Annotated in this window: 53 protein-coding genes and 1 riboswitch (1 of these 54 only partly in view); of the genes, 4 read left to right on the top strand and 49 right to left on the bottom strand. The window is 26.8% G+C overall.

Annotation, left to right across the window (positions count from 1 at the left end; all coding sequences use genetic code 11):
• On the bottom strand, window positions 1-369 hold the start of the coding sequence (locus tag ABCP60_RS03085; RefSeq protein ID WP_195237074.1) for a dynamin family protein. The gene continues 1,269 nt to the left of window position 1, outside the view; the window shows 369 of its 1,638 coding nt (coding positions 1-369); it begins with the start codon at window positions 367-369; the stop codon falls past the left edge of the window.
• A gap of 211 nt (window positions 370-580) precedes the next feature.
• On the opposite strand from ABCP60_RS03085, the gene ABCP60_RS03080 reads away from it, so the two are divergent.
• Window positions 581-919 carry a phage holin family protein gene (locus tag ABCP60_RS03080; RefSeq protein WP_092926290.1) on the top strand — a complete coding sequence of 113 codons (339 nt, stop codon included), beginning with the start codon at window positions 581-583 and terminating at the stop codon, window positions 917-919.
• 88 nt (window positions 920-1,007) lie between these two features.
• On the opposite strand, the gene ABCP60_RS03075 is transcribed toward ABCP60_RS03080, so the two are convergent.
• Entirely contained in the window at window positions 1,008-2,147 is a 1,140-nt protein-coding gene (locus ABCP60_RS03075; protein WP_166505246.1) for an AI-2E family transporter, read from the bottom strand.
• A 230-nt stretch (window positions 2,148-2,377) separates the two neighbouring features.
• Here ABCP60_RS03075 and ABCP60_RS03070 point away from each other — a divergent pair, with 230 nt between their 5' ends.
• A complete protein-coding gene (locus ABCP60_RS03070) occupies window positions 2,378-2,806 on the top strand; it encodes an EamA family transporter (protein WP_166505245.1) in 429 nt (142 codons plus the stop codon).
• Window positions 2,807-2,890: 84 nt separating this feature from the next.
• Here the strand turns inward: ABCP60_RS03070 and ABCP60_RS03065 are convergent, their stop codons facing one another.
• From ABCP60_RS03065 to ABCP60_RS02890, 36 genes are all read right to left on the bottom strand, one after another.
• Window positions 2,891-3,403, bottom strand: a complete 513-nt coding sequence (locus ABCP60_RS03065; protein ID WP_343101214.1) for a DNA topology modulation protein — start codon at window positions 3,401-3,403, stop codon at window positions 2,891-2,893.
• Between the two features lie 122 nt (window positions 3,404-3,525).
• Window positions 3,526-4,278 (bottom strand): creatininase, encoded by a 753-nt coding sequence (locus ABCP60_RS03060; RefSeq protein ID WP_202819468.1) that lies wholly within the window; start codon window positions 4,276-4,278, stop codon window positions 3,526-3,528.
• A 144-nt stretch (window positions 4,279-4,422) separates the two neighbouring features.
• The gene (locus ABCP60_RS03055) at window positions 4,423-4,875 is read right to left on the bottom strand and encodes a YhcH/YjgK/YiaL family protein (RefSeq protein WP_092926298.1); all 453 of its coding nucleotides are present in this window, start codon (window positions 4,873-4,875) and stop codon (window positions 4,423-4,425) included.
• Between the two features lie 50 nt (window positions 4,876-4,925).
• Window positions 4,926-6,077 carry a cyclically-permuted mutarotase family protein gene (locus ABCP60_RS03050; protein ID WP_176579606.1) on the bottom strand — a complete coding sequence of 384 codons (1,152 nt, stop codon included), beginning with the start codon at window positions 6,075-6,077 and terminating at the stop codon, window positions 4,926-4,928.
• 376 nt (window positions 6,078-6,453) lie between these two features.
• Window positions 6,454-6,978, bottom strand: coding sequence for a dihydrofolate reductase family protein (locus tag ABCP60_RS03045; protein ID WP_166505242.1), 525 nt, complete (start codon window positions 6,976-6,978; stop codon window positions 6,454-6,456).
• Window positions 6,979-7,198: 220 nt separating this feature from the next.
• A complete protein-coding gene (locus ABCP60_RS03040; RefSeq protein WP_092926302.1) occupies window positions 7,199-7,885 on the bottom strand; it encodes a hypothetical protein in 687 nt (228 codons plus the stop codon).
• Window positions 7,886-8,253: 368 nt separating this feature from the next.
• Window positions 8,254-8,610, bottom strand: a complete 357-nt coding sequence (locus ABCP60_RS03035; protein WP_195581026.1) for a DUF1667 domain-containing protein — start codon at window positions 8,608-8,610, stop codon at window positions 8,254-8,256.
• Between the two features lie 2 nt (window positions 8,611-8,612).
• On the bottom strand, window positions 8,613-9,857 hold the full coding sequence (locus ABCP60_RS03030; RefSeq protein ID WP_092926306.1) for an FAD-dependent oxidoreductase: 1,245 nt from the start codon (window positions 9,855-9,857) through the stop codon (window positions 8,613-8,615).
• Complete coding sequence (locus tag ABCP60_RS03025; protein ID WP_343101213.1) at window positions 9,847-11,307, bottom strand: NAD(P)/FAD-dependent oxidoreductase; 1,461 nt, start codon at window positions 11,305-11,307, stop codon at window positions 9,847-9,849. Before ABCP60_RS03025 ends, ABCP60_RS03030 begins: the two co-directional genes overlap by 11 nt.
• 223 nt (window positions 11,308-11,530) lie before the next feature.
• Entirely contained in the window at window positions 11,531-13,069 is a 1,539-nt protein-coding gene (glpK, locus tag ABCP60_RS03020; RefSeq protein ID WP_166505239.1) for a glycerol kinase GlpK, read from the bottom strand.
• Window positions 13,070-13,129: 60 nt separating this feature from the next.
• A complete protein-coding gene (locus tag ABCP60_RS03015) occupies window positions 13,130-13,927 on the bottom strand; it encodes an MIP/aquaporin family protein (RefSeq protein ID WP_343101212.1) in 798 nt (265 codons plus the stop codon).
• Between the two features lie 202 nt (window positions 13,928-14,129).
• Window positions 14,130-14,681, bottom strand: coding sequence for a glycerol-3-phosphate responsive antiterminator (locus tag ABCP60_RS03010; RefSeq protein WP_092926313.1), 552 nt, complete (start codon window positions 14,679-14,681; stop codon window positions 14,130-14,132).
• A gap of 326 nt (window positions 14,682-15,007) precedes the next feature.
• Window positions 15,008-15,793: a 5'-methylthioadenosine/adenosylhomocysteine nucleosidase gene (locus ABCP60_RS03005; protein ID WP_242871329.1), complete on the bottom strand. Its 786-nt coding sequence runs from the start codon at window positions 15,791-15,793 to the stop codon at window positions 15,008-15,010.
• Window positions 15,794-16,060: 267 nt separating this feature from the next.
• The gene (locus tag ABCP60_RS03000; protein WP_092926315.1) at window positions 16,061-16,663 is read right to left on the bottom strand and encodes a manganese efflux pump MntP family protein; all 603 of its coding nucleotides are present in this window, start codon (window positions 16,661-16,663) and stop codon (window positions 16,061-16,063) included.
• 278 nt (window positions 16,664-16,941) lie between these two features.
• Window positions 16,942-18,834 carry a fructose-specific PTS transporter subunit EIIC gene (locus tag ABCP60_RS02995; RefSeq protein ID WP_343101211.1) on the bottom strand — a complete coding sequence of 631 codons (1,893 nt, stop codon included), beginning with the start codon at window positions 18,832-18,834 and terminating at the stop codon, window positions 16,942-16,944.
• 3 nt (window positions 18,835-18,837) lie between these two features.
• Window positions 18,838-19,755 carry a 1-phosphofructokinase gene (gene pfkB / locus ABCP60_RS02990; protein WP_343101210.1) on the bottom strand — a complete coding sequence of 306 codons (918 nt, stop codon included), beginning with the start codon at window positions 19,753-19,755 and terminating at the stop codon, window positions 18,838-18,840.
• 166 nt (window positions 19,756-19,921) lie between these two features.
• Window positions 19,922-21,697 carry a BglG family transcription antiterminator gene (locus ABCP60_RS02985; RefSeq protein ID WP_166506241.1) on the bottom strand — a complete coding sequence of 592 codons (1,776 nt, stop codon included), beginning with the start codon at window positions 21,695-21,697 and terminating at the stop codon, window positions 19,922-19,924.
• Between the two features lie 165 nt (window positions 21,698-21,862).
• Window positions 21,863-23,833: a HAMP domain-containing sensor histidine kinase gene (locus ABCP60_RS02980; protein WP_271934255.1), complete on the bottom strand. Its 1,971-nt coding sequence runs from the start codon at window positions 23,831-23,833 to the stop codon at window positions 21,863-21,865.
• A gap of 135 nt (window positions 23,834-23,968) precedes the next feature.
• Complete coding sequence (locus ABCP60_RS02975; RefSeq protein WP_343101209.1) at window positions 23,969-24,625, bottom strand: iron-containing alcohol dehydrogenase; 657 nt, start codon at window positions 24,623-24,625, stop codon at window positions 23,969-23,971.
• A 316-nt stretch (window positions 24,626-24,941) separates the two neighbouring features.
• Window positions 24,942-25,385, bottom strand: coding sequence for a hypothetical protein (locus ABCP60_RS02970; RefSeq protein ID WP_343101208.1), 444 nt, complete (start codon window positions 25,383-25,385; stop codon window positions 24,942-24,944).
• Window positions 25,386-25,888: 503 nt separating this feature from the next.
• On the bottom strand, window positions 25,889-27,148 hold the full coding sequence (locus tag ABCP60_RS02965; RefSeq protein ID WP_343101207.1) for a cytochrome P450: 1,260 nt from the start codon (window positions 27,146-27,148) through the stop codon (window positions 25,889-25,891).
• Window positions 27,149-27,376: 228 nt separating this feature from the next.
• A complete protein-coding gene (locus ABCP60_RS02960; RefSeq protein ID WP_343101206.1) occupies window positions 27,377-28,819 on the bottom strand; it encodes a PLP-dependent aminotransferase family protein in 1,443 nt (480 codons plus the stop codon).
• A 35-nt stretch (window positions 28,820-28,854) separates the two neighbouring features.
• Window positions 28,855-29,679 (bottom strand): hypothetical protein, encoded by an 825-nt coding sequence (locus ABCP60_RS02955; protein WP_343101205.1) that lies wholly within the window; start codon window positions 29,677-29,679, stop codon window positions 28,855-28,857.
• 102 nt (window positions 29,680-29,781) lie between these two features.
• The gene (locus ABCP60_RS02950; RefSeq protein ID WP_343101434.1) at window positions 29,782-30,681 is read right to left on the bottom strand and encodes a D-alanine--D-alanine ligase; all 900 of its coding nucleotides are present in this window, start codon (window positions 30,679-30,681) and stop codon (window positions 29,782-29,784) included.
• 284 nt (window positions 30,682-30,965) lie between these two features.
• Window positions 30,966-31,673 (bottom strand): MIP/aquaporin family protein, encoded by a 708-nt coding sequence (locus ABCP60_RS02945; protein ID WP_166505228.1) that lies wholly within the window; start codon window positions 31,671-31,673, stop codon window positions 30,966-30,968.
• A 126-nt stretch (window positions 31,674-31,799) separates the two neighbouring features.
• Complete coding sequence (locus ABCP60_RS02940) at window positions 31,800-32,234, bottom strand: heme-binding protein (protein ID WP_271891827.1); 435 nt, start codon at window positions 32,232-32,234, stop codon at window positions 31,800-31,802.
• 15 nt (window positions 32,235-32,249) lie between these two features.
• A complete protein-coding gene (locus ABCP60_RS02935; protein ID WP_343101204.1) occupies window positions 32,250-32,606 on the bottom strand; it encodes a glycerol dehydratase reactivase beta/small subunit family protein in 357 nt (118 codons plus the stop codon).
• 10 nt (window positions 32,607-32,616) lie between these two features.
• On the bottom strand, window positions 32,617-34,434 hold the full coding sequence (locus ABCP60_RS02930) for a diol dehydratase reactivase subunit alpha (protein ID WP_092926340.1): 1,818 nt from the start codon (window positions 34,432-34,434) through the stop codon (window positions 32,617-32,619).
• 22 nt (window positions 34,435-34,456) lie between these two features.
• Window positions 34,457-34,879, bottom strand: a complete 423-nt coding sequence (locus ABCP60_RS02925; RefSeq protein WP_195237064.1) for a diol dehydratase small subunit — start codon at window positions 34,877-34,879, stop codon at window positions 34,457-34,459.
• A 20-nt stretch (window positions 34,880-34,899) separates the two neighbouring features.
• The gene (locus tag ABCP60_RS02920) at window positions 34,900-35,463 is read right to left on the bottom strand and encodes a propanediol/glycerol family dehydratase medium subunit (RefSeq protein ID WP_092926344.1); all 564 of its coding nucleotides are present in this window, start codon (window positions 35,461-35,463) and stop codon (window positions 34,900-34,902) included.
• Window positions 35,464-35,476: 13 nt separating this feature from the next.
• Window positions 35,477-37,141, bottom strand: coding sequence for a propanediol/glycerol family dehydratase large subunit (locus tag ABCP60_RS02915; protein WP_166505226.1), 1,665 nt, complete (start codon window positions 37,139-37,141; stop codon window positions 35,477-35,479).
• Window positions 37,142-37,322: 181 nt separating this feature from the next.
• Window positions 37,323-38,327, bottom strand: coding sequence for a PocR ligand-binding domain-containing protein (locus tag ABCP60_RS02910; protein ID WP_166505225.1), 1,005 nt, complete (start codon window positions 38,325-38,327; stop codon window positions 37,323-37,325).
• 135 nt (window positions 38,328-38,462) lie between these two features.
• Window positions 38,463-41,687 (bottom strand): DEAD/DEAH box helicase, encoded by a 3,225-nt coding sequence (locus ABCP60_RS02905; protein ID WP_343101203.1) that lies wholly within the window; start codon window positions 41,685-41,687, stop codon window positions 38,463-38,465.
• Window positions 41,688-41,830: 143 nt separating this feature from the next.
• Entirely contained in the window at window positions 41,831-42,538 is a 708-nt protein-coding gene (locus tag ABCP60_RS02900) for a metal-dependent hydrolase (RefSeq protein WP_195237061.1), read from the bottom strand.
• Between the two features lie 183 nt (window positions 42,539-42,721).
• On the bottom strand, window positions 42,722-44,050 hold the full coding sequence (locus tag ABCP60_RS02895; protein ID WP_343101202.1) for an NCS2 family permease: 1,329 nt from the start codon (window positions 44,048-44,050) through the stop codon (window positions 42,722-42,724).
• 79 nt (window positions 44,051-44,129) lie between these two features.
• Window positions 44,130-44,230, bottom strand: a riboswitch (purine riboswitch).
• Between the two features lie 137 nt (window positions 44,231-44,367).
• Complete coding sequence (locus ABCP60_RS02890; protein WP_343101201.1) at window positions 44,368-45,330, bottom strand: GIY-YIG nuclease family protein; 963 nt, start codon at window positions 45,328-45,330, stop codon at window positions 44,368-44,370.
• Between the two features lie 126 nt (window positions 45,331-45,456).
• Here ABCP60_RS02890 and ABCP60_RS02885 point away from each other — a divergent pair, with 126 nt between their 5' ends.
• Window positions 45,457-45,915 carry a hypothetical protein gene (locus ABCP60_RS02885; RefSeq protein WP_092926353.1) on the top strand — a complete coding sequence of 153 codons (459 nt, stop codon included), beginning with the start codon at window positions 45,457-45,459 and terminating at the stop codon, window positions 45,913-45,915.
• 329 nt (window positions 45,916-46,244) lie between these two features.
• On the opposite strand, the gene ABCP60_RS02880 is transcribed toward ABCP60_RS02885, so the two are convergent.
• From ABCP60_RS02880 to ABCP60_RS02840, 9 genes are all read right to left on the bottom strand, one after another.
• Window positions 46,245-46,850 carry a superoxide dismutase gene (locus ABCP60_RS02880; RefSeq protein ID WP_092926355.1) on the bottom strand — a complete coding sequence of 202 codons (606 nt, stop codon included), beginning with the start codon at window positions 46,848-46,850 and terminating at the stop codon, window positions 46,245-46,247.
• Window positions 46,851-47,018: 168 nt separating this feature from the next.
• On the bottom strand, window positions 47,019-48,089 hold the full coding sequence (locus tag ABCP60_RS02875; protein WP_343101200.1) for a hypothetical protein: 1,071 nt from the start codon (window positions 48,087-48,089) through the stop codon (window positions 47,019-47,021).
• Window positions 48,090-48,662 carry a helix-turn-helix transcriptional regulator gene (locus ABCP60_RS02870; protein WP_343101199.1) on the bottom strand — a complete coding sequence of 191 codons (573 nt, stop codon included), beginning with the start codon at window positions 48,660-48,662 and terminating at the stop codon, window positions 48,090-48,092.
• A gap of 338 nt (window positions 48,663-49,000) precedes the next feature.
• Complete coding sequence (locus ABCP60_RS02865; protein ID WP_166505202.1) at window positions 49,001-49,297, bottom strand: YciI family protein; 297 nt, start codon at window positions 49,295-49,297, stop codon at window positions 49,001-49,003.
• Window positions 49,298-49,564: 267 nt separating this feature from the next.
• The gene (locus tag ABCP60_RS02860; RefSeq protein ID WP_343101198.1) at window positions 49,565-50,641 is read right to left on the bottom strand and encodes a S41 family peptidase; all 1,077 of its coding nucleotides are present in this window, start codon (window positions 50,639-50,641) and stop codon (window positions 49,565-49,567) included.
• A 642-nt stretch (window positions 50,642-51,283) separates the two neighbouring features.
• Entirely contained in the window at window positions 51,284-52,267 is a 984-nt protein-coding gene (locus ABCP60_RS02855) for a linear amide C-N hydrolase (protein WP_343101197.1), read from the bottom strand.
• A gap of 839 nt (window positions 52,268-53,106) precedes the next feature.
• The gene (locus ABCP60_RS02850; protein ID WP_330615155.1) at window positions 53,107-53,271 is read right to left on the bottom strand and encodes a hypothetical protein; all 165 of its coding nucleotides are present in this window, start codon (window positions 53,269-53,271) and stop codon (window positions 53,107-53,109) included.
• Between the two features lie 260 nt (window positions 53,272-53,531).
• The gene (locus ABCP60_RS02845) at window positions 53,532-53,744 is read right to left on the bottom strand and encodes a hypothetical protein (protein WP_240275965.1); all 213 of its coding nucleotides are present in this window, start codon (window positions 53,742-53,744) and stop codon (window positions 53,532-53,534) included.
• Window positions 53,745-54,366: 622 nt separating this feature from the next.
• Window positions 54,367-54,759, bottom strand: a complete 393-nt coding sequence (locus ABCP60_RS02840; RefSeq protein WP_343101196.1) for a hypothetical protein — start codon at window positions 54,757-54,759, stop codon at window positions 54,367-54,369.
• Window positions 54,760-54,979: 220 nt separating this feature from the next.
• Between ABCP60_RS02840 and ABCP60_RS02835 the strand changes: the two genes are divergently transcribed.
• Window positions 54,980-55,690, top strand: coding sequence for a manganese catalase family protein (locus tag ABCP60_RS02835; protein ID WP_166505194.1), 711 nt, complete (start codon window positions 54,980-54,982; stop codon window positions 55,688-55,690).
• A 211-nt stretch (window positions 55,691-55,901) separates the two neighbouring features.
• Here ABCP60_RS02835 and ABCP60_RS02830 read toward each other — a convergent pair whose 3' ends face one another.
• Window positions 55,902-56,942 (bottom strand): anti-sigma factor domain-containing protein, encoded by a 1,041-nt coding sequence (locus tag ABCP60_RS02830; RefSeq protein WP_343101195.1) that lies wholly within the window; start codon window positions 56,940-56,942, stop codon window positions 55,902-55,904.
• 14 nt (window positions 56,943-56,956) lie between these two features.
• On the bottom strand, window positions 56,957-57,607 hold the full coding sequence (locus ABCP60_RS02825) for a sigma factor (RefSeq protein ID WP_343101194.1): 651 nt from the start codon (window positions 57,605-57,607) through the stop codon (window positions 56,957-56,959).
• Window positions 57,608-57,671: the final 64 nt, after the last annotated feature.

The following is a 57,671-nucleotide window of genomic DNA, read 5'->3' as shown; positions in this document are numbered from 1 at the left end:
ACTTTTTAAAATTTTTTCTTCGTTGTCATATATTATCTCTATTTTTTCTAAATTACTCTTTAAAAAAACATCAACCTTCCAAGTACTTGGTATATCTTTTGTAGCTACTACCTCCCTTTTTATTAATGAGTTTATAAGAGTTGATTTTCCGTAGTTCCCACAACCCACTATACAAAGTACAAATGGATTTTCTAGCTCTTTTACATTGTTTTTTAATTTATTTATCTCTTTTTGTATATAATCTATAATATATATTGATTTTGTTTTATCTTTGGTATATATATACTTTGTAATATTATTTATTTCATTTTCTATAGGTGTAATAATTTTCATAATATTGTTTAATTCTTCATATCTTGAATTATACATAATATCATCCTTTTTTGGTAAATTAATTTAATTATATTTTTACTTTAATAAGTGTAGTGTATATAAATTTAATATATAGACAAAATTAAAAACAAAACCATATTTAAAGTATATGATCTAATTATCTTAAATATTATACTAACTTGAAATATTATTGTATATATGATTTAATATTTGTATAAATTTGTAATATTTTGAAAGGAGATTTACTATGAGAAAAGCATCATTATTTATAGTCGTTAATGCTATATCCTTATATATAGTATCTTTACTTTTAAATAGCGTATATATAAGTTCTTTTAAGTCATTAATAATACTTACATTAATATTTGGATTACTTAATTTAACTATAAAGCCTATACTTAAGTTCTTTTCATTCCCTATAACAGTTTTAACTTTAGGGTTATTTTCACTAATTATAAATGGATTAGTTTTAAAGCTAGCATTCTCATTTGTTAATGGAGTTTATATAAATAGTACTTTAAGTGCAATAGGTGCATCTATATTGCTATCTATTGTAAATAGTGTTTTATATAGTATATTAGACTAATTAATAATATAAAAAGGGACTAAAAGCCAACTTTAGTCCCTTTTTATATTATTTTAATTGTTTATATAAAATAAATACAAGTATCAAATTATTTTTGTATATTTATATTTTTTGATTTTATCCTGTTATTTATATACCCACCACATAAAGTATATATCATACTAAAAAGAGGTACTCCTATTAGGATCCCTAATACTCCAAACATTGATGAACCTATTATTATAGGAACTAATATCCAAAATGATGATAATCCTATGGAATTTCCTACTATAAATGGATATATAAAATTCCCTTCTACTTGCTGAATTATAACTATCATTATTATAAAGTAAAGTGCTGTTACAGGTTTTATCATAAATAATATCAAAGCAGAAAGAGCTGCTCCTAAAAATGTACCAAATATCGGTATTAAATCTGTAATTCCTATTAATGTACTTATTAATATAGCATAAGGCATATTAAATATGGTCATACCTATAAAACATAAACTTCCCATAACTATACCATCTGTACATTGTCCTACTATAAATTTTGAAAATTTAACATCGCCTAATTTAATAATGCTCATTATTTTATCTGCCATATTTTCACTTAAAAGACCATATATCACCTTTTTAAATTGAACTATAAGCTTGTCTTTGCTAAGTAACATATATATGGCTATAACAAAACCTAATAATAAGTTAGTTATTATAGATGTTATTGAAAAAGTAATTCCAACTATATTAGATATAAAATAATTTAAAGTTTTTATCATAAAGTCTGACATCTTATCAACTCCTGATAATAAACTGTGATGTAAATTATCTGATATATTTATATGAGACATATAAGTTGTTATATAAGACTGTAATGAGTCTATATCCTGCGGAATACTACTTATTAAACTTGAAGTACTTTTTACTAATTGTGGTATTACTAAGTTTATAAATGCACTTAATAATAGCCCTATTGTTATAAGTGTTAATATTAATGATATTATCCTTATAATAATTTTTGAATTCTTTATATTATATTTTTTAACAATTTTTCCTATTAATCTATTTTCAAAAGATTTCATAGGTACATTTAGTAAAAATGCTATAGCTAATCCTATTATAAAAGGTTTTAATATAGATAGTGTAGTGTTTAAAACATTTCCTACAGTTTTTATATTTAATAATAAAAAGGATAATATAATTATATAAGTTGCTAGTATAAATTGATTTTTCAGTTTAAAATCCCTCATAAATTTTGACTCTCCTTTTGTTGATTGTTTATTATTAAATTATACAACAAACAAGTTTAAATTAGTATGTTTTCAAACAAGATATAATATTTTATTATTTTTTATATAATTTTTTATTGCATTTAAATATTTATTGACTATATAAGATTTATAAAGTATTATTTTAGTTATTGATATTTATTTTCATTTATTTTTAATTAACATTTAATATTAATTCGCAAGGAGGTTTTATGAGTAATTGGTTATTTTATGCACTTTTAGCGGCTATCAGTGCAAGTTTTGTAACAGTTTTTTCTAAGGTGGGAGTAACTAACTTGTCTCCTTCACTAGCTACTAGTGTTAGAGCAGTTATAATGGGAGTATTTTTAGTATTAGTATCTTTTATAAAAGGAGATTTTTCTAATCTATCTTCTCTTTTAAGTCATAAAAAAGACTTACTATTCTTAGTATTTGCTGGCGTATCTGGTGCTTTGTCTTGGTTATTTTTAAATATAGCACTAAAGGCAGGTAAAACTTGGCAAGTAGCTCCTATTGATAAGTTATCTGTAGTTTTAACTGTAATTTTTTCTATTTTAATATTTAAAGAACAAATAAGTGTAAAAGGTATAATAGGCGTTTTATTTATAGCTATTGGTACTATATTTGTTGCCTTAGGATAAATTTTATATTACATATCAAGACAATAAAAATATTAACTATATATTTCATAGTACATAGTAATTAATTTTTTTATTTACTATATACTATGAATTTGTTATTTTCTGTAGAAACAAATTAACTTCTTTTGCTTTTTTCAAAACTACTATTTTATTCTTAAAATTTTTTTCTATTTGTTTATAATGATTGCGTATTTCTTTAGTGCGGCCTTCATAAAGAATCCACCAAATAAATTCTAAGTCAATTTTCTCTATACATCCTTTAGCCATATCTTCACGAGTTGTGTTTTTGTATCTAAAATACCTCTTTAATGCTCTATAAATACAAATTCTACGTGGAAAATTCAAAAAAATTATTTTATCAGCTTGTTCTAATCTTTCTTTTTGAAAAAAATCACTATAATTTCCATCTATCACCCAAGAATCATTTTTCATAAAATCACATACTATCAAACGCCCTTCATCTCTATCACGTTCAATCCAATTGGGCAAAAAATTAACTCTGTCGAGAAATAAAACAGGTGCCTTATAATATTTTGAAAGCTTCCTAGCAAGTGTGGATTTTCCACTTCCACTATAACCAATTATTGCAATTTTCATTTTAATTTCCTCCAAAACTTTAATATTAATAAATTAAAATAATAGTAAATACATTAAAAACCTATTGCTAGTTATTTATAGCCATAGGTTTTTAATGTATTTTTATAGCAAAATATTCTTGTTTATTTTATAAATTCTTTGTTTACTATACTGACCATTTTGTCTAAAGCTTCATTTACTATTAGTTCTCCTTTTTCTTTAGAACTAGTTCTTCCTATGGCTAATAATCCTGATTTTGGAACTAAATCCTTTGGTATTGGATATACATGATAAGTTGGTACTTCTTCTATTTTTTCATCTATTAATCTATCCATATGAACTAGTTGTGGAGCAAATTTAAGTATTAATGAAGTCTCTGTTATAGCTGCATGTTCTAATGCCCATCCTGGAAACTCTATTTCATCAAATACTTTATCAATAGTATCTTGGCTTATTAAGTCCCACCAGCTCATCATTATTATTTTAGTATCATTTGGCATAAATTTGCTTACTAAATCTATGGCTTCTAGTAAAAATGCTTGATTTTCAAAATGAGAGTTTACTATAGCTATTTTTCTTACACCATCTCTTATTAACTCTTCTAAAATATCTTTTACTAACTCTATTAAAGTAGTTCCATTTAAATCTATAGTACCTGGAAATAATGGACCTCCACCTGATGCCGGTTGAGATTTATATCCATAATTTATAGAAGGCATTACTATAGAATTTGTTTTTTCTCCTAATAATTTAGAGAATCCCTCAGATATTATAGTATCTGTAGATAATGGTAAGTGTGGTCCATGTTGTTCAACAGACCCTATAGGTAATATTACTACATCTTTGTCTTTTCTTTCATTAAACTCATACCATGTCATTTCTGCCATTAGTGTCATAAAAATCACTCCTTTATTAATACTACTGTATAAATTATATCATATAAAAAAATGTATTTAACAAGTTTAAATAATTAAATTTACCAATAATAAAAATTTAATTTTTATACTTTAATAAGAGAGGGCATATACCCTCTCTTATATTTATCTTATTATAATTTTAAATATAGCTTTCTTTACATATTCTTTTTCATTTACTTTTATAGCTGTCATGTGAGCATCTTCTGGATAGCAAATCAAGAAATTTCCTTTTCTTAATTCTACATATCCATTATTTTCACCTTCTAGAGGTAAAAAGTCCGATTCTTCTTCATAATCTTTTTGAGTTAATTGTTCTATGAAATTTAAGTCAATTCTTTCGCATCCATCTATCATTAAATGAATATCTATGTACTTTTTATGAGCTTCCCAAAATCTTTCTTCTTTCTCATAAGTTTCATATTCTACTATATTTACAAATATATCTTTTCCATCTATAGTGTATGTCCCTTTTTCATAGCTTTTTAAATCATTTTCATTAGCATATTCAAAACACCTAAGTAGGTCTTTACTTAAATTAGGATAATTTTTTATATGCTCTATATTGCCAAATATCATAAATTTTCCCCCTATCTTAAAAGTCTTTACTTAAATTTATACCTTGATAGCTACTCATTAATTATTGTTCCTACAAAAGTTCTTTCTGTTCTAACACCTGGTTTTACTTCCCCATTTATTGAATATATCTTATTTCCATTAAGTATTAGACCTGCTCCACAAGGTGCATTAAATGGAATTTCTCCTACAGTTTTCCAGCTATCTTCTTCTGCATTATATATTAATATATTTTCATTCCAATTAAATTCCTGAGGATCTGCACCAAAATATTTTTGTCTAAAGGCTTGTAATTCTTCTCCTTTTAAGTTATCTAGATTATAAACTGCATCATCATATATTTCTTTATTAAATCCACCTATAACTAACATTTCTTCTTCATTAAGTTTCACTGAGCTTGCTCCTAATAAAGATATTTTATTATCATTTATTTTAATATCAGAAACCTTTTCCCATTTATTATTTTTTATGTTATATTTATATCCATCTGTATATGCTACTTTATCTCCACCACTAAATACATATATATCATCACCTAATATTTGAGCTACAGCTTGGTTTCTAGTTGCTTCTCCTGGCATAGGTGCTAACTCTTTAGTCTCACCTTTTTTTATGTCAAATCTATACATCTTATTACTAGGTGTTCCATTTTGCTTTCCTAAACCAACATATATATATCTATCTTTTTTAACTGCTATTCCATCGCTAAGTGTAAATGGTAAATCTCCTATGTGCTTTTCTTTAAGTTTTCCTTTTTTATTAACTGTAAATAAAGTTACATTATCAGCTTCTTTTTCATTACTACTTCCACCTATATAGTAAACCCCTTCTTTATCAGTAATTGAGCTCCCATATCCAATTTCATAATTTAGTTTTTCATGGCTAACTTGCTTCAGTCTTCCATCTTCTTCCTTTAGTACATACACATCTGGATAAAGCTTTTTAGCCCCTCCATCTAAAACTGGTTTATCTGGGAAATTTGCTCCTCCACCAGCTATTATATATTCGCCATCTTTACCCGCAAGTAAACCTGCAGTACCTATATTTTTATCTTGTCCAAATTGTGCCTCTAAGTCACCACCATGTTCCCAGAGTATTCTATCTACATCATTTCCACCTGCATTTCCAGTATAATTCATAGTACTTGCACCTAGTATAAACGTAGATGAAATTGCAATTGCCATAGCCTTTGTTAGCTTTCTCATTACTTACCTCCAATAAATAATATATTTTTAAAACTAAAAATTATAGATATAATTTGTAGAGGTATTTATTTTAGTCAAAAACTATTTATCAATTTTATATACTTTAAGATTTATATATACTGTTATTTATAAAAATGACATAACTATATTTTTAGTTTTTTTACTTTTACAATTAGATTGTACTAATAAAAAATATTCTTATCAATAAGATTTTTATATAACTTCTATATAAAATTAATTTTATGTTTAATGTAATAAATACATAAACTATAATAGAATTTTTTATGTATTTTTTAACTAAAATTTAATATTATATATATAGAAAAAGTTATGAAAATAAATATTCTCATAACTTTATATATTTAAATTTTATATACTATCTTTTTGAATATCTTAATATGACAATCCCATTGTCTGAAATATACTCATCTAAGTGTAAATCTATTTTAGGGTTATTACCCAAGAATAATGGTCTACCTTTTCCAAGTATTGTAGGTATTATTCCTATTATATATTCATCTATAATATCTGCTTTTATAAAGTTGTCTACTAATTTCCCTCCTCCAAATAAAAATATGTTCTTTCCTTCTTTTTTTCTTTCTTCTTCTATTACTTTACATATATCGCCATTTATAAAATGTATATTTTCATAATCTTCTAGCTCCTTTGATGTAGCTACATACACCTTTTTGCTTTTGTAGTCATTATGAAAATTTTGGTCATAACATTTTTTTCCCATTACTACAGTATCTACTTCACTTAGAAATTCATTAAAATCCCACTTTTTATCACTATTTAAAGAATTATCTCCATCTCCAACTATCCAGTCAAATCCTCCATCTTCACTTGCTATATATCCATCTATGCTAATTGCTAAGTTTAATATTATTTTTCTTTTCATATTTATGTCTCTCTTTCTTACTGATTTTTTTAGTTTAATTTACATTTTATCATAAAATATTTTAAATTATAAATATATTATAGTACATAGTTTCTTATATTCTATTAAAAATAGATATTATATTAAATTATCAACTTAAAATCATTAATTGTTAATATTACTATATAAAAAGAGCACCTCTTTTTTAGAGGTGCTCTTTTTTAGCTTATATTAATTTGTTTTACATAGCTAATTCAAGATATCCACTTGGGTGGAAGTAGTATATATTTGATGTATTTTTATCTACAAAGAAACCTAAGTCAGTATCATAGTCTGGGAAAAATACATATCCACTTAATCCTTTTTCTTTTAATGCACTAAAGTTATTTTCATCACCTTGGTATGTATAGTTTGCGTCTTGATTATACATTTTTAATAAATCTTTAGCTTGTTCTTGATTTAATACTTTTATAACTTCAACTTTACTTTCTTCTTTTATGTCTGGTTGTACTTTATCATTTGAAACTACTACATTTTCTTCTTGTACTTTATCATCTTCAGTTTTTTGTTTATTTTCAACTTTTGCATTTTCATTAGTAGTTGTATTTTCTTCTTTAGCTACTTGATTATTTTCTTGTTTGTTTTCTTCTTTATTTATTTTATTATCATCTTTTTTAACTTCTTCTTTATTTTCAACTTTTACTGATTCATTATGTACTTTATTATTGCTTTCATTTTTTATTACTTGTTTATCTATGTTGTTATTTTCTTCTTTATTTACTTCTTCTTTTGTATTAGTGTTTATACCTTCAACTGCTTCTACTTTAGGTTTGTTATTAGAATTTTGTGCAAATATTATGTTGTTTATTGGACTTACAAATAACATCCCTCCACATAATACTGATAATGCTGTTATAGCTCTTTTCATTTTAATCACGTCCTTTTAATTTATGTAAATTTATGTAAGTTTTTATTTTATTTCCTTCTATGTATTTATATTAACATATTAAAATTATATATAACAGTTACACGGCTGTTACCTTAGATTACAAGTTCGTAATTAAAGTAACAAGGATGTAACTTTTATATTTATACTTTTTGGGTACAACAAAAATTCGCTTTGCTTGAGCGACGTGTCGGCAAAACACTTCATGTCGCCCACGACTTCGTCTGTTGCTCAAAATATCTTTTTTTGCATTTTAATCTTATTGATATATGTTGTCTATGTAAGCTATCAACAGCTTTATACTTAATATAAAGTACTGGTATATAAAAAAGATAGCATAAGCTATCTTTTTAATAAATATCTACTGTTTTAGCACTAACTACATCAATACCTGTGTCTAGTATGTTTTTAACTATAACATCTCCTACACTTATTGGTGCACTTACCTTTATAGTATCTAATTCTCTCATTATTTCAAACATCATATCTTTTGGTATAGATTCTTTTGTTTTTACTGGCAGTAGGTTTAAATATGAATTTTCAAGTCTTACAGTAGTAGTTATAACTCTTTTAGGATTAGTTAACTCTTCTACTCCATACTTTTCTCCTCTTTTACAAGTATTTCCTTCTACTTTATATCCATCATTAGTCTTAGTTACTACTAATGGGCATCCCATAGGACATACTATACAAGTTATATTTGCCATATTTAAGCCTCCTTAACACTTACAGTTATATTTTCTTTTATATCTTTAAATAAATCTTTAGATAATTTTATATTTTCCATTTCAGATGGTATCATATGTTTTCTTTTCTTTTCTAATATTACTTTACCATTACTTTCTACTACTAATTTTTTGTTACTGTATATATTTCTAACTCTCATAAATAAATTTATATCTTCATCACAAGTTGTGTCTATATTTTGTGGTACTATATAAGAAATTCCTTCACTTGCTAAAGTTTTTACACTTTCATTATTTTTTAATTTATTTAATGAGTATAGAGCTGCATTTTTACCAGCTATTCTACTTTCTTTTGTAACAAAATCTACTAAGTCATGTACATGAACTACATTACCACAAGCAAATACACCATCTATATTAGTTTCCATGCTATTTCTAACTATTGGTCCACTAGTTTTACTATCTAGACTTACTCCTAAATCAACACTTAACTCATTTTCTGGTATAAGTCCTACTGATAAAAGTACTGTATCACATGGTATATATTCTTCTGTTCCTTTTATAGGCTTTCTGTTTTCATCAAGTTTTGAAAGTGTAACTCCTTTAACTCTTTCTTTTCCATGAATATAACTTATACCTGTGCTTAACATTAAAGGTATATTAAAATCATCTAAACACTGTACTATATTTCTAGTAAGCCCACTACTGTGAGGATTAACTTCTACTACTGCCTTAACTTTAGCGCCTTCTAATGTCATACGTCTTGCCATTATAAGACCAATGTCTCCTGATCCATATATAACTATTTCTTTACCTACCATATACCCTTCCATATTTGATAGTCTTTGAGCTGCTCCTGCGTTGTATACTCCTGCACATCTATATCCTGGTATATCGATTGCACCTCTAGTTCTTTCTCTACATCCCATAGCAAGAACGATTGAATCTGCACTTATATTTATAAGTCCATCTTCTCCAAGTGCTTCTATAGTTTTATCTTTAGTTATATTAAGTACCATAGTATTTAGCATATAATCTATATTTTCTTCTTTTATCATTTCTATAAATCTATGAGCATACTCAGGCCCTGTTAGTTCTTCTTTAAATTCATGAAGTCCAAATCCATTGTGTATACATTGATTAAGTATTCCACCTAATTCTCTATCTCTTTCTATTATAAGTACATCTTTTGCACCATTTTTCTTAGCTTCATAAGCTGCTCCAAGACCTGCTGGTCCTCCTCCAACAACAACAACATTATATTTCAACTAACTCACCCCTCATTTCCTTAACTTTACCTACTACCATGTTTGATTTGTCATAATCTTTTAATACATCTTCAACGTTTATATTAAGTTCTCTAGCTATTATTTCTATAACTTTAGGACCACAAAAACCACCTTGGCATCTTCCCATTCCTGGTCTTACTCTTCTTTTAACTCCATCTACAGTTTTAGCTCCACATGGTGATTTTATAGCATCTATTATTTCACCTTCTGTTACCATTTCACATCTGCATATTATCTTTTTATATCTTTCATCTTTTTTTGCTATTTCTTCTTTTTCTTTGCTACTCATATGTGAAAATGGCTTATTTTTTCTTCTTATTGGGTTAAAATCTGTGTTTTTCTCTAAGTTTAATCCCTCTTCTTTTAGAATTTCTACTACATATTTTGCAATAGCTGGTGATGAGGCTAACCCAGGTGATTCTATTCCACCTACATTTATAAAGTTTTTACATTTATCTGATGCAAATATCATAAAGTCTCCTGTATTTGGTGTTGCTCTAAGTCCTGCAAAAGATGTTATTGTCTTTCTAAAATCTATATTTTCTATACTTTTTCTTGAAGCATTAACTACTTCTTCAATACCTTCTCTACTTGTAGATATATCTTCTTTGTCATCTACAACATTTGCATTTGGTCCAACTAATAAATTTCCGTGAACTGTTTGAGTTACTAATACACCTTTACCTTTTTTTGTTGGGCATTGGAATAATGTATGATTTGCTATTTTCCCTTCAGATTTATCTAGTATTTTGTACTCTCCTTTTCTAGGTATGATATAATACTCATCTCCGCCTATCATATTGTTTATTTTATCACTGTATACTCCAGCTGCATTTATTACATATCTTGATTTTATTATTTTTCCATTTTGTAATTTTATATTAAATTCATCATCTATTTTATTGATATCTATTACTTCACTTTCTAATTTTAAATCTACTCCATTAGTTATAGCATTTTCCATAAGCGCTATATTTAAATTAAATGGACAAACTATACCTGCTACTTCACAAAGTAGTGCACTTACTACGTTTTTATTTACACTAGGCTCAAGTTTTAATACTTCTTCTTTGTTTAGTATTTTTAGACCTTCTACACCATTTTTTATTCCTCTATCATAAAGTTGTTGTATATGTTTTTTATCTTCTTCATCGAAAGCTAAAACTAAAGAACCATTTTGTTTAAATTCTACATTTAGCTCCTTACAAAGTTTAGGATACAACTTGTTACCTTCTACATTTAATCTTGCCTTTAAACTTCCTTCATTTGCATCATATCCACCATGTACTATAGCACTATTTGCTTTAGTAGTTCCTTGACAAACTTCAACTCCCTTTTCTAGTACTACTGTTTTTAAATTATATTTAGATAATTCACGAGCTATAGAGCTTCCCACAATTCCAGCTCCTATTATTGCTATATCATACATAACTTTCCCTCCAACTTATGTTTTTTCTAAAAAAAGACAGAGAGCCCCCTATACGTTGTATAGAAGGCTCTCTCATCTCTTAGCCAAAAATATTTAAATATTGTACTTAATAAAATTCACTTTGTTATAATTCGTAAATTATAGATATTACTTTAAAATTGTAAACATTTTCCTTCATATATTAATTATATACTATAAAATATTTTTTGTCACTAATTTTATATTAACTCTCAACTGATGCTAATTCAGATTTAAGTTCTTCATCTTCTCTTGCCCAATCAAGACTTCTTTGTACTGCTTTTTTCCATCCTTTATATAATAAGTTTCTCTTTGCATCACTCATATTAGGAGTAAACTCTTTATCTATTATCCAAGATTTTTTAATATCTTCTTTGCTATCATAAAATCCTACAGCCAATCCTGCTAGGTAAGCTGCTCCTAGTGCAGTAGTTTCTACTACTTTTGGTCTATTTATATTTGCATCTAATATATCAGACTGGAACTGCATTAAGAAATTATTTGCACTTGCTCCTCCATCTACTTTAAGACCATTTAGCTTTAGTCCTGAATCTTCTTGCATAGCATTTAATACATCTTTAACTTGGTATGCTATTGATTCAAGTGTTGCACGAACTAAATGTGCTCTATTAGCACCACGAGTAAGTCCCATTACGCTACCTCTTGCATACATATCCCAATATGGTGCTCCAAGCCCTGCAAATGCCGGTACTACATATACTCCATTAGTATCATCTACACTTTGAGCATAAAATTCACTTTGGCTAGCATCATATAATATTCTAAGTTCATCTCTTAACCATTGTATAGATGCACCACCTATAAATATACTTCCTTCTAATGCATATTCAACTTTCCCATCTACACCCCAAGCTATTGTTGTTAATAATCCATTTTTAGATTCTACCATATTTTCTCCAGTATTCATTAACATAAAGCAACCTGTTCCATAAGTGTTTTTTGCACTTCCTTCTTCAAAACAAGTTTGCCCAAATAGTGCTGCTTGTTGGTCTCCTGCACATCCTGCTATTGGTATTTCAGCTCCTGCTAACATTTCTTTGTCTGTGTGTCCATATACACAGCTAGATGGTTTTACTTCTGGTAACATACTCTTTGGTATGTTTAACATTTCAAGTATTTCATCATCCCATTTTAACTCTTTTATATTATAAAGCATAGTTCTAGCAGCATTTGAGTAATCAGTTACGTGTACCTTTCCACGAGTTAAATTCCATATTAACCAAGTATCTACTGTACCAAATAATAGATCTCCATTTTCTGCTTTTTCTCTTGCACCTTCTACATTATCAAGTATCCATTTTATTTTAGTTGCTGAAAAATATGCATCTAGTATAAGTCCTGTTTTTTCTTTTATAGTATCTTTGTATCCTTTAGCTTCTAATTCATCACATATACCTGATGTTCTTCTACATTGCCAAACTATCGCATTGTATATTGGCTTTCCTGTATTTTTATCCCAAACTATTGTAGTTTCTCTTTGGTTAGTTATACCTATTGCACAAACTTCATCTGGTCTTATAGAATTAGTTTCTAGAACTTCTCTCATAACTCCACTTTGGCTTCCCCATATTTCCATAGGGTTATGTTCTACCCATCCTGCATTTGGATAAAATTGAGTAAATTCTTTTTGAGAAGTTGCTATTATGTTTCCACTCTTATCAAATAATATTGCTCTTGAACTTGTTGTTCCTTGATCTAGCGCCATTATATACTTTCTTTCCATACAAATCCCTCCCTGAAATTTTAAAATTTATATTTATAATTATTGTTGTATTTAATGTTTCTACTTAGATGTTTCTGTAACCTCTTCATCATCTAAATATCTTTTTACACCTTTGTCATATACAAATCCTGCAAGTAAACCACCTATAATTGGACCTACTATTGGAACTAAGAAATACATATTTTCTCCTAATGCATTAGTTCCCCATCCTGCTATCATTGCAAATAATTTTGGTCCAAGATCTCTTGATGGATTCATTGCAAATCCTGTTAGTACTCCAAAACTTGCACCTATTATAGCTATTATTAAACCTATCATAACTGGTGCTAAATTAGCATGAGGCTTGTTTGAGTTTTTAGCTTCTCCAACTGCAAGTATAACCATAACTAAAAGCATTGTTATTATTATTTCTGTAAATAAAGCTGTCATTATACTTATATCAGCATGTGGGTATGTTGAGAATATTCCCGCTGTAGTCATACCACTTGCACTTGCTCTTACTATATTATTAGCATTTTCAAAAGATATGAATAAGTTCTTAAATAAAAAGTAAACTGTAGCAGCTCCTACAAAACATCCTAGTATTTGAGCTATTATGTACGGTAAGACCTTTTTCTTTGGAAAATCCCTATACACCATTAAAGCTATAGTAACTGCTGGGTTTATATGTGTACCCGACACTGCTCCTGTAACATATATTGCCATGGTAACAGCAAGGCCCCATATTATACCGATTTCCCACTGTGAAATACTAGCTCCATTTAATACAAGTGATGCAACTGATCCACAACCTATAAATATTAGTATCCAGGATCCTATAAATTCAGAGATACACTCTCCCATCAATGTTTTTTTCAACTTAATTCCCCCTTAATTTTTATAAAATCAATTTTTTGTAAAAAAACAGAGAGAGCTCATAGTAAAAAAACTATTAGCTCTCTCGTCTCCAGCCTAGTATTGATTTAATTAAATAATAATAAAAAAACTTTTTCCCGTCAATATTTTTTAAGGTTAAGTTTTTAACATTGCAGTTAAGTTTTTAACAGCCTTTTTTTAATCCTTACCATATACTTTTATCTGTAGTTGAAACTGCCATAGCACCACAAGATAATATATTTATAACTTCTTCTTTTTCATCTATAAGTCCACCACATATTATTGGTATATTAGGATAAGTTTTATTTATTCTTTTTACTATCTTTGGCATTATTCCAGGCATTATTTCTATAGCTTGAGGCTTTACTTTCCTTAAGCTTTCTATAGCATTTTCAAGTGACATTGAGTCTATAAAGAAAAACCTTTGCACAACATCTAGGTTTAGCTCTAATGCCCTTTTTACAATATTAGTTTTAGTAGTTATTATTCCATCTAATTTTACTTCTCTTTTTATATAATCAACAATAACCGGATTTGATGCTATTCCAGATATCATATCTATATGAACAAATACCTTTTTATCATATTTATGAAGATATTCGATTATTTTTTTTAAATTAAGTATATCTCCATTTAATAAAAATACAATATCACAATCTGATTTTGCTACAGCTTCTAAGTTTTCGTCATTTTTAATTGCACCTATTATAGGATTTACTTCTAAAATTTCTCTCATTTTTTCCCTCCAAATTTGTATGCGTCTATATTTATTATACATTAATAAAAAAAAGTGCAATATTAATTATTTTTTTAACAAATTTTAAAATATAAAGGAGGAACGATTCGTTCCTCCTTTATATTTAGTCCATTTAATTATTTATAGTCATTTTGATTTCGTAAATCATCCCAAAAATTTTCTACATTAACTACTTCTTTATTTATCCCTTTATAACCATCCTAATAAAATTTTTGATTAATATGTATTCAACTTTTAGTTACATTAGCTTTATATAATAAAAAAGTTGGACTATAGATTAGCCCAACTTTTATTTATTCTTAATATTAGTATATTTTTATAAATTCTTCTAATAATGAACTAGCATTTTTAGCTGCTATTGGTAAGAATTCCTCATATGATAAATCAGCTTCTCCATTGGCTTTATCAGATATTGAACGAAGTATAACAAATGGTATATCATTTAAGTAAGCTACTTGTGCCATAGCTGCTCCTTCCATTTCTACTGCCTCTACATCTTTAAAATTATCTTTTATTTTTTTAGCAATATCTCCACCTGCTACAAATTGGTCTCCTGTAGCTACCATTCCATCTACTATATTTACACCTTTTACATTCTTAGCAGCTTCTTTTGCTTTATTTATCATATTTTTATCTGCATCAAAGAATCTTTTATTTAATCTTGATATTTCTCCAAGTGGATCTCCAAATGCTGTTGTATCAAAATCATGCTGAACTGTAGTTGTTGATATAACTACATCTCCTTGATTTAAATCTTCATTCATAGTCCCAGCAACTCCAGAATTTACAAGAGCTGATACATTAAATTTATCAACTAAAACTTGAGTACACATAGCCATATTAACTTTTCCTACACCAGAACGAACTAACACTATATTTTTATCATGTAATGTTCCTTTGTAAAATTTTATACCTGCTATAGTCGTAGTTTCTTTTATATCCATCTTTTCTTTTAATATTTCTACTTCTTCTTCCATAGCCCCTATTATACCTAATACATTTTCATTTCCTGTTTCTGATTGTGATGTACATCCTACCATTAAAAATATTGATAATAATATTGTTGGTAGTAAAACTAATATTTTTTTCATTTTCTAATTACTCCTTAATTTTATGTCAAAATCATTTTACAATATTATTTATATCATTATTTTCATACATTTTCAATATTTTTTTATATTTTTTATGTATTATTATGAATTTTTATATATTTAAATTAAATAAAGTTCGTTTTTTTACTTTGTAATATATCTATTAGACACTTTAATTTTTATAAAAAAATAGATATAATAAGTTATTGAAAAACTTACTATATCTATACTTTTATCATATATTTTTTATGTTTTGATTATATGTACTTAAAATAACTGACTAAATATATGTGTATGTTCATTAAATATATTTATACCTATGCCTATAAGTATAATTCCACCTATAAGTTCTGCATATCCATTAAATACGTTTCCTATTTTTTTACCTATAAAAACTCCAAATAAACACATTATAAATGTTATAACACCTATAGCTATTGATACCTCTACTATGTTTATACTTAAAAAAGCAAAACTTATTCCCACTGCTAAAGCATCTATGCTAGTAGCTACAGATAACACTAAAATATCCTTTGTAGAAAGTTCTTCTTCAGATGTAGCAGCTAACAAAGTATCTACTTCATTTGCTTCTTTTCTTTCATCTATAAATCCTTTTATCATTTTATATCCTAAGTAACTTAATAATATAAGTGCTATCCAATGATCTATAGATTTTATGTACTTTTCAAATCCAATACCCATAACCCACCCTAAAAGTGGCATTCCACCTTGAAATATTCCAAAGAATAAGGCTATTTTTATACCTAAAGATTTTGTTAAATGTTTAATAGTCATTCCTTTTGTTACCGATACAGCAAAAGCATCCATTGAAAGTGCTAAAGCTGTAAATAATACTGCTGTAATACTCATAATTGCCTCCTAATTTTTTATTTTCGCAAAAAAATAACGAGACTCTAGGTATGCAAAATAAGCATACCTGAGTCTCGTTTTTTAAGATTAGACCAGACTATTTAGTCATTATGTTGACCTAATCACACAATACGTGCAAACTACTCCCTCAGTATGATAGGATATACATCTTATTATAATACAAATTTATATATAAATAAAGTTTTTAATCATTTAGTATATAAAAAATAGATAGACTTATTTTTATATAAGTCTATCTATTTTTAACTAAGTATATATTATTCATTTATAGGCTTTTTTAAAGCTGCTAATGCTATCATACCTACTACTGAACCTATTGCTATTGCAGCTAAGTATCCTAAAGGGTTACCAACAACTGGAACAACAAATATTCCTCCATGTGGTGCTCTTAGTGTTGCGTTAAACATCATACTAAGTGCTCCTGCTGTTGCTGAACCTAATACACAAGCTGGTATAACTTTAAGTGGGTCTGCTGCTGCAAATGGTATTGCCCCTTCTGTTATAAATGATAATCCCATTACATAGTTAACCTTACCTGATTCTCTTTCTTCTTTTGTAAATCTATTTTTAAAGAAAGTTGTAGCAAGTGCTATTGCTAAAGGAGGTACCATACCACCTGCCATAACTGCTGCCATTATTTCAAATTGGCCTGATTGTAGTGATGCAACTCCAAATACATAAGCTGCCTTGTTTATTGGTCCACCCATGTCTATTGCCATCATACCCCCAAGTATTAATCCAAGTATTAATTTAGAACTAGTTCCAAGTCCATTTAAGAAGTTAGTTATACCTAAATTAAGTGCTGCTACTGGAGGTATTATTAAAAATGTCATTATAATACCCATTAAAAGTGTCCCAAATAAAGGATATAAAAGTACTGGCTTTATTCCATCTAATGAATCTGGTAACACACTAAATACTTTCTTAAGCCCTACTACTAAGTATCCTGCTATAAAACCAGCAAGTAATGCTCCTAAGAAACCTGAACCACCAGTATTTGCTAGTGCTCCTCCTACAAATCCTACTACTAAAGCTGGTCTATCAGCTATACTATATGCAATATATCCTGCTAGTACTGGTAACATAAATTTAAAAGCAGTATCTCCTATTGATTTAAAGAATGCTGCAAGCGGTGTGTTTGAACCAAAAGTATCTGGATTTATTGAGTAATCATCAAGTAAAAATGCTAAAGCTATTAGTATACCTCCACTTACTACAAATGGTAGCATGTTTGATACACCATTCATTAAATGTTTATATACTTTTCTAAATGTACTTTCGTCACTACTTTCTTCTTTTATTTCTACATTGCCGCCGTGATTATATATAGGTGCATCTCCATTTTCTGCTTTAGTTATTAACTCTTCAGCTTTGTGTATTCCATCAGCAACTTTAGTTATTATAACTTTCTTTCCATTAAATCTAGCCATATCAACTTTTTTATCTGCTGCTACTATTATAGCTGTTGCATTTTCTATTTCATCTTTAGTTAATACATTTTTAGCTCCAGATGAACCATTAGTTTCTACCTTTATGCTAACTCCCATTTTCTCAGCTTGTTTATTTAAGCTTTCTGCTGCCATAAAAGTATGTGCTATACCTGTCGGGCAAGCTGTAACTGCTAATACTTTTGGGTATTTTGAAGTTTTTTCTTTAACTACTTCTATTTTTTCTTCTTTTTCTTCTGGGAATTTCTCTTTTTCCTTTTTATCTATTAAACTTAAAAACTCATCTTCGCTTTTAGCATTTATAAGTTTTTCTCTAAATTCTTCATCCATAAGTATTGTAGATAATCTTGATAACACCTCTAAGTGAGTGTTATTAGCTCCTTCTGGTGCTGCTATAATAAAGAATAAGTGTGATAGGCTCCCATCAAAAGATTCATAGTCTACACCATCTTTACAAATAGCTGCAGCTAAACATGCATTTTTAACTGAACTAGTTTTAGCATGAGGTATTGCTATTCCTTCACCTATTCCTGTTGTGCTTTGATTTTCACGAGCTATTATTGCTTTTTTATATTCTTCTTTATTATTTAAATTGCCACTATTATTTACTAAATCTACTAGCTTATCTATAGCGTCACTTTTATCAGTTGCTTTTAAGTTAAGGCTTATAGACTTTTTATTTATTAAATCTACTATCTTCATAGCTTATCTCCTCTCTACATTTATTTCATCTATTAAACTATATATGTGTTCTTTATCTGCTAAATCATTAGAAAATGCTGTTGCACCTCCACTAGCTGCCCCTAGTTTTAAAGCTTCTTTGTAGTCTTTTGAATTTAGATATCCAGCTATAAATCCAGCTACCATAGAATCTCCTGCACCTACTGAATTTTTAACTTTCCCTTTTGCTACGTTACTTATAAAGATTTCTCCATTTTCTGTTATAAGTAATGCTCCATCTTTCCCTCTTGATATCAATACATTTTTAGCTCCCATATCTTTTAACTTTCTAGCATAAGTTATTATTTCATCAACAGTTTCTAATTTAACATTAAATAATTCTTCTAATTCATGGTTGTTTGGCTTTATTAAAAATGGTTTGTGCTTTAATACATTAATTAATAAATTTTTAGTTGCATCTACTACTATTTTTATATTTTTATTTTCTAGCCTTTTCATTATATTTTCATAAAAAGAAGAATCTAAAGTATTAGGTATACTTCCTGCTAATACTAATACATCGTTTTCCCTAAGGGTGTCTAATTTTTCATATAATTTATTTAAATCTTTTTCATTTATATTTGGTCCTTGACCATTTATTTCTGTTTCTTCACTGCTTTTAACCTTAACATTTATTCTTGTAAATCCATTTTCTATATTTATAAAATCTTCATTTAATCCTTTATCTTTTAATACATCTTTTATATAATTACCTGTAAACCCACTAACAAATCCTAGTGCTCTACTTTCATATCCTAGTTCTTTTAATATTAAAGATACATTTATACCTTTACCACCTGGATATACATACTCTTCTTTAGTTCTATTTACCTCTCCATTTTTTAGATTATCTAGCTTTATTACATAATCTATAGATGGATTAAGTGTAACTGTATAAATCATTTTATCACCTCATTGTGTTATCTTATATACTTATAATAAGCTAGAATACCTTTTCCTAAAAGACAAAAAATTTCTCTTAGTTAAAAGAGAAATTTATCTATTAAATATAAAGGTGTATTTTCACCTTTATTATATTAAATTTTTTTAGATTATAAATTAAATAGATTTATTTAAACATAGCTATAAATTTATCATAATTTTTAGATTCACATATACTTATAACTTTAGCTATAGAATCTATTCTTTTATATATGCTTGAAAGTAAATCTTCATAGTTTAATATACTATCTTTTTGTATACAAAGCATTACTATAAGCCTTACATCCCCTACTTCCCACTTTATGCTTTTTTTAAGTATTCCTATTGCTATAGTATTTTTATATACCTTTCCTTTAGCACCATGAGGAATAGCTACCATATTTCCAATTTCTGTTGTAGCTATCTTTTCTCTATCAATATAAGATAGTTTCATTTCTTCATCTATATAATTCTTTTTAAGTAATTTATCAGACATATAATCTATTACGTCATATTTATTATCAAAATCTAAGTCTGTAAAGAATAAATCCTTATCAAATATTTCAGATAAATTTATATTATAATAAATTTTACCTGTATCTATAAACTTTTCTATTATCATTATTTCCTTTTCATCTAAAAATGGTGATACATTTATAACAGGAATATTTTTAATATCTATAGGTACCGTAGATATTATAAAATCTACATCAAGTACTCCTATAAAATCTATTAAGTAAGAAGGAATTACTTTTAGTATTTCAATTCTTTTATCAAATTTAGCTTCAATCTTTGCCTTTATAAGCATAGATGTTCCAATGCCTGATGCACATACTATTATAGCTTTTAATACTTTTTTGTTTTCTTTATGAGAAGTTCTTTGTAATGCTCCTCCTATATGAATTGCAATATTTGCAATCTCATTTTCATCTATTTTAATATCTAAATCTTTTTCTAATGTATTTTTTGCAATAGTTGCTAGTTCAAATGCAAATGGATACTTAGCCTTTATATCGCTTGCTATTATACTTTGAGTATTTATGTTTAGTTCTTTGTTAGTATAAAAGCTAAGTATATGCTTATATAAATACTTTTTAAATATATTATCATTACTTAAATCTATAGATGTAGCTAATTTTAAATTTTTAATAAACTCATCTATAGAGCTTAGTACTTTTTCTTCATATTCTTTATTGTAATTACTGTTTATTTTTTCTTGGTAGTTATTAATATATATTTTTATAAATTCTTTATAATTATTATTATCTTCTAATGATAGTGATAGTAGTATATAATTGAATATATTATTAAATTCATAATCAGTAAATATTATATGTTTTTTATGTATATTGTATAATATTTCACTTCTTATTGAAGATATATTTGAAGCTACAATGTCACTAAAAAAGTCTTCAATATTTATGTTTTTGTACTTTAAGCTACTTTCTATTATACACTTTATTATATTTTTAGTATCTCCTGAAATACTAATACCTAGCTTATGTTTTGATATAGTTTTTAAATTATAATTTTCAAGTATAACTTTAACTTCTTTTAAGTCATTTTTTATGGTAGATAGACTAACATACATTTCATCTGCTAAACTTTCTATTTTCAATGTTTTATCTTTATAAAGTAGTAGTATCTTTTTTAATATATATCCTACTCTATCTATATTAACGTTAGTTTGTTCATCATCTTTATCAATAATAGAATCTACATTTCCAACTAATATATATCCTTTTCCTCTTATAGAATCTATTTTTACATTTTCTAAAGTAGAGTTTATCTCTTTTATTTCTCCTTGAACTGTTTTTGTAGAACAATCTAGTTCATATGCTAAAGCCTTACTAGTTATAGGTTGTGTACTTTTGTTTAATATATTAATTATCTTAACTTGTCTACTGTTTAAAATATATGTCAATATCATCAATCCTTATTATAATTTTTTATCTATTATTTTATTCTACTATAAGTGTAATTATAGTTTCAAATAAAATTAGTTTTCCTTTACTAATTATTTATCATTTATTTTAAAGTAAAGTAACCTATACATAAGCATCTTTAAAGCTTATATACAGATTACTAATTAATATACATCAGACATTTCTAAATCTACTATTTTATTTATATCTTTTATACTTGAACCTTCATTTTGCATTTCATTTACTTTCAAATGTCTAGGAAGGCATATCTTAAAAGTAGAACCTTTATTTATTTCACTTTCTATTTGTATTTTTCCATCATGAATATCTATTATTTCCTTTACTATACAAAGTCCTATTCCACTACCTTCATTGTGTCTAGTATATAAGTTGTCCACTTGATAAAATCTATGAAATATATAATCAACCTTTTCTTTTGATATACCTACTCCATTATCTTTTACTTCAATAACTACATTTTCTTTTTCTTTATAAATATATACACTTATAACTCCATTTTCAGGTGTAAACTTTATAGCATTTGATAACAAATTTAATATAACTCTTTGAATTTGGAATATATCTATAGCTACTTTTACCTCTTCACATTCTGTATCAAATACCATATCAATATTTTTTCTTCTTGCAAAATCTATACTCGACTCAAATATATCTTCTACAACACATACTATATTGCAATTTTCTAAGTTTAATTTTAACATTCCAGATTCAGCTTTAGTCATATCTATTATATTATTTGATATTTTAAGCAGTCTATAGGCATTTTTATCTACATTTTCTAGTTTACTTAGTATATAATCTTTATCTAGATTTCCTTTTTCAAGACTTTTTTCTAATACTTTAGTAGTTCCTAGTATTATATTTATAGGTGTTCTTAATTCATGGCTTAGATTAACTATAAAATCTGATTTTAGTTTTTCTCTTTCTTTTGCTCTTTTTTGTATTTCTATTCTTTTTAATTTATCATTTCTAAATCTAATAAAAGTTATGATTATACCTATAATAATTATTATTGATATGATTTGTAAAAATATTAAAACTCCTTTCATCCATGTAGGAATTAATAAATCAAAAGGATCTTTATTTAAAACAACTACATCCTTTATTACAGAAAAAGGATTAATATTATACTCATATATACTGTTATAATCTACGTATGATTTTACTTTAGGTTCTGAAACACTTTTAATATTTTCTATTTTTTCTCCACTTTTTAACTTAATTATCATCTCTCCAATTATACTACCTTGTTCTTGCCCTATATCCATGCTACCACCTAATATCCCAGCATTCATATAGGTTTGATCGTTAGAGTATATTGGTGCACTGCTATAATTTTTTATTGTGCTTATAACTTCTATAGGAGCTATATACTTTCCTGAATTCTCGTACTGAAATTCTCCTCCTATTACATTAATAGTATCTTCTGAGTTTTTAATCTCACTTAATTCTTTTGTTATATCTTCTAAATAATTACTTTTTATATGTCTTATTTTTACTTGATCTTTTAAGTATCTATCTACTATCCTTGTTACTTCCTTATAAATAGAATATCCATATCCTGATTCTTCTGTTATTATATTTATATATCTTGCTTTAGGAGTTAAGTCTTTCATTAAAATCATTAAATCTAATGTATCATCACGGTGATATATACCTGCCATATTTTCTTTTTCTTTGCTAGTTTCTTCTAAATTGTTATCTACTCCACTAAATAAAAGAGGTAATTTATAAAAATTACTATTTATATTTTTTACTTCATTTTTAAAAACTTCATAAGCTTCATCATTTACTGTATATATAACATCTATACTTCCCTTTGGGTACTTTTTACTTAACATATCTTTTAATGATTTTATATATTCTTTATTGTGATTAACTCTAAAATCTAAATATTCAACTTTAAAGTTTATATTTGACTCATTATTATTTGATATATAATTTTTAAGCCCCATTGTTATATTTGATTCCCAGTAATGTCCTTGATGATAAGAGTTTAGTACTAAAACGTTAAATGACGCATCTTTTGTACTTTTTGCATGTATTTTAGATATAAACATCTGTGTCATTAATATAACAGTTAATATGTATATTATTTTCTTAAATTTTGTCATTTATTAAATCTCCCTGTCTCAAAATATACTCAAGATTTAATAATTCTACATTATTTGTTTTTTTCCTTTATTATTTTTATTTAAAATAAATAAACCTAAGGAAATAATCCTTAGGTTATATATTAATATTTATATTTATTCCATAGATAATTTAAGTATTTCTTTTATTTCTTCATGAGTAGCAGTTATTGGGTTAGTTAAACCACAAGCATCTTTTAATGCATTAGCTGCTAAAGTGTCAAAATCTTTTTCTTTCACTCCAAGTTCTTTAAGTCCTGTTGGTATATTTACAGCTTTTGATAATTTTTCTATAGCATTTATACAAGCATTAGCTCCTTCTTCATCATTCATATTAGATACCTCTATACCCATAAACTTAGCAACATCTTTTAATCTATTTGCACATACTTTAGCATTAAACTTCTCAACTCTTGGAAGTAATACTGCATTACATACTCCATGAGGTAAATCATAAAATCCACCTAATTGATGAGCTATAACATGAACATACCCTAATGATGTATTGTTAAATGCAACTCCTGCTAAACACTCAGCATATGCCATATTTTCACGAGCGATTAAATTTTGTCCATCATTAACTGCGCATATTGGAGTCATATTTTTCTCTACTAAAGCCATTTTAACATGTCTTTCTTCATCTGTTATTATAGAGAATATTGTTAACTCACTACCTGTTCCTGCTGTTGTGTTTACACATATTAGTGGTAATTGAGGTAGTTTTGATTTATTAACACCTTCGTAATCTTTTATTTCTCCTCCATTAGTATGCAAGTATAGCTATTATAGATCATAAAAAGATAGTTGGGCCTATACTATCTAGTAATATTAATAATTTAAGTTTATGCTGTAATAACTTATTTAAGTCTTTGAATTTAAAAGAAGTAGGATATGAATTTATTACTCTATTTGTTCACAATATAATAAAATTGAGGATTATTAATTTGTAAACTTATATTCTTAATAGCAATATTTTCTATAGATATACTTTTATTATTAAAGCTTTTATTGTTACATTTGGTAATTATATCGACTGAATAACTTTCGCTATCTTCAAAAACTAAGACGTGTTGTTGATTTAATTGTATAGTTAAAGGTTCTGTTTGAGTATATAAATATCAAATATATTATGAATAAGCTTTATATCGTTATTAGTTAATGGTCCTCTTACTATAACTTCACTTATACCAATAATATCATTGTCCCTGCTATTTGGAATCATATATTCATTCATAAACTTTCGAGATTTTTCATCATTCATTTGTTGAAATCCAATTTGCAATGGAACTCCTTCAAAGAAATTAATATAACTATTTTGCCAAGGCATAGTTCTTGTAAGCATGTTGAAAAACCATTTAAATTTTAAATGCTCAGGTTTTGTAATTTCAATACTTTTTTTATTTAATAAGTTATAAACTTCATCTATATTAACTACATCTAACATAATACAAATTAATCCTCTATGCCCATTGTTGTATAAATCTACCCATTCAGTTTTCCAACCACCTCCATTAGATCTTAAAATATTTATCATCTCAAAATATTCATTTCCAATCCATAAGTTAGAGGCTTTGTTAATAATAATGATATAATTTTTTTCAAGATATTATCCTCCTTATCTCACTATCTTAATTACATATTTTATTTTCTAATTACATTGTAATCATAATACGTATCAAAAAGTTTGAATTTTAGAAATATATTTTAAAATTAGTATAAAACAGGAGCATCTGCTACTATTTTTTATTTAATTATTAATAGATTTAACAAACTCTTCTAAAAATTTAAAATCTATGTTTTTACCTATAATGTTGTATCTAGATACAGTGCTATAACTTAAACTTTTAGCTTTGCCCAGTATTATTTCTAGTAATATACTTTCTTAAAATATGACTATTTTCACTTTTTATTAATTTGTAATTGTGATTACTTTTGAAGTAGAAAATAAGGAGGAACGATTCGTTCCTCCTTGTAGTTTTAGAATTTATAAAGTTTGATTATTTTAATTTTATTCTATTATAATCAAACATTAAGAAACTAAATTTTTTGTTTAATATTCCTCATTACAAATCCACTTTTAGGCAACGTAGGTATCCTTTCTAGGCTATAACTTAAATCCTGATCAGGTACTTCAAACTCAATACTATTAATAAGGAAATCAATACTAGCTTTCATGATTTCAATTGTAATTTTTTCTCCTGGACAGCGATGACCTTTTGCAGGATCTCCGCCACCTTGAGGAATAAAATCAAATAAGCTCTCATTACGCTCTTTAAAACGCTCTGGTATAAATTCAAAAGGCTTCTCCCATATTCGTGAATCATGATTTGTACCATAAATATCAAGAATAACAAGCATGTCTTTTTTAAATTCGTATTTATTCCAAGCAAAATCCTTTTTTACTCTTGCCCCTAAAAATGGCCCAAATGGGTAATAGCGTCTAACTTCTTGCACAAACATTTCAAAATCTTTACTGCTGCCAGATAAAAGTTTTTCTTTACACTCTGGGTGCTCATATAAAGCCAAAGCCGAAAATGTAATAAATGTTGAGATTGCAACAATTGGACGTAGTATGTTGATAAGTTCCACCGCAGCAATTTTAGTATCTAGTTGACTACCATCTAACTCTCTATGAAAAGCCATAGCGTAAAGTGCTGAGCTTTCTTCAACCTTAAGCTTACCAGAACGAACATCTTCTATGACTTTTTCTATCCACTCTTCAGCTCTAGATCTAGCTATTTTACCTTTCCAATATCGTGGCCCTACTGCTCCAAGAGCATCAACCATTGCACTAAAATCCTCTGCTCTCTCTTTTACCTCAGATTCTAAGAGAGGAACCCCAGCCCAATTACATGCTACCCAGCATAAAATAAACTTTGCCTCATCAAAAAGTACAATCTCCTTATTACCTTCCCATTTACTAATTGATGATTGCAATTTATCCATTAGAAGTTTTGAAAGTTGATTTTGATGATGTGAGTTAGTCAATGACATGAAAAGATTTTTACGATGCCTATGTGATTCTCCGTCCATAGACTGTACACCACCTATACCAAACAATGTTTTTTGTACCCGTTTTGGAGCAGCACCATTTCGCTTAAATAACTCTGAATCGTAAAAAATCCTTGCTGCTTCTTCTCCAACTATACAGATTGCTTTTTCTCCTAGCAAATGTGTCTCAAATATATCCGACTGATATTTATCTACCCTATTTTTTATAAATAGATATGCCTCCTGGGACATAGCTATAGTATGGTCAATACCTTTATCTTGTGGAACTTGTTCTTTAATTGGCATTATCTTATATACTCCTTTATATTACATGTTTTAAAAATCGCTTTGCTCTTTTATTTTTTCCATACCAATTATAAGCTATTCTACTTGTTTATAAAGATATAATAAATGATGGTGTTCTATATAGCTTATTTATCTAATATTTCTTTAAAGTAAAAAATAAGAGGAACTATCCGTTCCTCTTATTAAAATTATAATTTATATATCTTATTTTTTAATTTCACTTTTTTATTACCTAAGCTCATCTATAACAGAACCAATTATCTTGATTCCTTTTTCAATATCCTCAAAATCAAGCCTTGAAAAACCAAGTCTTAATGTATCATGTCCACTATCATCTGTATAGAATACATCTCCACACATAAATATAACACCTTTTTCATAGCATCTAGATAATAATTCTCTACTATTTATATTATCTAATTTTAAAAATATATGAAGCCCACCTTCACCCATAATATAGTCTGTATGTATATATTTTTTAACACATTCTAGTGCAAATTCATATTTTTCTTTATAGAACTTTTTAATTTTTTTCATATACTTTTCAAAAGAACCATTGTTTAAATAATCATATAAGATAGCTTGGTCTAAAAAAGATACATGAATATTTTTACATCTTTTAACACTTTCTAATTTATTTATAATACTCTTATCAGCTAATATCCAGCCTATTCTCATGCCAGGGAAAAGTACCTTTGAAAAGCTTCCTATATATAATACCCCATTAGATGAACCATCAAGGGCTGCAATTGGACATATATGAGACCCTGTATGAAGTAATTCTTCATTAAATCCATCTTCTATTATAGGTACATTATACTTTTTCATAAGATTATATAATTCATATCGTTCTTTGTGTCTCATAACTATACCCGTTGGATTGTGATAAGATGGAACTACAAATGAAAGCTTAACATCATTATTTTTAAGCTCTTTTTCTAAAACCTCTAAGTCCATTCCATTGTTAGTCATAGGAATTCCTACTATATTTAAATCATAAACCTTAAAAAGCTTTATAGCAGTATTGTGAGTAGGATTTTCACATATAATAGTGTCTCCTGATTTAGTAAGTGAAGATAGTATTATATCAAGCCCTTCTGTAAATCCATTAGTTATTAGTATGTCTTTATTAGAAGTATCAACTCCCTTATCCTCCATATATGAAAGTAGATAGTTGATAAGTGGTTGATATCCTTTTGCATATCCATAGTTAAGTAGCTTATGACCTTCAAGAGATATTCTATTTAAAAATGATTTTTTTATTTCGTCAATATCAAACAATTCTCCTTGAGGAGATATACTTTTAAAAGATATTAAATCTTTTTCCCAAGGTATTTCACTTTTTACTATATCAAGTTCTTCGCATAAATTTGCGTAGTTATTATACTTTTCATCCCAATTTATATTCCAAGTATTTTCCTTATGTTCATTAGATATACTTACAAAAGTTCCCTTTCCTTTTTCAGAGTGTATAACTCCTTCAGCTTTTAAATCTTCAAAAGCAGATATAACTGAATTTCTACTTACATTTAGTATTTCACTAAGCTCTCTAGTAGAAGGAAGTTTACTTCCTTTAGTAAGCATTCCTTTTGATATCATATCTTTTATGTTATTTTTTATTTGTATATATATTGGTTCTTCATCATTAAAATCTATATTTGAAAATATCAAGTGTTATATCACCTCTATATTAATAAGTATTTTTATTAATTATTTAAAATCCTATTTAAAAGGAAAGTTATAACTAATGTAACTAGTGAAAATATTAGTCCAATCATTAAAAAAGATATTGTGTATATGTTAAATTTTATAATTAAATCTAATGAAAAAATACTTTCATTTTTAAATATTGTACTAATTATAGTTAGAATTAAAGATATAATGTAGCATATAACTAATCCATTTAAACTTCCTTGTATATCTTTTTTACTTAATGTCATATGAGTTGAAATAGAGTAAACTAATATAAGCATTATTATATGACTAATTCTAAAAATATCTTTAGTTAAAAACATACTATCTATTATTACTTTTGTTTGTATTAATAAAATATTTATTATACTATTTATATCTATATTATTTAAACTATTTAAATAATCTATGACATTTATATTATTTATAAGATCATTATAAGTATTAGGAGTTAAAATCATCATTATTAACCATATTAAAGCTGTTCCAAATATCATAGGTGCTATTCCTATAAAAAAATCACCTACCCTTTGATACAAACTATTTGATTTATAAGAGTGCTTAACGTATCCAAATACCCCATCTGAAAGTGCTTTTTTAGGTCTAAATAATTTAAAATCAACTATTTTATGATTAAATATTTTTGCCATTATCATATGACTTAACTCATGTACTACCGTTCCTATATATCCTGTAATTACTAGTCCTTTAAATCCAAATGTAGATACTATAAGTCTTTCATTTATAGTTTGAATTACATTAAATATAAGGCCAAAAACTATAAAAGTACCTAAAACTGAAAATAAATTTTCAAGACTAGTTATTAAAATTTCTATCATTTACTTTTCTCCTTATTTAGTTTTTGTTTAGATAACAAATATAGGAGGAACGATTCGTTCCTCCTTGTAGTTTTAGAATTTATAAAATTTTATTAATAATTTTTAAGCTAGTGAATATTCTATTATTTTATCTATTAACTCACTATACTCTATACCTCTTGCTTTTGCACTTTGAGGTATTAAGCTAGTAGCTGTCATTCCTGGTAATGTGTTAAGTTCTAAAACGTAAGGTACTCCTTCACTTATTATAACATCAACTCTTACATAAACTCTACAATTAAAAGCATCCCAACATTTTTTAGAAACTTCATTTACTTTCTCTTGTAAATCTTTATCTAAGTATACTACTTCTTCTTTTGCACCTTTTCCATCTTGTGAGTATTTAGCTTCATAGTCAAAGAATTCATTTTCTGTTTTTATAGATATTGTTGGGAATACTTCTCCATTTAATATAAATGAAGTGTATTCTTCACCTTTTATATATTTTTCTATCATGGCTTCTTTGTCATACTTTAATACTTCTTTAACTGCATCATATATTTCACTTTTATCTTTTATTAAAAATGTAGCTACACTAGAACCTCCGCTATTTGGCTTTATAAATAAAGGATAACCTATTTCTTCTATTTTATCGTAATCTATTTTATCTAAGTCTTTTATAGTAGTCCAAGGAGCTGTTGGTATGTTTCCTTCTTTTAATATTTTTTTACTCATGTTTTTATCCATACATAAACCACTAGTTAAAGGTCCACATCCTGAGTATGGTATATCCATTGCTTCAAGTATTGCTTGAACTGTTCCGTCTTCTCCAAATTCTCCATGTAATGCAAGTAGTGCAAAGTCTAATCCTTTTGCTTTTTCAAATATATCTTGTTTTGAATCTAATATTACTTCTACTACTTCATATTTGCTTTTATCTATGCTACCTAGTATTCCTCTTCCTGATTTTAGTGATATTTCTCTTTCTGAAGATACACCACCCATTATAACTCCAACTTTCATCATTTTATCCATCTCCTATATGTCAATTAGTTCTTTTCTTGTTTATATTAAGATTATATGATTAAATGAACTTTATTTAAAGTACCACATATATATAACTTTTAAGTAGTAGTGGTACCACTGTTATTTTCATATAAAAAGCCATATATAAGTATGAATATATTTCTACTTATATATGGCTTTTATTTAAATTAATATTATTTGCAAAGTTATATTAAGCATTATTTAGTTTATTTTTATTGCTAATGCAACATTTATTTTAGTATATACATATATATTTAACATTAAAATATCATATTGTAAATAAATGCTGAAACTATAGCTCCACATATAGGTGCTATAACTGGTATTGGAGCATATTGCCAGTCAGAATCTCCTTTATTTGGAACTGGTAGTATAAAATGTGCAAGTCTTGGCCCTAAATCTCTAGCTGGATTTATAGCATATCCTGTAGGTCCTCCTAAACTTAAACCTATGCCCCATACTACTATACCTACTGCAATCGGACTTATTCCTTCAGCTAATGGATATGCTCCTATACCTAATATTGCAAACATTAATATAAAAGTTCCTATAAATTCAGTTATAAAGTTTGACTTTAAGTTTCTAACTTCTGGAGCTGTACAAAATACACCTAATTTAATACTTTTATCTTCAGTTAATTTAAAATGATCATAATAAGAAATTAATACTAATGAAGCTCCTATAAATGCTCCTATAAATTGTGCTATTAAATACATTGGAACATCTTCCCACGGAAACTTTCCAATAGATGCAAGAGCTAATGTTACTGCTGGATTAAAATGAGCTCCACTTATATTACCAAACATAAATACTGGTATGGTAACTGCAAATGCCCACCCAGCTGTTATAGATATTATTCCACCATTTACACCTTTTGTTTTTTTAAGTATTACATTAGCTACGACTCCGTCTCCTAGTAATACTAATATCATCGTTCCTACTAATTCTGCAAAAAATCTTAAATCCATAATATTTCTCCCATTAAATTCCCCCCTCATTTCTGAAGGGGGATAATACTAGCTAATAATGATATATAAGCCATATTTATTCTAGCTTATAAATTCTCACAAATATCAACTACTTGTCTTATGTTATTAGCTATTAACTTTATGAAAAGCATCAACAGCAGCTTGTGCTATTAATCTATCTTCTTCTACTGATCCTCCACTTACACCTACAGCTCCTACAACTTGTCCATCTACTACAATTGGTAGACCTCCACCAAAAGGAACTATCCTAGCATTGTTTGTAAGTTGAAGTCCATATAAAGATTCTCCTGGTTGAACAACTTCACTTATCTCATGAGTTCCTTGTCTTAAACAAGCAGCTGTAAATGCTTTGTTTATTGATATTTCTATACTTGTTATAAAAGCATCTTCCATTCTATGCATTAACATAAGGTTTGCACCTTTATCAACTGCTGAAAATACTACAGGTACATTTATTTCTAAAGCTTTTTTTTCTGCTGCTTTAGCCATTTCTTTAACTATTTCTAAGCTTAATTCTTTGTACTCATTTAATTTTTTCAAAGTAACTTCACCTCTTTATATTTTTTTAAGTTCAATTCCTTTAACTAATCTTGCTCCGTTAGCTCCTAGGTTTCTAAATACTTTTAACTCTTGGTTAAAATCTATGCAAAATAATGGTTTATCTTTTTTTAATTTATTAGTGGTTAAAATTATCTTTTCTTTATTTATACCAATGCCTATAGATAACCTAGATTTTAAAGATGCTTCATGACTTAAGGTTTCACAGTCATCAAATTCCATTTGTTTTACTATATACGGAATTTCTTCTTCTTCTATTCCCCACAAAACTTCTTTAAATTCATCTATATCTGTATCAGCTGAGTGATATACATATATACTAGGTGTATCTAAATCATAACTCTTTATAATCATAGCTTGCTCCTTATTTAGATGCTAATATAAGTCCTGTTGCTACTGCATTTCTTGGACCTTCTATTCCTCTTATATTTCCTCTACCTGCTACAACCCCATAGTGAGATAGTGCATCAGTTATAAGTTGTGGTACTTCAAAGTCTAGGGATGAGCCTCCAACTAATACTACAAATTCAATATCTCTAATATTGCCTGTAGGAGACACTATACTAAGTGATCTTAGACAGTTAGTAACAAACACTTTTTCTTTAGCTAATCTTCTTATATTTTTTATTTTTTCAACTGAATTTTGACCATCTATAGGAATCAGTTCATTATCTTTTATAATTACAACTTTTGCAAAAACTGATGGGTCTAGTGGTTTTTCAAAAAATTCTACACTTCCATCTTCATGTCTTATATTAAATAGCGATTCTACCTTTGCTAAAGAATACTTCTTTATATCTTCAGCTGTTGAAAAATCTTCAAGACCAAGTTCTGATTTTATAAGCATAGTTACCATATTTCCTGCACCTGCTAAATGTATTGATTTAACTTCACCTTTATTGTTCATTATAGAAGCATCCGTTGAACCTGCTCCCATATCAAGTATTGCAAGAGGTACGCTAGTACCTGGAGTTGTTAATGCTCCTTTTATAGCAACGTCAGCTTCTACTCCACCAACTTCTACTTTTATCTTTAGCTTTTCTTCAAGTTCATCTGCTATCATTTGCATTTGGAGTTTATCTGCTTTAACCATAACTGCTATTCCTACTGCATTTTCCATTGAAAACTCTTTTGCAAGTCCACCTTTTACGTTTTGTGGAGTAAATGTATCTACCGCTAATAAATCTTGAATCTTTATATCTGATATGTTTTGATTAGTAAGCTCACTCATTACTTGCCTTACTCTTTCAATCATTCCACCTGCATTAGTTCCAGCTTCACCTTTTATATCACAAACTGGTAAACTTAAATTAACTCCATCCATTATCTTCTTAGCACCTTGGTCAACATCAACTATTTCTTTTCTTCTTTCCCCTTCGATAATTATCTTACCAGCAGGAATTTTTTTCTCCTTAACATCCCCTTTAGGAGTCTTTATAACTACTGCAGATCTATTTCCTATAAGGGCTCTAGATATAGGAACAATCATCTTAGTTTCTTCAGAAGTTAAATTAAACACAGTCGCTATTCCATAAGGATTTGACAACTTATCTATAACCTTTCCTTGCATAGCAACTTCAACTGCACATAGCATTCCTATAGGTACTTTTTCAAGTAGAGTTACTTCATCTACTATTGGTATTTTTTTATCTAACCTATTATTTATTAATACTGCATCATCTCTTTGAACAATGGCACCAGTTATATTTATTCCTCTTTCAACTGCAAAATTTATTCTATATGATGCTTCTAAAAAATTTATATCTTCTAACACAAGAGGAATATAACTTTCTTTTAAATCTATATCTTCTAAATTCTCTAAATCTCTTATATCTATGGTTTTACCTATACCTAAACCTTCTCCACCAGGTGTAGCTGGGTTATGCCCTATCATAGTTGATTCAGTTATTATAGTTTCAGTTATAGTTTCCATAGCTACATCTCCTATAACTGGAGCTGCTTCATTTATTTTTACTAAATCTAAATCTTCCATTTTTAGCTTTGCATTATTAAGAGCAATATTTAAAGATGAAATTACACCATTTATATTCTCTTTTGTTCCTTTTATTCCACTAGTTGGGACAATACTACTAGAAATAAAATCTACTTTATCATCATAAACTTTTGCAAGTGCTACTTCAGTAGTAGCATTTCCAATGTCTACACCTGCTATTATTTTCATTTTGCTTACATCCTTTTATTTATTATTCTATTCTTAGTTTTTTTCTAACTTCATAAACCTCTGCCGCTTCTCTTATAAAGTCTGCATTTACTTTAGCGTCATAAATGTTTTCAAGTTCATCAGCTATTTCAAGTAATTCTTCTTTTGTAGATCTAAAAGGTCTTAATGCATTATATATTTCTAATATTCTTTCATCAGGAACACTTATAAGTTCACCTGCTCTTCTAAAATTTCTTGCTATTGCATTTCTATTCATTCCTTCAGCTATTTGAGCTTGCATTTCTAAAGTTTCTTTAGATATTCTTATATCTTCAGGCTTTATATCTTGTGACATAACACTTTCTAATGTTATATCTTCTAGTTTTTTACCTGTTGGAGTCTTTATAAGATTTGGTATCTTAGTTGCTAAAGGATAATCCTTAGGTGTTATTCTATTTTTTTGCATGAAATTTCTCCTTTCTATAATTAGAATTTAACTTTTATCTCATTTGGTTTTTTATTTTCTATAATATGTTTCGTTTCTTTTATATGAAGTAATGCAGCTATTGCCATAAACTTAGGTCTAGCCATTTGATCATTTTTAGTTGGTACTGGATTTGGTGATTCTCCCTTTGCGTATTTTGCTGCATTTTTTCCTATTGCTCTAAAAGTATCTAAATCTAAAAGAGGTGCTTGTGGAAAAAGTTCTACATTGTTTAGTGGAAGTAAATCCTTTTGATGTATAACTGTTGTTCCTTTTGATTGAATACCTATACCAATTCCTGAACCACTTAATTTAGCAGCATCATTTGCCATAAATGAGACATCAGAGGTTCTTAGTATTCTAACAACACGAGCATGTAATCCCTCTTCTTCTATACCTGCTATAAGTTCTCTTAATACTTCATCATGTTTTATATTAACTATAGTTTTAGTTTGATATTTTAAAAATGCAGGTCCTATCCCTATAACTACTTCATCTGATCTTGTTCCAACACTAGCTTCTCCCATTTCTTCTATTTGAAGAGTTGGCATTATAAACTTATCCATCTATATCAACTCCTTAATCTATATCTTCTGGTTTTATTACATTAGGTATATTCTTTATTTCATTCCATCTTTCTTCACTTAATCTATATCCAGTTCCAGGACCTTTATAGTCATTAATGTCATTAACGGCACTTATAACATCAAAGTTTTCATCTAATATAGCTGATGTTTGTAAATAATCACCTGTAACTCTTTGCTTAAGCATGTTTAATACATTATTTGCAACATCATCAAATCCATGTTTACTTAATGCTTTAACTATATCAAGTCCAGTTATTTTATTTTTTAACATTTCTTCTGCTGCTTTTAAATCTTCAACTATGTTTCTTTCTGGCATATCTTTACTTCCATGTGCATAAGTTGCAGCTTCTACCTCTTCATCAGTTACATCAGGGAATCCTAATTCCTTAAATACTGCTTGTATAGCTTTTGCTGCTTTATTTCTAATAGCTATTATTTCCTCTTCACTTACTGGTCTAAGTCCACCATCTACCATTAAATCTCTTTGAAGTATATTATAATCATCAAAATCTTCTGCATCAAAGTTTGATCCAGCGAACATATTATCATAGTTTGGAACTGCACTATATCCTGAGAATATAAAGTCCGTTCCTGGAAGCATTTGCATTAAAGTTCTCGCAGTTCTTCTTATATCAGAATGTGAGAATGTTTGATCATTTGCAGATGCTACTTCTATATCTAACATAGATGCAATTAGATTTTCTGCAAGTACAGCTCTTATTCCTGATGGAACAGCTCCTGTCATACCTATACAACTAACAGCTCCATTTTGAAGTCCTTGAACTCCAGCACCTTTAGTTATATATATACATCTTGCTTCTAAATAAAGCATTGATTTACCTTCTGCATATCCCATTAATGCTTCTGATCCTGTACCTGATGTATATCTCATTTTTAATCCTCTTGAAGCATAAGCAGATGCTAAAAATGCTTTTGACCAAGGTGTATCATCTCCATCTGTAAATACTGACTCTGTTCCATATACTGAAACTGTTTCAGCATAACTTGTAAGACCTCTCATTCCTAAGTCAAGTTCTGTAGCTTCTTCAACAGAACATTGAGTTAATATCCCTCCACGGCCAACTTGAGAACCTACAAGTATAGCTAATGCATTAAAAGGTGCATATCTAACTATTGCAACAGTAGTTTCTTGTTCTGAAAATCCTCTTTTTGCTGCTTCTGCTGCATCTGCTGCTATTTGAACTGGATTATCTTTTAGATTAGTTACATGGCATTGATTTGACGGAGTTTTTCTTGCTCTAGTCTTTTGAAGTGCCATCATCATCTCAACAACATTCATATGAGATACAACTTCAACAATCTTAGCAGGTGTTATAGCTGTACTTATATCAACTATTTCCTCTCTTGAAACATTTATATCTACTAATTTTTTAGCTATTTCAACTGAATCTAAATTCATGTATTCTTCTGCTTTTTCTAAATTTATAGCGTAGTCTGCTATAAATCTATCTATCATATCAAAATCTTCTCTTTTTTTACTATCTAACTCAACTACCTTACCATTTTCTATCTTTATAGAAGGCTTTGGATCATTTGGGCTACCCATTGCTATTAATCCTTCATCTGCCCACTCTCCAATAAGACCATCTTGATTTACTGGGCGCTTAGCTAAAACTTCAAATCTTTTTGACTTCATATTCTCATCTCCCTTAGTTAAATCGTTTTCTCGGTTTCACTTGTTATAATTTTAACTTATTTTTATATTTATTCCATTACAATATTTTGCCTTTATATGTGATTTTTTTATCAATTTATATGTATTTAAATAAGATTATTTTGTCTTTTATATATTTTTGAATAAAAAAATAGTCCTATATTTAAATAGAACTATTTTTAATATGTAAATCTCTATATTTTTTTGGGGTAATGTTTTCTGACTTTTTAAATACTCTTATAAAATAACCACAATCTTCAAATCCAAGATTTATTGCTATGTTATTAATTGGCTCATCTGTACTTACTAGTAATTCTTTTGCTTTAGATATTTTTTTAGAATTTAAGTAGTTTATAAAATTTAATCCAGTTTCTTTTTTAAATAACTTACTAAAGTAACATTGGCTTAAATTGCAAACAAGTGATATCTTATCCAAAGTTATATTTTCATTTATATTATTATCAATATATTCAATAGCTTGTATTATAGGTGACTTAATTTCATTTTCTTCGTTAATCTTTAAATTAACATTTTCATCTATGTTTTCTTCTTCTATTTCTATATTCACTTCTTCTAATTGGTTTTTCTTATTTTCTTCTTTTAATTTATGACTAGCTTCATTTAATGACATTTTAAGAATTGCTTCTTCCACTATATAGTTACTAATATGAAACATCATTTGTGCTATGGCTTTTATCTTCGTAATACTAACAACAGGTAAGTTTTTATATTCTTTTTCTAGCTCTTTTTTTAAATCTTCACCTAAATTATCAAAGTCTTTATTTACCCGTACAATTTCTTCTAATTCGATATTTTCATTATCTTCAAGTAGAACTTGACCAGCCATAACAGCACCTAAGTATTGATCTTTAACTATTATTGGTGCAGCAAAGTCTACTAAACCTTTATGGCATATATATATATATGAATTTTTCATTCTTACAGATTCTAGTCCACCTCTTGAATCACATTTTTCACAAATGGCTGAATATCTATCTATTTTTCTAATCATAGAACAAAATTTAGTACAATTACTATGATTTGTTATTGCCTTTCCCTCGTAATTAACCATTATTATAGCTATTCCTGTAGCTTGTGCTATATCATCTTGTATTTTTTGGAATGATTCTATGTTTATTATTTTTTCTAATGATAATGTATTGTTCAATGTGACACATCCTTTTTACATTTTATAGACTCTTTTTATGTCTTTATTATATTGTTATGTGCAAACTTTTTCAATACCTTAATACTAAGCATACTAAATAAGGAGGAACAATTCGTTCCTCCTTTAATGTTTCATCTATAAACTAAATAGTTCATTAATATCCTCTTCACGTAAACTAGATAATAATGAAGAGTTATTCATATCACCACTTATAATATTTTCAATTAAATCTTTTTTATCATCTTGAAGCTTTATAATCTTTTCCTCAATAGTTCCTTTAGCTATAAGCTTTATGACTTCTACAACATTTTTTTGACCAAATCTATGTGCTCTATCAGTTGCTTGGTCTTCAATAGCTGGATTCCACCAAGGGTCAAAATGTATAACAATATCTGCACTTGTTAAGTTAAGACCTGTTCCTCCTGCTTTTAGGGATATTAAAAATACCTTATTTTTATCACCTTCATTAAATTCATTAACAAGGTTTATTCTCTTGTTTGCACTAGTTGAACCATCTAAATAAGAATAATTTATATTCTCTTTATCTAATCTATCTCCTAGATTTTTAAGTACTGATGTAAACTGAGAAAATAGTAATATCTTATGTCCTTCATTTATATTTTCTTTTATTAATTCTAAACAAACATCAATTTTAGAACTTCCACCACTATAGTCTTCTATTAGTATAGATGGGTCTAGACAAAGCTGTCTAAGCTTTGTTAAATATGAAAATATAGTTATTTTATCTTGTTTGAACTCTTCATTTTCCCTTTTTTTGTTTATGTCATTTACAAGTGCTGTGTATGCTTTTTTCTGAGGTTTGTTCATTTCAACGAAGAACTTCTTCTCAATTTTTTCTGGCAATTCTTCTAAAACATCTTTTTTAAGTCTTCTTAATATAAATGGATTTATCATTTTCTTAAGTTCATCTATATTTTTATTATCGCCTTTTATAAATTTTTCTTCAAAAGACCTTCTATTGAATAAATATCCTGGCATTAAAAAGTCAAATATAGACCAAAGTTCTATTAAATTATTTTCAATAGGTGTTCCAGTTAAAGCAAATTTAACCCCTGCATTTATATTTTTAACACATTCTGTGTTTTTAGCAAATGGATTTTTTATATTTTGAGCTTCATCTATTACTAAATAATCAAAATACATTTTTTCATAATACTCAAAATCATTTCTAAGAGTTGAATATGTAGTAAGTACTACATCTACTTCACTAATTTCCTTAAATAATTTAATTCTTTGATTTTTATCTCCATGCATAATTAGTACTTTCATACTTGGAGCAAAGTTTTCTATTTCATCCTTCCAGTTATGCACTAGGGAAGTTGGAGTTATTATTAGACTTTTTTTATTTTCCTTTGAAAGTAAAAAAGATATTGTCTGTATAGTTTTACCAAGTCCCATTTCATCAGCAAGTATACCACCAAATTCATAATGATTCAAAGTGTTAAGCCACTTATACCCATCTATTTGATAATCTCTTAATGTTGCATTTAAATTTTTAGGTTCTTTAATATCTATACTATCAATAGTATTTATTTTATCTGATATTGATTTTAAATACTCTTTACCGTTTATAAATTCTAATTCATCATTTTTTAAAAGTTCATTTAAATATATAGCTTTGTTATTATTTATCTTTAACTTACTACTACTTATATCTTTACTTAAATCACCAACTAATGTATCTAATAATTTAAAAAATTCTTGTGCTTTATCATCTTTTAAATCTATTATAGTATCATTTTTTAACTTGTAAAATCTCTTCTTTTCCTTAAATGCTTTTAATATTTTTTTATACTCTTTTTCATCGACATTTTCAATATTAAAGTTAATTTCTAAGTACTTTCTATCGTTATTTTCATTTATACTTGCATTTATATTTGGATTTATTATATTATATTTAAATTTATCAGAATAATAAACTTCACCAATTTCTTTTAGTTCTCTTATTTTATCGCTTAATAATATATATAAATCAAGTTCACTTCCTACAAATACAAACTTATTATCAGTTTCTTCTTCAAATTTTAAATTATTTAAAACTTCTTTTATATTATTTTCTTTGTTAACATCTCTTATTATATAATAATCTTTATTTTCTTTTTCATTACCATATATAAATTTTAAATCAAGAATTATTAAATCTTTTTTTCTATCTAAGTAAATCTTAGTATTTAAATCTTTTCTTATCTTTTTACTTATGTTTTCATCAATTGATACATTTAAACTAGCTTGTTCTAACTTTGGTATTACTTTAGTTATAACTTCTTGTGCTTTTGATTTATCAAATTTTATACTATTATCTTCTTTTAAATGCTTATAAAAGTGCTTATATGAACTATATTGATTTATTGAAGGTAGGTATATATCTTTATTGTATAAAAATACATCTGCCTTTTCATTTAAAGGAATTGGCATATTTTCATCACTACTTATAACTAATTTATCATTTTTATCTTCTATATTAAAAGATATTGGTAAGTCTTTATAAAGTATATTAGGTTCATATATTATGTCGTCTATTTTTATCTTAATTCTTTTATTTCCTAAAGTAGTTAAAAATCTTTTTAAAGAGTCTCCAATTATATTTAAAATTTTTCCCTCTATTAATTCTATTTGATCTTTATCTTTTTGTAATACTTTAAATTGTTCGTTTATAGTTACCATTTCATCTATATATGAAGCTATTGCCTCATCTTGTGATGAAAAAGTATGTTTTTTAGGCTCATATTTAAAGTCTTTTCCATAAGTTATGCTACTTCCAAATTTTCTAGCTTCTGTAAAATCGCTTAGGCTTTTTAAAACATACATCTTGTTTTTTCCTATCTTAAATTCAACTTTTGCATATTGTTGATTTGTAGATGTATCTATTAATACCTCTAGATTTATTTTTTCTTCAGTCTCTATACTTTCAAGTATCATATCTTGTGGAGTTTTCTTTTCTATTATATCTATTGTTTCTATACTTTTTATATTTTCATGTAAAGTTTCAAGTGGAAACTCTTCTTTTGATTGTTTTATATCATAAATAGCTTCTAAAAATGTTGCTACTAAGTGTTTACACATATATGGATGACTATTAGACTTTTTATTTTTAATATAATCATCACATGTGCAAGAGGTATCTTCAAGGGCTAAGTTTTCTAGATTTAAAGCTAATTCATTTTTATAGTCTATATATGCCTTAGATCCTTCTACTACTGAATGTATGCATATATATTTACCTTCTATAAATATATTTAGGTTGTATACATTTCCTATTTCATAGTATTCTTGTCCTCTACTCCATCTAGTTATATTAGTAATTTTTTTTGCATTTGAATTTATTTTATCTAGTATCACGAATTCACCCCTAACTACCTTTTACTATTTTGTATTATATCATACATTGTATTCTTTAATACGATATAAAAGGTCTACCCCAATAAATTAGGCATAGACCTTTTATATATTTTTAAATAATAATCTATATATTATATTAAACTTTAAGTAAACAATATAATTAAACAAAATATCGTTATAATATTACAAATTGCACTTACTATCCCTTCATGTTTACCAGTTTTAATATTTGCCACACTTATTCTATGTTTGCTGTATGGGTAAAGTATTGGTACACCTGTTGGGTTTAGCATATCTAAAAGAAGATGACTAATATATCCAACAGTCACTCCCCAAGCAAATATGTCTAAACTATTATAAATCATATTAGAAAATATTGTACATAAAGCTATTAACACTATTAAAGATGGATATTCTAAATCTAATAACTTTTTTATTTTTTTGTTATGTACAAATTTAGGTCTCATTGAGTTTAGTGCTGTATCTAATGCTATCCATATTAAAAAACCACTAATTATTCCTATTGCTACTCTTGATGTTATGTCTTTAGTGTAGAAATTTTTAAGTATATATATGCCACCAAGGGAAAGTATAGCTACTATAAGTGCTGCTACTAAGGTATGTGTAAATCCTCTGTGTTCTGTATGCTTTGCTACAAATTTAGATATTGGCTTTAATTTTTTACCTACCTCACTACCTTTATGGTCTATATCTGGTAGTAATGCTCCAAAAGATGCTCCTGTAACTAACATTACACCTTGTTCTATTGATATATTTTTAAATCCCCCTAGTGCTACCACCGTAAGAGTTGCTAGCGCTACTCCACCACACTTATGTGTTGTTCCATTCATTATATTTCTCCTAGTCTATATACTATCTTTTATTTAGCTTATCCTAAAGCTATTAATTCTAATTTTAATACTTATATAATATACACATTAAAATCTACTTTAGTCAAATAATTATTATATAATAAAAGAGCTTCTTAAAATATTTAAAATTTTAAGAAGCTCTTTTAATTTTATTTAATTATATTAACTAAGCATTAAATTTAATACAGATAATGCTCCTATTATCCAAAGAGTTACACTAATCTTTTCAGTTTCCTTAGAAACAACATGCATTATAATGTATGAAATAAATCCAAAACATAATCCTATACTAATGCTATAAGTAAGTGGCATTAATAAAACTGTAACAAATGCACTAACAGCAATCTTGCTATCATTAAAGTCAACTTGTCTAATACTTGAAAACATAAATACTCCTACCATTACAAGTGCTGGAGATGCAGCATAAGATGGTACTACACCTAAAAGTGGTGTAAATAGTAATGTTACTAAAAATAGTAAAGCTGTAACTACTGATGCAAGACCCGTTCTAGCACCAGCTGCTATTCCTGCTGCTGATTCTCCAAAAGTAGTAACAGTACTTGTTCCAAGCATAGAGCCTATTAAAGTAGAAGTAACATCTGCATATAACATTCTTGATAAACCTTTTATGTTTCCATCCTTATCTTCAAGTCCCATTTGCTTGCAACAACTTATTAAAAACGCTAAAGAATCAAACATATCTATAAACATAAATGAAAATATTGGTCCTATTAATGAAAATTTAAGTGCCCCTAATATATCAAGCTTAAAAGCAACTGGCGCTATACTTGGAGGAGCTGAAATTATAGATGTAGGAAGTTCTACATATCCTAATACTATAGATAAAACAGTTGTTACAATAATACTTATTAAAATTCCACCTTTAACTTTTTTAACTTCAAATATTCCCATTAAAACAAGTCCAAATAAAGCTATTAAAACTGTTGGTGTAAAATCAGCTAAAGCAACTAATGTATCAGGATTACCAACTATTACTCCCATACCTTTAAGTCCTACAAATGATAAAAACAATCCAATACCTGCAGCTGATGCTATGCTAAGTTCTTTTGGTATTGCATCTGCAATATATTTTCTAACTCCAGTTATTGCTAAAATTAAAAATATCGTTCCAGATATAAATACAACTCCTAGAGCTTGTGTCCAGTGAACCCCTTCTCCAATAACAAGTGAATATGTGAAAAATGCATTAAGCCCCATACCTGGTGCAAGTGCAAAAGGTGCATTACCTAAAAATGCAAATATTAATGTTCCAATAGCAGTAGCAAGTATTGTTACAGTTATAAGTGCTGATTTATCCATCCCTGCATCAGATAATATTGCAGGGTTTACAAATACTATGTAGGCCATAGTTAAAAATGTTGTAACTCCACCTATTACTTCAGTTTTTGCATTTGATCCACGTTCAGTGTATTTAAATATTTTATCTAAAAAAGATAAAGATGCCTTACTTTGTTGTTTTTGTGCTATCATACTTTCCTCCTAGATTTTAATTTTAAAAAAAGATATATATTCTAATTGAATAGAACATATATCTTACAAATCTAGTCTATAAGTATGTGTAGCTATTCATAGCAAACTCATTTACGGCGAGTTCGTAGAAACATATGGACCATATCACCATATTATACGAATAATATATCTATATTTTGAATTAATTATACATCATCACTGAATTTTTATCAATATTTTTATTTAAAGGTTTGTATTTTTAATAAAATTTTAGTTATATTTTCATATTTTAATATATAATTTTATATTATTTTTCAAAAATTAAATTAAAATCCGAACTATTTTATGTAATTATAAATTATATTCATAAAATCTAAATCATACTTATCTACACACTCATTAATATCATCATTTATATAGTTTTTTTCATCTACATTCTCTTTTATATATTTTTCTTTGTCAATTTTATCAATTACATCTTTTTTAACTATCTCTGACTTTATTATTTTTCCTCTATAGATAATATATATTTTATAAATGTCCTCACTAACTTCATTTAATGCAATTTTTATATTTTTGTCTATACTACTATTTATTACTTTTTGCTTATTAATTAAGCTTTTTATCTTATCCATATCGTCTTTTATCTTAGATGCTTTTTCAAAGTTAAGACTCTCTATTTCTTTATTCATATTATCTTTTAGTATACTAAGTATATTATAACTCTCGCCTTTTAAATCACTTATTACTAATTTTATTATTTTATCATATTCATCTTTAGATATTTTTTCTCTACAAGGTCCTATACATTTATTTAAGTCATAGTTTATACACTTATTCATTTTTTTGCATCTTCTTAGTTTATAGTTTTCGTTTAGTATTTCTTTTATTTTCTCTAGGTTACTTAACTTTGTATATGGACCAAAGTATATGCTATTATCATCTATTTCTTTAGCTACTTCAAGGTATGGGTAGTCTTTATTTGTATCTATTTTTATATATGAGTAATTTTCATGGTTTTTCATTAGAGTATTGTACATTGGCTTTATTTTCTTTATATACTCACATTCTAGTAATAGTGCATCTAGTTCTGTATCTGTCTTTATTATTTCTATATCATGTATTCCCTTTACCATTCTTTGTATCTTTCTTGAGTGATTTTTAGAATTTGCAAAGTAGCTTTTTATTCTATCTTGAAGCTTTTTTGATTTTCCTACATATATTATATTGTTATTTTTATCTTTCATAAGATATATACCTGGTGTTTTTGGAAAGCTATTTATTTTTTCTTTTAAATTCATAATATCCTCCAATAGCTTATTTTTTATGATTATACAATAAAAATGTAGATAGTTTAATGATTTATTGATTTAAATGTCTTATTTTGTTAGACTATTATATATTATTGTTTAAAGGAAGGATATATTATGGGGAAAAAAATTTATACATTAATAATTATTGCTGTAGCTATAGTAATTATAGCTATTCCTGTGTACTTCATATATTCTATATTTTTTGTAAAATCTACTTCTAAAAACTTTGAAACAACAGGTATTATTACTGAAATGGAATTTGAAGAGGGTAAATGGGAAACAAAAGAAGTTACTAAAAAGGTTAAACAAGAAGATGGAACAACGAAAAAAGTAAAGGAAAAGAAAAAAATATACGATTATGAAGAATGGGACTTAGAAATTGAATATACTGATAGTGAAGGTAGGGAAAGAGTTTATAAAGAGGAGCCAATCGAAAAGTCTGATTTATATAAAAGCTTAGAAAAGAATAATTTAAAAGTTGGAGATAAGGTGAAGTTATTAATTGAAGAACGTTTTAGAGGGGATTCATTGGTAGGAACAGATATAATAGGTGTAATAGAAGATAAAAAATAAGGAGGAACGATTCGTTCCTCCTTATTTTTTAATATTTCATCATGTCTGGTATAACACCTCTTACTTCACCACAATTTACATCAATATTATATTCATCTGAATTATGCTTTTCATATAGTAGCTTTTTACCTTCATCTACTAAATCAAATATAGCATATGCTAATTCATTTTACAGTATATAATTATCCATTTCACAAAGACTATGATAAATTAGTTAGATAAAATCCCACAGATTTTAGAACCTATTTATAATAAGTGTGAAGTTAAAAATGTTTCTGATGAGGTAGCTCTTACTTATCTTTATATGTTATTTTATCTCAAAATAGCATCTACTTCTCATATAATTTTTCGACTTTGCTCCAATCAATTACATGCCATATATTTTCAACATACTCAGCTCTACGATTTTGATAGTTTAAATAATAAGCATGTTCCCAAACATCTATTGTAAGTATAGGTGTTAACCCTTGTTCAAGAGTTGTATCTTGATTAGATGTAGCTTTTACATATAAATTTTTATTTTCATCCATAAGTAAAGATGCATAACCTGAACCAAACTTAGATATAGCAAGTTTGTTTAACTCACTCTTTAAGTTCTCAACACTACCGAAAGTATCATTTATCTTATTTAGTAAATCTCCTTTTGGTATTTCGCAAGGGTTTGGAGATAAATTTGCAAAATATAAATTATGATTGTAAACTCCACCACCTTGATTTATTACAGACTGTCTAATTTCTTCTGGTAAACTAGATACATTTTTTAATATATCTTCTAATGTTTTTCCTTTAGTAAATTCTTCATAGCCTTTTAATATATTATTTAGATTATTAACATAAGTTTGAAGATGCTTTCCATAGTGAATTTCTAAAGTATCCTCGTCTATATACGGTTCTAAATCGTGAAATCCATAAGGTAATACTATTTTATCAAACATTTTAAACACCTCTTATTTTAATGCTCGTACTTATTAAAAAACATAAGTATCTAATTCCTATTGATTTTTAGTAAATACTTCATTATTATATTTTTATTTTCTTATATTTATACCCAAGTAAAATATATTTAACAATATTTTAGTTTGTTTTCTAATTTTTAATCTTATTTATATATTATTTTTATTTACATATATTTTAACTTCACTTTCATTAATTTCATATCCAATCAACAACTTCTTAACTATCCCCATAATACTATTAGCATTTAGATTTATCTCTAAATATAAATCTACTTCACTTAAATAATACGGTGCTTTCATAGTACTACTTTCTCTTGCAAAGTAAAGTCTTTTCTTTCCTCTTATGTCCATAGCCACTTTTATAAACTTTTCCTTATCTCTATCTATTAAATAATCACACACTTTTATATAGATATCTTTCCAAAATGAAACAGTTATTTTATTGCTCTCTATTTCTATACAGTTTGGAGATTTTCCTGTAAAATCAGAATCTAATCCTAAACACTCACTGTTTATATCTGTACTAGGAGAATTTTCACCCTCATCTTTTATACCTTCTGGTCTATCCACATCTAATATATCATTTAATTCTTTTTCTGATACTACTTTGTCTAGCCCATTATGTACCACTTGATTTATCTTTATGCTATGTAATACTACTCGTACAAAATCTTTGAAGTTTTTATTTATACTAAATAACTTGTTTATAGTTTCACCATCAAGTTTTTCTTTTCTTCTTGGTTGAATTAATATTTCACTATCTTCTACATTAATCAAATTTAATTTTATAATTCCTATATTAAATGCACTAGATAATCTCTTTATCTCTTGCATTAGTTCTATATCATCAGTATTTATATCAACACCTACCAAATACCCTTCATTTGCCCAACTAGAGTTAGATACAGCCTGGAAAAATTGTTCTCTTAATGTTTCTATAGTTATAGTTTTTTTTAATTCAAAAGAGTATATAGTAGCTCTATTTATAAAAAAGTTACCACAAAGTTCTAATACCTTTTCATCCCAATTTTCAACTGGTAAATTAAAACCAACTATATCTGGATGTAACCATTCACTTTTTCCTTTTCCTAATTTAGTTGATACTTCGTGAAATATAGTTTTTGTATATATGTTCATCTTTTTAGCAAGATACCTTACTAAAAATGGATGTAATTCTCTTTCATGTATATCATTTAAATCTATATGTATATTGCTCATTTACTTCTCCTTCTTTATTCTATCCTCAGCTTCCTTCATCTTAAGCTCAACAGTAAACAATAAAGCCCTTACAAGGTCATCATAAAACTCCCTCTTAAAATCATCAAAATATGTATAACTATCAAAGCTTATAACACCATTGTTCTCAACACCAAACCTCTTGCAATACTCCCTATGGCACATTGATATAAGCCTTCTGTTAACTCCTAGATCCCTATTTTCGCAAAGTACCTTTTTTAACATTTCCTCTTTATCAAGATACTTAATATCCTTTTCCTTAAACATTCCATCTAGCTTTTTCATAGCCTTTTCATATACCTCATCACCAAATTTAATACCTTCTTCATAAGGAGGTGCTGCTTCTATTTCTAAATTAGCATCTTGTGCTACTTCCCAAAAGTCCATTTCAAGTTCATCTATAATACTTGTAAGTATTTTTAAATTAGGTTCTCTTTGCCCTTGTTCATATTTTGCTATTGCATGTTTGCTTATTCCAATCCTTTTAGCTAGTTCTTCTTGAGTTATATTTTTTCTTTTTCTAGCTTCTTTGAGTTTTTTTCCTAAATTATCCATTTTTATCACCCATTAAATAATAACCCATTTTGGGTTATTATTCAATATTATTGGGTTATTTATTAAATAAAAAAGAGGAACTTTTCGTTCCTCCTTATTAATAAATATTAACTATCTTATTCTAAACTCTTTAATTATAGTATAATTGTAAAATATATAAGAATAGAAAACTTACCAAATAAGATATATTTTGTAGAATATATAAACTAAAGAAATAACTGAACTTTAGCATTTATATATTTAAATCACTAAAGTACAGTTATTTTATAGTCTATTTTTAATTTTATCTACCCTTTACATACTAGTTTTATAAATACGTTCAATTAATTTTTTATAAATTAGTTATTAAACCATTCACTAGGTGATTGGTTAAAGTAATGAGGTAAAAATTCTATAACGTTGTAATCTTGTATACCAGAAAGTTTAAGTGGCTCATTAGATAGGTATTCATCTATTTTTTCAATAGATTCTGCCTTCATAACAAATAGTCCTCCACTCATATTTTCTTTAAGTCCAGCCATTAATATTAATCCTTCATCCATTGCCTTTTGAGAATAAGCCATGTGCTTTTTCATGATATTTTCATCAATTGGATTTTGATTTTTTAGTTTTCCTTCAACAATAAAATATTTCATTTTTATTATGCTCCTTTAACTATGTATGATAAATGTATTTAACTATCATTTTTATAGTTAGACTTAACTTATTTAAAATGATAAATACCCTTAAAAATACATTTAAAAACTATTAACTAAGCAAAATAAAATAACTCTATCATAGTTTTTGTAATATACATACTAAGATAGAGTTTGTAATTAAATTTAGTAAACTTCTACCACCCTTCTTTGCTATACTTATCTATTAATTCTCTGTACCTAGATTTGCTGAACGTATTACAACTATTAATTATCATTTTTTATATAATCGATTAAATCATCTAAGGAATTCATATATAAATCTAATGATGTTCCATTTTCTAAATTACTGCTTCCATCTGCATTTAAACCTTTCTCTGCTGTACTTCTAACGGCTAAACCACTATTTGGTAATTTAAATACTATAGGGTCAATACCTACGCCGTCCCCACCGCTATTTTCATTTCCTACAACTTTTGCCCAGCCACTATCTTTACAAAATATAGCCAATCCTTCAGCTGCTGAAAATACTCTTTTATCTACCAATAAATATATATTTCCATTATAACCTTCTTTATTTTTTATACCATCAAATATACTTTCATTAGAAAATTTTAATTTATATTCAGTGTAATATTTAAAATCTTCTATATTTCTCACTTTTTTTAACATATCCTTGTTAGGAAATTTATTTATATCCTTTAAATCATTTCCTCTTGCTTCATAATATTCTTTTGTTATTTTTCCATCTTTATGAAGTGCATATGTTGTGCTTTCATATGTATTGTTTACTATAGGACTTACTATATGGTCAATCCATAATTTACTATTACCACCTCCATTACCTCTTATATCTATAATATAGTCCTTATAATTATTAATCTCTTTATATAACTCATTTATTTTATTAATATCTTCATTAGTAAATTCTCCAAAACTATTAATTTTAATATACGCTATCTCATCATCAATTATCTTTGTTTCTATATTACCCTTATAATTTTTAGAAATCTTTTCATTAATTTTTTTATTTAAACTTTGTAAATTATTATTTTCACCTATGTAGTTTTTCCATTTTTTATTTTTATCTATTAAATCTTTATCATTTAAAACATTACCTTGATAGCTTCCTTTATATAAATTTATATACCAATCTATGCTATCTGGTGGTATTAGATTGGTATGACCATCTCCAAGTAAATTTATTAAAGTGTTCATTATGTTATAAAATTCTTCATTGCTATTACTGTTTTCTACTTCTTCTTTAAAAACATCATATAAATCTAAGTATTCTGTATTGTATTTATTATAAAATACATCGAAGTTGCCGTAATTTTCTTTCATTGTATTTATATAATAATCAAAATCCTGTACTTTTTCTTATTTAGTTAATTCTTTTAATTTATCATTACTGCTACATCCAATTAATAGACCTAATAAAAAAATTATTACAATTAATTTTATTATTTTCCTCATACAATCCACCTAATTAACCTTAATACAAGTAAAAGAATGTTTTTATATATTTACTTTGAATTTATAAACTTTAGTACCTTCTTTTTATATTTATCATTATAATCCAACCAAATCTTAACATGCTCACTATCATTAACCGTTATTTTGGCCATATACTTAGTAACATCGACATCATCATAACTTAATCTTATTTACGATATTTACCGTAAACAACAAGTAATTCATTCTTTAAATAAAGTATATATATTCTTAGATGAAAATTCATTTGTAATTTTTAATGGCTATAAACTTTGATTAAAATATAAACTTAAATAATAGGTATAACTAAAAAAGAGTATGTTTGCTGAAATTAATATATTTCAGCAAACATACTCTTTTTTAGTTGGTTTTAACGTATATAACAATATCTTATGTATTTTTTGCTTGTTATTACTATATACACTAAAACCATATGATATCTATATGTTAATGTTTTTTAATACTTTTTATAAAAATTATTTTCCTTAATTTCTAGTTAACTGAATAAGTTACTAGCTCATTTTCTCTGACATTTTCTAAAGAGAATTCCATTGTATCTATATGATTAAAAACACGTAAATATAATTTACCTAAATTTTGATCATATGCACACATATAACTTGAAAAATCTGAATCATCTTTATCTTCAAAGAAACGCATAACTCCCTTTGGAACCCAAACAGAATTTAAAATACTAAATAATTGAGCAGGTGCTTCTTCATCACTAACTTCTCCTATAAGATTTCTTAAATATACTGCACGTACAAATCTTGATGGTGAAGTATAATCTCCTGGTAATCCAAGTAGACCTGTACCATTTGAAATTGGCGTAATTGCTGTTTTATTGTTTAAATGATTTTGTTGTCTATTAAATCCTTGTACTTGAATATAATTTGCTAAATTAGTCATATGCCAATCGAATGTTGGATCATTAGCCATTACGCCTACATTATTATCAAAAACTCTAAAACGTCCATTATTTGTTGGTTCTAATACGACTGAATTACCCATTTTGTCTGTAAAAGTATAATGAGCAGTAATAGGGTTACCCTTACCTAACTCTCCTAATGAAGGAATATCATCACCAGTAACTGCAACTTTTGATATATTTTTCTTTATATCACTAACATTTTCAAAGTTGCTTAAAATCCAAGGAATTATTTCACCACTATTAATAGCTGTAAGACCTTCATTTTCTATGTTGTCTTTTTTATCCCATGTACATGCCTTTAAAAATAAAAGTCCTCCAGCAAGTCCTTTTTCATTTACTCCATCAAAAAATAAAGTAGATCCTGATAAATTTATACCTAAAAAAGCATATTTTGTTTTCCATGGTTTACTTTGTGTATCTAAAGTAAAATTTTTAGGAACAATAGTTACTTTTGAACCAATATCAAATGGATTAAAAGAAGTATCTAAAGTTCTTCCCCAATAAAAGTTATTTTTGTTGCTTGAAATGTGAACATGCGTACACATTTAACTCATCTCCTGTCATTTATTATAATCTTTTATTTAATATTTTTTATGCCCAAGATTATCCATTCAAAACAGAAAAATTTCTATTATTTATTTTCCCTTTAAGTTGTTATGTACTCTGTCGAGACATTCAATTGCTCTAGATCAAGCACTCTTCCTTATAAAAAACTATCTATTTTAATTTTGCTTATATACGTAAGTATTTCTTTTATCACCTATTCCTTAATCAATTTTTATTATTAAAGGACCGTGTATACTTGTTGTAAAGTTTTATTATATATACCCTGTTTAATTCCACTTAAATGTGTCCTAATGTCATTAACTTTATACAAAATACGTAACTAATCTCTAAAGTGAAATTTAGTAAATAGTTATATTATAATTAAATTACAAAGCATTTATTTTTCCTATAAAGTTTAGGAATAAGACAATGAATATAGATAAATTTCCTAATAATGAAATTAATAATATTGAATATCTTATAGTGAATACTTTATAAGGACAATTTCTATAATTGAATGTAAGCTTTTTTCCAGAATAAGATATCATAGCAAAAATTGTAAGTATTACTAATAATCCTTGTGCACTTACACTAAATAATTTAAATAAAGAATCAAGATTATTGTTTGTCCAAAATGAGTAATTCAATAAGCTTAAAATAGCGGTAATTATTGCAATTAATTGTGATATTTTAATCAGATCCTTTCTAGAAATCTAGTTTTTTTAATTATTATAATATATCATAATAATTAAACTAAACTTAAACTAAGCTTAAATTATTATTAAATTTAATTTTAACTAATCTTAAAAAACATTTAAAGATATCTAGAAAAATACTCTTAGAATCTTAATTTATCATAATTGTATGGGATACTTGTTCCAACCAATACATCTTCAATTTTATCTATTATTAACCAGTCATCCATCTTACTTTGTTTTTCAAATTCTACAAGACACATACATTTTTTATGCCAACGTTGCGTCTGTTTATTAGTAAGATTCAACTTCTCTTGATTATCGGTAAGAACAGTATTTATTTCATCTTCCGATAGCTTTACATAATTAGTATTTTGTATATGTACACTAAAACAGGTGTTTTCATGATAAATTTTAAAAATAGCTCTGTTAGATAACTTCGTGATAGATAGTAAGTAAAAAGGCTAGAAACATTGAAAATACATCAATTTCTAGCCTTTTTATATTTAAAAATAATAATTCGTAATATATTAAAATTGTTCATAAATCCAAGTGATAGATTGGTATATTATTTATCTTCTTGTTCATTTAAAATCAACCCATATTTCTTCATTAACACTAAGTATATAAATGATAATAAAGATCCTGCTAACCCGTATATAGCATCAACAATATCTTTCGTGTTTATAATGCTTAAAAATAATTCATATACAAAATTTCCTAAAATCAAACTTATACCTAATACAATTACATATTGAAATTTAATATCAAATAAGACCATAATATAACCATAAGCCAAGTAAAAAAGCATACTTAAAGAAAAATTTGATATATGTGAAGTAATAGTGTTATTAATAAATACAATATCACTATTAAAACTATTAATCCACCTAATGATAGTTAAAATGAAACAAAAACAAACTAATGCAAAATAACATATATTAAATTCCTTTTTTATATTGTATTTAGATTTTGGTTTCATATTATTCTCCAATTCAAATTTATATTTACTTAATAATATAATAAAGTTCTAATTCCCGTAATATAACGTTTGCAAACTTTATTATATTATACTAAATATTCAATTATTTTCCAATTACCAAATAATTGAATATTTTCATTAAATCATATGTTTTTTGAATGAAAAATAGAGTAATAATATTATTACTCTATTTATATTTATTTAGTTATAATATAATTTTAATTTCATATGCAGTATAGGGAATGGATTACCCTGTTCATCGAACTTAGATTTTTAGAAGTCTAGTAAAATATAACAAAAACAAGTTATTTATGAGTGTGTAAATGTTTGTCCCTTAATTAATATAAAAATTCCCTAGAATTGATTATACTGATTATTTTCTATAAGTTTTTACTATATATAAAAACTTCTTAGTGACTAGTTAAATTTTACGCTTAAAGAATATTAAATCTCCAAAATTTACTCCTACCGAGCTTCCAAAACTTATACTAAAAATACTACCTAAATTTATACTTGAACTTTTCAGAATAAACTCTAAAATAAATAATACTATAAATGAACATAAAAAATCTTTTAAAGCATTAATTAATCTTCTTTTTCTATCCATTGAATTTAAATATATGATTTTTATTATTAATGAAATTCCTCCTATGACTAAGCATGAAATAAAACTTATGACAAAAAAACTTATACTATACTGTACTATTTCTCCCTCTCCTATAATAAATCCATTAAAAATCAATACAAGTACGGAAAGTATAAATAGGTATGTTAATGCCCTTGTCAACTTAAATAATTTATTGTATTTATCCATCGAACCCCCCATTAATTTGTATTACTTTAATAATATATCTTTGAAAAATAATTTACAATCCATATAATAATTCTAAATATATCTTAAATTTTACTTTAGAAATTAATTATCTACTTTACATAAAGTTAAAATTAACACATTATTTATTCAAATAAGAATAATTTCCATTAATTTGGAAAATATATTTTTAACCAAAGATCAAATGGAGGTACATATTTAAATGTTTAAGCATGATAAAAAGTTATTAAGAGAAGTAAAAGTAGAAAAACCAAACCCTCAATATGCAGTTTTAATGCAAGAACAATTAGGTGGAGGTAATGGAGAGCTTAAAGCAGCTATGCAATATATGGCACAAAGTTTTAGAATAAAAGATCCTGTTATAAAAGATTTATTTTTAGATATAGCTGCAGAAGAACTTAGTCATATGGAAATGGTAGCTCAAACTATAAACTTACTTAACGGACATGATGTAGATTATAAGGCTGTTGATTCAGGAGAGATAGAGACACATGTATTAACTGGATTATCACCTGTATTAATAAATTCATCAGGAGCACCATGGAGTGCAAATTATGTAACTGTAACAGGTGATTTAGTTGCAGATTTATTATCTAATATAGCATCAGAGCAAAGAGCAAAAGTTGTATATGAATACTTATATAGACAAATTGAAGATAAATACGTTAGAGAAACTATTGATTTCTTACTTAATAGAGAGGAAGCACATAATGCTTTATTTAGAGATGCATTAAATAAAGTTAAAGGTACAGGCTCAAATAAAGACTTTGGGGTTACAGAAGATTCTAAGTTATATTTTGACTTATCTACTCCTGGGCCTAACCATGATACTAAAATAAATATTACTCCACCATCATTTGATAACCCTATAAATAATGATAGTATTCCAGTTGGAAAAAATTCTAAAAAGTAACATTAAGTATATCAATTTAAAATATACACTGTAATTAGGTATTTATAAAATAAAGTTAAAGCCCTTAGAACCCAAATAAATGGATTTCAAGGGCATTTTTCCTAGATATATTTACTTTAAATGTGTTTTAGATACTAATTGAAATTAAATTTATTTGTAAATTGTACCATATTTTTACATTTATTGTTTTTTAATTATAAGTCTATATTTTTTATTCATCATTATCATTATAATTATGATCTTTATCATCGTCTTTGTTATTATCTTTATATTTAAGATCTTTATCGTCATCATCTTCGTTATTATCATTATAATCACGATCTTTTTCATCATCTTTGTTATTGTCATTATAATCACGATCTTTATCATCGTCATATTTGTTACTGTCATTATAATCACGATCACTATCGTCATTATCTTTGTTGCTGTCATTATAATCACGATCACTATCGTCATTATCTTTATTGTCTTCATATCTATCTTCAAGTTCATCTTTTATTTCTTTATTTAAATAAACTGGAGTAGATTTATTTTTTAGTAGATTTATAAGCTCATCAACAGACATATTTTCTATAGTATCTTCTAATAAATCTTCATTTATTATCTCATCTGCTTTATATCTTCCAAGGCTTATCCCTTTTTCAATTGCCATTTCTCTATCTTGTGATGAACCATACATATAAACTATTTCAACTCCACTAAAGTTCTTTCTTATTATATTTTGGATACTTTTTTCAAATACTTTATTGTTTGTATTTTCTAAAAATGCAAATCCTACTATCATTGAATCTTTATTCTTTATATCTTTATTACTTTGTACATAGGATCTAATAATCTTAGTTGCTTCATCAAGACTTTTCCCATTTAAATCTTTCATATTCATTTTCTTTCCATCTTTATTTAAACCTTTTGCATTAACTACTATTTTATTCTCATCAACTTCAAGCCCTATACTTGGATTTATATCTAATGTTACTAATGCATATGGATTAGATATAGGCTCTTTGTCTTTACCTGAAAAGTTAAATATAATTATAAAGAAAATTGATGCAACTAATGCCAATGGCTTTATCCATTTTTTATTTTTAAATTCTATAACTTTGCTTTCTTTAATTATATCTTCTTCAGTAAATATAATTGCATCCCCAATCAATAGCCCCTTTTTAATTTTTATTTTTAACATATCCCCACTATTTATCATAACTATTGCATGGTCTTTATTTAATTCCATAACGATACCTTTGTAATACATAAGCTTAGTCACCTCTATTTCCCTATCCATAACATTAGATTTCTATATTTTTTAAAGAAAATTATTATAAGTGAAATTATAAACTTTTTACTTCTCTTTATCACTTTTTCTGTAACCATATATTTTAAAGAGATTTTTTTTATTGGAAGTCTCTTTTTTTCATACATAAAATCAGTAACCTCAAGGTCTTTACTTGCTTTCTTTGATACATTAATAGCATTTTCCCTTGTATCACGATGCTTTGGTGCTTCTTTTATTAAATCTTCCATTGTTAATTTAAATAAATTAAGTTCTTCTTTAAATTGTTGTATTTCATTTATAAGTTCTGTTTTATCTTCAATTGGATTATATAAGATATTATTTATGTCTATTCCTATCTCCTTATATAAATCTATTGATACAACATCAACCTTTTTTTTCTCTTTTGCTAAATAATTTTTTATTCTGCTTTCAATTACTATCTTTGCAAATGTTAAAAATGGACCTTTTTCTTGATTATATTTATCTAATGCTTCAACAAAAGCCATAAGGCCTATGCTAAATTCATCGTCATTTTCAATTGAAACATATTTACCTGTAACTTTTGAAATTGTATTTATTATAAATCCGATATTTTCTTCAACGATCTCATTTATATCACCATTTTGAAATACCTCTTTTGACATAATTTTTATTCCCATCCTGATTCTTAAAATATATTTGCTAGTTTTATATAATAAATAACTTTCT

Origin of the sequence: Romboutsia sp. MSSM.1001216sp_RTP31141st1_G3_RTP31141_220114 (genome assembly GCF_039031195.1) — a bacterium.
Lineage (GTDB): Bacteria > Bacillota > Clostridia > Peptostreptococcales > Peptostreptococcaceae > Romboutsia_C > Romboutsia_C hominis.
Note: the sequence above shows the minus strand (reverse complement) of the source record. Positions and strands in the feature narration are given on the sequence as shown.

Excerpts from the sequence above, each read along its gene's own strand:
- ABCP60_RS03040 (WP_092926302.1), bottom strand. The coding sequence starts at position 7,885 with ATGAAAAGAGCTATAACAGCATTATCAGTATTATGTGGAGGGATGTTA.
- ABCP60_RS03025 (WP_343101213.1), bottom strand. The coding sequence starts at position 11,307 with ATGTATGATATAGCAATAATAGGAGCTGGAATTGTGGGAAGCTCTATA.
- pfkB (WP_343101210.1), bottom strand. The coding sequence starts at position 19,755 with ATGATTTATACAGTTACACTTAATCCATCTATAGATTATGTAATAAAG.
- ABCP60_RS03045 (WP_166505242.1), bottom strand. The coding sequence starts at position 6,978 with ATGAAAAGAAAAATAATATTAAACTTAGCAATTAGCATAGATGGATAT.
- ABCP60_RS02955 (WP_343101205.1), bottom strand. The coding sequence starts at position 29,679 with ATGATAGAAATTTTAATAACTAGTCTTGAAAATTTATTTTCAGTTTTA.
- ABCP60_RS03075 (WP_166505246.1), bottom strand. The coding sequence starts at position 2,147 with ATGAGGGATTTTAAACTGAAAAATCAATTTATACTAGCAACTTATATA.
- ABCP60_RS02930 (WP_092926340.1), bottom strand. The coding sequence starts at position 34,434 with ATGAAAATAATAGCAGGTGTAGACATTGGAAATGCTACTACTGAAGTA.
- ABCP60_RS02915 (WP_166505226.1), bottom strand. The coding sequence starts at position 37,141 with ATGAAGTCAAAAAGATTTGAAGTTTTAGCTAAGCGCCCAGTAAATCAA.
- ABCP60_RS02825 (WP_343101194.1), bottom strand. The coding sequence starts at position 57,607 with ATGTCAAAAGAGGTATTTCAAAATGGTGATATAAATGAGATCGTTGAA.
- ABCP60_RS03035 (WP_195581026.1), bottom strand. The coding sequence starts at position 8,610 with ATGGCAAATATAACTTGTATAGTATGTCCTATGGGATGCCCATTAGTA.
- ABCP60_RS02995 (WP_343101211.1), bottom strand. The coding sequence starts at position 18,834 with ATGAAGATAGTAGATTTAATAAATAAAAAGTCTATAAGCCTTAACTTA.
- ABCP60_RS03055 (WP_092926298.1), bottom strand. The coding sequence starts at position 4,875 with ATGATATTTGGCAATATAGAGCATATAAAAAATTATCCTAATTTAAGT.
- ABCP60_RS02840 (WP_343101196.1), bottom strand. The coding sequence starts at position 54,759 with ATGGATAAATACAATAAATTATTTAAGTTGACAAGGGCATTAACATAC.
- ABCP60_RS02920 (WP_092926344.1), bottom strand. The coding sequence starts at position 35,463 with ATGGATAAGTTTATAATGCCAACTCTTCAAATAGAAGAAATGGGAGAA.
- ABCP60_RS02865 (WP_166505202.1), bottom strand. The coding sequence starts at position 49,297 with ATGAAATATTTTATTGTTGAAGGAAAACTAAAAAATCAAAATCCAATT.
- ABCP60_RS02870 (WP_343101199.1), bottom strand. The coding sequence starts at position 48,662 with ATGGATAATTTAGGAAAAAAACTCAAAGAAGCTAGAAAAAGAAAAAAT.
- ABCP60_RS03060 (WP_202819468.1), bottom strand. The coding sequence starts at position 4,278 with ATGACACTAATGGCAGAAATGACATGGTATGAGTTTAATGAAAGAAAA.
- ABCP60_RS03000 (WP_092926315.1), bottom strand. The coding sequence starts at position 16,663 with ATGAGTATTACAGCAGTATTATTTACAGCTTTAGCACTTTCAATGGAT.
- ABCP60_RS02895 (WP_343101202.1), bottom strand. The coding sequence starts at position 44,050 with ATGATAGCACAAAAACAACAAAGTAAGGCATCTTTATCTTTTTTAGAT.
- ABCP60_RS02860 (WP_343101198.1), bottom strand. The coding sequence starts at position 50,641 with ATGAAAGAAAATTACGGCAACTTCGATGTATTTTATAATAAATACAAT.
- ABCP60_RS03080 (WP_092926290.1), top strand. The coding sequence starts at position 581 with ATGAGAAAAGCATCATTATTTATAGTCGTTAATGCTATATCCTTATAT.
- ABCP60_RS03005 (WP_242871329.1), bottom strand. The coding sequence starts at position 15,793 with ATGAAAAAAATATTAGTTTTACTACCAACAATATTATTATCAATATTT.
- ABCP60_RS03010 (WP_092926313.1), bottom strand. The coding sequence starts at position 14,681 with ATGAGAGAAATTTTAGAAGTAAATCCTATAATAGGTGCAATTAAAAAT.
- ABCP60_RS03070 (WP_166505245.1), top strand. The coding sequence starts at position 2,378 with ATGAGTAATTGGTTATTTTATGCACTTTTAGCGGCTATCAGTGCAAGT.
- ABCP60_RS02945 (WP_166505228.1), bottom strand. The coding sequence starts at position 31,673 with ATGGATTTAAGATTTTTTGCAGAATTAGTAGGAACGATGATATTAGTA.
- ABCP60_RS02855 (WP_343101197.1), bottom strand. The coding sequence starts at position 52,267 with ATGTGTACGCATGTTCACATTTCAAGCAACAAAAATAACTTTTATTGG.
- ABCP60_RS02965 (WP_343101207.1), bottom strand. The coding sequence starts at position 27,148 with ATGCCAATTAAAGAACAAGTTCCACAAGATAAAGGTATTGACCATACT.
- ABCP60_RS02845 (WP_240275965.1), bottom strand. The coding sequence starts at position 53,744 with ATGGTCTTATTTGATATTAAATTTCAATATGTAATTGTATTAGGTATA.
- ABCP60_RS02835 (WP_166505194.1), top strand. The coding sequence starts at position 54,980 with ATGTTTAAGCATGATAAAAAGTTATTAAGAGAAGTAAAAGTAGAAAAA.
- ABCP60_RS02935 (WP_343101204.1), bottom strand. The coding sequence starts at position 32,606 with ATGATTATAAAGAGTTATGATTTAGATACACCTAGTATATATGTATAT.
- ABCP60_RS02950 (WP_343101434.1), bottom strand. The coding sequence starts at position 30,681 with ATGAAAGTTGGAGTTATAATGGGTGGTGTATCTTCAGAAAGAGAAATA.
- ABCP60_RS02875 (WP_343101200.1), bottom strand. The coding sequence starts at position 48,089 with ATGAGCAATATACATATAGATTTAAATGATATACATGAAAGAGAATTA.
- ABCP60_RS02900 (WP_195237061.1), bottom strand. The coding sequence starts at position 42,538 with ATGAATGGAACAACACATAAGTGTGGTGGAGTAGCGCTAGCAACTCTT.
- ABCP60_RS02970 (WP_343101208.1), bottom strand. The coding sequence starts at position 25,385 with ATGATAAATATTTTAAGATCTAATGGAGGTGGTTGGAAAACTGAATGG.
- ABCP60_RS02980 (WP_271934255.1), bottom strand. The coding sequence starts at position 23,833 with ATGACAAAATTTAAGAAAATAATATACATATTAACTGTTATATTAATG.
- ABCP60_RS02925 (WP_195237064.1), bottom strand. The coding sequence starts at position 34,879 with ATGCAAAAAAATAGAATAACACCTAAGGATTATCCTTTAGCAACTAAG.
- ABCP60_RS02830 (WP_343101195.1), bottom strand. The coding sequence starts at position 56,942 with ATGTATTACAAAGGTATCGTTATGGAATTAAATAAAGACCATGCAATA.
- ABCP60_RS02890 (WP_343101201.1), bottom strand. The coding sequence starts at position 45,330 with ATGAATTTAAAAGAAAAAATAAATAGCTTTCCAAAAACACCAGGTATA.
- ABCP60_RS03065 (WP_343101214.1), bottom strand. The coding sequence starts at position 3,403 with ATGAAAATTGCAATAATTGGTTATAGTGGAAGTGGAAAATCCACACTT.
- glpK (WP_166505239.1), bottom strand. The coding sequence starts at position 13,069 with ATGGAAAGAAAGTATATAATGGCGCTAGATCAAGGAACAACAAGTTCA.
- ABCP60_RS02885 (WP_092926353.1), top strand. The coding sequence starts at position 45,457 with ATGGGGAAAAAAATTTATACATTAATAATTATTGCTGTAGCTATAGTA.
- ABCP60_RS02880 (WP_092926355.1), bottom strand. The coding sequence starts at position 46,850 with ATGTTTGATAAAATAGTATTACCTTATGGATTTCACGATTTAGAACCG.
- ABCP60_RS03050 (WP_176579606.1), bottom strand. The coding sequence starts at position 6,077 with ATGAGAAAGCTAACAAAGGCTATGGCAATTGCAATTTCATCTACGTTT.